Annotated in this window: 45 protein-coding genes (1 of these 45 only partly in view); 14 read left to right on the top strand and 31 right to left on the bottom strand. The window is 33.4% G+C overall.

Annotated elements, in window-relative coordinates; all coding sequences use genetic code 11:
• Together D9V42_RS11275 and D9V42_RS15575 are read left to right on the top strand one after the other, a co-directional pair.
• On the top strand, window positions 1-404 hold the final stretch of the coding sequence (locus D9V42_RS11275; RefSeq protein WP_107555064.1) for a fatty acid desaturase. Its footprint begins 604 nt before the window's first position; 404 of the gene's 1,008 nt are visible here — the last part of the coding sequence; its start codon lies beyond the left edge, outside the window; it ends in the stop codon at window positions 402-404.
• Between the two features lie 286 nt (window positions 405-690).
• Window positions 691-3,042 (top strand): fibrinogen-binding adhesin SdrG C-terminal domain-containing protein, encoded by a 2,352-nt coding sequence (locus D9V42_RS15575; RefSeq protein ID WP_122064997.1) that lies wholly within the window; start codon window positions 691-693, stop codon window positions 3,040-3,042.
• A 264-nt stretch (window positions 3,043-3,306) separates the two neighbouring features.
• Here D9V42_RS15575 and mmuM read toward each other — a convergent pair whose 3' ends face one another.
• Together mmuM and D9V42_RS11290 are read right to left on the bottom strand one after the other, a co-directional pair.
• A complete protein-coding gene (gene mmuM / locus D9V42_RS11285; RefSeq protein WP_122064999.1) occupies window positions 3,307-4,215 on the bottom strand; it encodes a homocysteine S-methyltransferase in 909 nt (302 codons plus the stop codon).
• Window positions 4,216-4,224: 9 nt separating this feature from the next.
• Window positions 4,225-5,553, bottom strand: a complete 1,329-nt coding sequence (locus D9V42_RS11290) for an amino acid permease (RefSeq protein WP_122065002.1) — start codon at window positions 5,551-5,553, stop codon at window positions 4,225-4,227.
• A gap of 274 nt (window positions 5,554-5,827) precedes the next feature.
• Here D9V42_RS11290 and D9V42_RS11295 point away from each other — a divergent pair, with 274 nt between their 5' ends.
• The 4 genes from D9V42_RS11295 (at window position 5,828) to D9V42_RS11310 (ending at window position 11,224) form a co-directional block, all read left to right on the top strand.
• The gene (locus tag D9V42_RS11295; protein WP_107555069.1) at window positions 5,828-7,072 is read left to right on the top strand and encodes a Glu/Leu/Phe/Val family dehydrogenase; all 1,245 of its coding nucleotides are present in this window, start codon (window positions 5,828-5,830) and stop codon (window positions 7,070-7,072) included.
• Window positions 7,073-7,349: 277 nt separating this feature from the next.
• Complete coding sequence (locus tag D9V42_RS11300) at window positions 7,350-8,294, top strand: agmatinase family protein (protein ID WP_107555070.1); 945 nt, start codon at window positions 7,350-7,352, stop codon at window positions 8,292-8,294.
• Between the two features lie 17 nt (window positions 8,295-8,311).
• Window positions 8,312-9,532, top strand: coding sequence for an Nramp family divalent metal transporter (locus tag D9V42_RS11305; protein WP_122065004.1), 1,221 nt, complete (start codon window positions 8,312-8,314; stop codon window positions 9,530-9,532).
• A gap of 405 nt (window positions 9,533-9,937) precedes the next feature.
• Window positions 9,938-11,224, top strand: coding sequence for a condensation domain-containing protein (locus D9V42_RS11310; RefSeq protein ID WP_122065006.1), 1,287 nt, complete (start codon window positions 9,938-9,940; stop codon window positions 11,222-11,224).
• Between the two features lie 293 nt (window positions 11,225-11,517).
• Here the strand turns inward: D9V42_RS11310 and D9V42_RS11315 are convergent, their stop codons facing one another.
• Complete coding sequence (locus D9V42_RS11315) at window positions 11,518-11,997, bottom strand: SRPBCC family protein (protein WP_233665147.1); 480 nt, start codon at window positions 11,995-11,997, stop codon at window positions 11,518-11,520.
• 93 nt (window positions 11,998-12,090) lie between these two features.
• Window positions 12,091-13,719, bottom strand: coding sequence for a ribulokinase (locus tag D9V42_RS11320; RefSeq protein ID WP_122065008.1), 1,629 nt, complete (start codon window positions 13,717-13,719; stop codon window positions 12,091-12,093).
• A 203-nt stretch (window positions 13,720-13,922) separates the two neighbouring features.
• On the opposite strand from D9V42_RS11320, the gene D9V42_RS11325 reads away from it, so the two are divergent.
• The 3 genes from D9V42_RS11325 to D9V42_RS11335 are packed head-to-tail and all read left to right on the top strand — an operon-like array spanning window position 13,923 to window position 17,079.
• Window positions 13,923-14,996 (top strand): alcohol dehydrogenase catalytic domain-containing protein, encoded by a 1,074-nt coding sequence (locus D9V42_RS11325; protein WP_122065010.1) that lies wholly within the window; start codon window positions 13,923-13,925, stop codon window positions 14,994-14,996.
• Window positions 14,997-15,011: 15 nt separating this feature from the next.
• Window positions 15,012-16,250, top strand: a complete 1,239-nt coding sequence (locus D9V42_RS11330) for an MFS transporter (RefSeq protein WP_122065012.1) — start codon at window positions 15,012-15,014, stop codon at window positions 16,248-16,250.
• Window positions 16,251-16,290: 40 nt separating this feature from the next.
• Window positions 16,291-17,079 (top strand): DeoR/GlpR family DNA-binding transcription regulator, encoded by a 789-nt coding sequence (locus tag D9V42_RS11335; protein WP_122065014.1) that lies wholly within the window; start codon window positions 16,291-16,293, stop codon window positions 17,077-17,079.
• A 109-nt stretch (window positions 17,080-17,188) separates the two neighbouring features.
• Here D9V42_RS11335 and D9V42_RS11340 read toward each other — a convergent pair whose 3' ends face one another.
• The 9 genes from D9V42_RS11340 to eda form a co-directional block, all read right to left on the bottom strand.
• Window positions 17,189-18,910 (bottom strand): ABC transporter ATP-binding protein, encoded by a 1,722-nt coding sequence (locus D9V42_RS11340; RefSeq protein WP_122065016.1) that lies wholly within the window; start codon window positions 18,908-18,910, stop codon window positions 17,189-17,191.
• 484 nt (window positions 18,911-19,394) lie between these two features.
• Window positions 19,395-20,216 carry an SDR family oxidoreductase gene (locus D9V42_RS11345; RefSeq protein ID WP_107530554.1) on the bottom strand — a complete coding sequence of 274 codons (822 nt, stop codon included), beginning with the start codon at window positions 20,214-20,216 and terminating at the stop codon, window positions 19,395-19,397.
• A complete protein-coding gene (locus D9V42_RS11350) occupies window positions 20,216-21,247 on the bottom strand; it encodes a mannonate dehydratase (protein ID WP_122065018.1) in 1,032 nt (343 codons plus the stop codon). The genes D9V42_RS11345 and D9V42_RS11350 overlap by 1 nt, the downstream gene beginning before the upstream one ends.
• A gap of 2 nt (window positions 21,248-21,249) precedes the next feature.
• Entirely contained in the window at window positions 21,250-22,656 is a 1,407-nt protein-coding gene (gene uxaC, locus D9V42_RS11355) for a glucuronate isomerase (protein ID WP_122065020.1), read from the bottom strand.
• A 17-nt stretch (window positions 22,657-22,673) separates the two neighbouring features.
• Window positions 22,674-23,969 (bottom strand): TRAP transporter large permease, encoded by a 1,296-nt coding sequence (locus D9V42_RS11360; RefSeq protein ID WP_107530551.1) that lies wholly within the window; start codon window positions 23,967-23,969, stop codon window positions 22,674-22,676.
• A complete protein-coding gene (locus D9V42_RS11365; protein WP_122065021.1) occupies window positions 23,966-24,475 on the bottom strand; it encodes a TRAP transporter small permease in 510 nt (169 codons plus the stop codon). Before D9V42_RS11365 ends, D9V42_RS11360 begins: the two co-directional genes overlap by 4 nt.
• Window positions 24,450-25,487 (bottom strand): TRAP transporter substrate-binding protein, encoded by a 1,038-nt coding sequence (locus D9V42_RS11370; protein WP_107555081.1) that lies wholly within the window; start codon window positions 25,485-25,487, stop codon window positions 24,450-24,452. The genes D9V42_RS11365 and D9V42_RS11370 overlap by 26 nt, the downstream gene beginning before the upstream one ends.
• Before the next feature lie 26 nt (window positions 25,488-25,513).
• The gene (locus tag D9V42_RS11375; protein ID WP_122065023.1) at window positions 25,514-26,485 is read right to left on the bottom strand and encodes a sugar kinase; all 972 of its coding nucleotides are present in this window, start codon (window positions 26,483-26,485) and stop codon (window positions 25,514-25,516) included.
• Between the two features lie 3 nt (window positions 26,486-26,488).
• Window positions 26,489-27,106: a bifunctional 4-hydroxy-2-oxoglutarate aldolase/2-dehydro-3-deoxy-phosphogluconate aldolase gene (eda, locus tag D9V42_RS11380; RefSeq protein ID WP_122065025.1), complete on the bottom strand. Its 618-nt coding sequence runs from the start codon at window positions 27,104-27,106 to the stop codon at window positions 26,489-26,491.
• Window positions 27,107-27,243: 137 nt separating this feature from the next.
• On the opposite strand from eda, the gene D9V42_RS11385 reads away from it, so the two are divergent.
• Entirely contained in the window at window positions 27,244-28,188 is a 945-nt protein-coding gene (locus D9V42_RS11385; protein WP_122065027.1) for a LacI family DNA-binding transcriptional regulator, read from the top strand.
• A gap of 817 nt (window positions 28,189-29,005) precedes the next feature.
• Here D9V42_RS11385 and cidR read toward each other — a convergent pair.
• The 4 genes from cidR to isaB (D9V42_RS11405) form a co-directional block, all read right to left on the bottom strand.
• Window positions 29,006-29,881 (bottom strand): cidABC operon transcriptional activator CidR, encoded by an 876-nt coding sequence (gene cidR / locus D9V42_RS11390; RefSeq protein ID WP_107555085.1) that lies wholly within the window; start codon window positions 29,879-29,881, stop codon window positions 29,006-29,008.
• A 72-nt stretch (window positions 29,882-29,953) separates the two neighbouring features.
• Window positions 29,954-30,781 carry a class A beta-lactamase gene (gene bla, locus D9V42_RS11395; RefSeq protein WP_167456107.1) on the bottom strand — a complete coding sequence of 276 codons (828 nt, stop codon included), beginning with the start codon at window positions 30,779-30,781 and terminating at the stop codon, window positions 29,954-29,956.
• Between the two features lie 490 nt (window positions 30,782-31,271).
• Window positions 31,272-31,856 (bottom strand): immunodominant staphylococcal antigen IsaB family protein, encoded by a 585-nt coding sequence (gene isaB, locus D9V42_RS11400; RefSeq protein ID WP_122065031.1) that lies wholly within the window; start codon window positions 31,854-31,856, stop codon window positions 31,272-31,274.
• Window positions 31,857-31,911: 55 nt separating this feature from the next.
• Window positions 31,912-32,475 (bottom strand): immunodominant staphylococcal antigen IsaB family protein, encoded by a 564-nt coding sequence (gene isaB / locus D9V42_RS11405; RefSeq protein WP_425275808.1) that lies wholly within the window; start codon window positions 32,473-32,475, stop codon window positions 31,912-31,914.
• Window positions 32,476-32,754: 279 nt separating this feature from the next.
• Here isaB (D9V42_RS11405) and D9V42_RS11410 point away from each other — a divergent pair, with 279 nt between their 5' ends.
• Window positions 32,755-34,146: a GntT/GntP/DsdX family permease gene (locus D9V42_RS11410; RefSeq protein ID WP_122065035.1), complete on the top strand. Its 1,392-nt coding sequence runs from the start codon at window positions 32,755-32,757 to the stop codon at window positions 34,144-34,146.
• 74 nt (window positions 34,147-34,220) lie between these two features.
• Here the strand turns inward: D9V42_RS11410 and D9V42_RS11415 are convergent, their stop codons facing one another.
• Window positions 34,221-35,300, bottom strand: a complete 1,080-nt coding sequence (locus tag D9V42_RS11415) for an aldo/keto reductase (protein ID WP_122065037.1) — start codon at window positions 35,298-35,300, stop codon at window positions 34,221-34,223.
• 223 nt (window positions 35,301-35,523) lie between these two features.
• Between D9V42_RS11415 and D9V42_RS11420 the strand changes: the two genes are divergently transcribed.
• Entirely contained in the window at window positions 35,524-35,829 is a 306-nt protein-coding gene (locus D9V42_RS11420; RefSeq protein WP_122065039.1) for a monooxygenase, read from the top strand.
• Window positions 35,830-36,057: 228 nt separating this feature from the next.
• Here the strand turns inward: D9V42_RS11420 and D9V42_RS11425 are convergent, their stop codons facing one another.
• The 3 genes from D9V42_RS11425 to D9V42_RS11435 all read right to left on the bottom strand — a co-directional run bounded on the left by D9V42_RS11425 (window position 36,058) and on the right by D9V42_RS11435 (window position 40,031).
• Window positions 36,058-37,983: a CDP-glycerol glycerophosphotransferase family protein gene (locus D9V42_RS11425; protein ID WP_122065041.1), complete on the bottom strand. Its 1,926-nt coding sequence runs from the start codon at window positions 37,981-37,983 to the stop codon at window positions 36,058-36,060.
• Window positions 37,983-38,924 carry an NAD-dependent epimerase/dehydratase family protein gene (locus tag D9V42_RS11430; RefSeq protein ID WP_122065043.1) on the bottom strand — a complete coding sequence of 314 codons (942 nt, stop codon included), beginning with the start codon at window positions 38,922-38,924 and terminating at the stop codon, window positions 37,983-37,985. Before D9V42_RS11430 ends, D9V42_RS11425 begins: the two co-directional genes overlap by 1 nt.
• A gap of 270 nt (window positions 38,925-39,194) precedes the next feature.
• A complete protein-coding gene (locus D9V42_RS11435) occupies window positions 39,195-40,031 on the bottom strand; it encodes a sialate O-acetylesterase (RefSeq protein ID WP_122065045.1) in 837 nt (278 codons plus the stop codon).
• 205 nt (window positions 40,032-40,236) lie between these two features.
• Between D9V42_RS11435 and D9V42_RS11440 the strand changes: the two genes are divergently transcribed.
• The gene (locus D9V42_RS11440; protein ID WP_122065047.1) at window positions 40,237-41,088 is read left to right on the top strand and encodes an NAD-dependent epimerase/dehydratase family protein; all 852 of its coding nucleotides are present in this window, start codon (window positions 40,237-40,239) and stop codon (window positions 41,086-41,088) included.
• 77 nt (window positions 41,089-41,165) lie between these two features.
• Here D9V42_RS11440 and D9V42_RS11445 read toward each other — a convergent pair whose 3' ends face one another.
• The 10 genes from D9V42_RS11445 to D9V42_RS11490 all read right to left on the bottom strand — a co-directional run bounded on the left by D9V42_RS11445 (window position 41,166) and on the right by D9V42_RS11490 (window position 51,316).
• Entirely contained in the window at window positions 41,166-42,434 is a 1,269-nt protein-coding gene (locus D9V42_RS11445; RefSeq protein ID WP_158593190.1) for a DUF1958 domain-containing protein, read from the bottom strand.
• A 305-nt stretch (window positions 42,435-42,739) separates the two neighbouring features.
• The gene (locus D9V42_RS11450) at window positions 42,740-43,693 is read right to left on the bottom strand and encodes an ornithine cyclodeaminase family protein (protein WP_122065051.1); all 954 of its coding nucleotides are present in this window, start codon (window positions 43,691-43,693) and stop codon (window positions 42,740-42,742) included.
• A gap of 9 nt (window positions 43,694-43,702) precedes the next feature.
• Complete coding sequence (locus tag D9V42_RS11455; RefSeq protein ID WP_122065053.1) at window positions 43,703-44,122, bottom strand: hypothetical protein; 420 nt, start codon at window positions 44,120-44,122, stop codon at window positions 43,703-43,705.
• Window positions 44,123-44,224: 102 nt separating this feature from the next.
• Window positions 44,225-45,001: a 3-hydroxybutyrate dehydrogenase gene (locus D9V42_RS11460; protein ID WP_122065055.1), complete on the bottom strand. Its 777-nt coding sequence runs from the start codon at window positions 44,999-45,001 to the stop codon at window positions 44,225-44,227.
• A gap of 9 nt (window positions 45,002-45,010) precedes the next feature.
• Window positions 45,011-45,658 (bottom strand): 3-oxoacid CoA-transferase subunit B, encoded by a 648-nt coding sequence (locus D9V42_RS11465; protein ID WP_122065057.1) that lies wholly within the window; start codon window positions 45,656-45,658, stop codon window positions 45,011-45,013.
• Window positions 45,651-46,355 carry a CoA transferase subunit A gene (locus D9V42_RS11470; protein WP_122065059.1) on the bottom strand — a complete coding sequence of 235 codons (705 nt, stop codon included), beginning with the start codon at window positions 46,353-46,355 and terminating at the stop codon, window positions 45,651-45,653. The genes D9V42_RS11465 and D9V42_RS11470 overlap by 8 nt, the downstream gene beginning before the upstream one ends.
• Window positions 46,356-46,530: 175 nt before the next feature.
• The gene (locus tag D9V42_RS11475) at window positions 46,531-47,484 is read right to left on the bottom strand and encodes an accessory Sec system protein Asp2 (RefSeq protein ID WP_122065061.1); all 954 of its coding nucleotides are present in this window, start codon (window positions 47,482-47,484) and stop codon (window positions 46,531-46,533) included.
• A 1-nt stretch (window position 47,485) separates the two neighbouring features.
• Window positions 47,486-49,831: a CDP-glycerol glycerophosphotransferase family protein gene (locus D9V42_RS11480; protein WP_122065063.1), complete on the bottom strand. Its 2,346-nt coding sequence runs from the start codon at window positions 49,829-49,831 to the stop codon at window positions 47,486-47,488.
• 384 nt (window positions 49,832-50,215) lie between these two features.
• On the bottom strand, window positions 50,216-50,719 hold the full coding sequence (locus D9V42_RS11485; RefSeq protein WP_107554882.1) for a GNAT family N-acetyltransferase: 504 nt from the start codon (window positions 50,717-50,719) through the stop codon (window positions 50,216-50,218).
• Between the two features lie 24 nt (window positions 50,720-50,743).
• Window positions 50,744-51,316 carry a GNAT family N-acetyltransferase gene (locus tag D9V42_RS11490; protein WP_107530601.1) on the bottom strand — a complete coding sequence of 191 codons (573 nt, stop codon included), beginning with the start codon at window positions 51,314-51,316 and terminating at the stop codon, window positions 50,744-50,746.
• Between the two features lie 252 nt (window positions 51,317-51,568).
• Here D9V42_RS11490 and D9V42_RS11495 point away from each other — a divergent pair, with 252 nt between their 5' ends.
• On the top strand, window positions 51,569-52,033 hold the full coding sequence (locus tag D9V42_RS11495; protein WP_107554884.1) for a hypothetical protein: 465 nt from the start codon (window positions 51,569-51,571) through the stop codon (window positions 52,031-52,033).
• Window positions 52,034-52,262: the final 229 nt, after the last annotated feature.

Raw genomic sequence — 52,262 nt, forward strand, 5'->3', positions numbered from 1 at the left:
CTAGTCAATTTTTTGCTATTTTTGCACCTATGGTCTTTATTTCTGGAATGATAGGTATTTGGCTTTTTTACATTCAACATACCTTTGAAGATTCCTATTTTGAAGAATCATCTGAATGGGATTATGTTAAAGCAGCTATTGATGGTAGTTCATATTATAAATTACCAAAATTCATTCAATGGATAACTGGTAATATTGGATATCACCATGTCCATCATTTAAATCCTAGAATTCCAAATTATGCTTTAGAAGCTACGCATGACAATGTCACACCATTACATCATGCAACCTCAATTACGATTAGAGAAAGTTTCGCTTCGTTAAAATTTAAATTATATGATGAAAGTCATAAACGTTTTATCACATTTAAAGAATTTGCATTAAGGCAAAAACAGCCCTCGTAAATACAATATTACTTATACGCAGTCAAATATAATTATTCTAATACACTACTTGATTCTCAAATTTCATGAGGATTGAGTAGTTTTTTACGCCCAAAACATTTCGCACGTTATTTTTTAAAATTCATAAATTAATTAACTTTTAAACGCTTAACAAATCTAATATTATTTTTATCATTTAATAAATAATTCAAAACAATTAATTATTACATTGCGTAAACATATAAAATAAATTATAATACTTATCTATATCACAATATAATATGAATTTTAAAAAGAGGAGAATGTTATGTTTATAAAGAAAAATGAAAAGTTTGGTATTCGTAAATATAAATTTGGGGCTGCGTCAGTACTTTTAGGTACTTGTCTAGCCATTGGTTTAAGTGCTTCTGGGGAGGCAAAAGCATCAGAGACTACGAATGAAGAAACAAAAATCGATTCAAATAATCAAAACAGTGCAGCACAAAGTGAAAACAATACATCAAATGAAGTTGCTATTAACAATGAAATAACTGCACCTAATGATACAGCGTTAAATAAAAATGATGTGGAAAAGTCTGAATCTGTTAACACTGATAAAAATATAGAAGCAGATGAAACTTTAAAAATTGAAGATAACACTAAACCTGAAGCATCACCTCAAGAAGATATGAGCGATAAAAGCGAAAATGCGAAATTAGATACGAACAGCAACAATAAAGACGCTAATTCTGGTGAACAAACACCATCTAACTCTGCACCAACTTCTAGCGAAGCCCATACGCAAAATGAAACTACGCAATCTGCCACTACATCTGAACAAAGCACACCACAGAAAAATGAAGTAAGTGAACCTAATAAAGATGAAGCACAACTACCATCAATTGAAAACACTACTTCACCAAAACGCACAATCTCTACATATAATGCTACAAATCCAAACCCTGAAGTAGCTAGTAATGAAAATGGAGTTGGTAAAGATGTAAGTGATAAAATTACTGTGGTTAATAGCAATATTGAATCGAATGATACAATCAAACCACATAATGGTGAAAGATCAACTTTAAACTACGAATTAACATTTGGGGAAGGTGTTAAAGAAGGTGATTATTTTGATATTTCGCTTTCTAATAATGTAAATACTCGTGGCGTATCTGCGATAAGTAAAGTTCCAGAAATCAAAAATGGAGAAACAGTTATTGCAAATGGGAGTATTTTAGAAGACGGAAAAATTAGATATAGATTCACAGATTACGTAAATAATAGAGAGAAGATAAAAACAAACCTGTCTTTAAATTTATTTATTGATCCTAAAACTGTTCCTCATGATAGTAATCAATCAATTATCGCGACAATAAATGGGCAAAAAACTCAAAAAGATGTATATATAAAGTATCTAAATGGCATTAATAACGTTGGTTTAAGTGTTAATGGTAGTATTGTTTCATTAAATAAACAAAATAATACTTTTACGCATCTAGCTTATATTAACCCAAATAATTTTAAAATTCCTGCCGCTACTGTCTATGGTCAAATCATTAACGGAAATAAACAAGACGGCAACCTACCATCTGTAAAAGTTTTTAAAGTAATGAAGCCTAATGAATTAAATCAAAGTGTATACGCTGACACGTCAGATACTTCAATGTTTCAAGATGTTACTAACGACATTCATTTAAATGTTACTAATGGTAATTACCAAATGGACTTTGATAATTTAGATAGTGTCTATGTAGTCAAATTTGATAGCACTTATGATGGTGATGCACAATCATTAACTTTTAGAACAACACTTTCAGGATTCTCGCCATATTATGAGGATTATTACACACAAGCAAGTTGGAATAATGGCGTATTATTCTATCAAAACAAAGCTGATGGAGAAGGATCTGACCCGAAACCTAAACCTGAACCAACGCCGGATCCTGAACCAACACCAGAGCCTGAAAAAACACCAGAGCCTGAGCCAACGCCGGATCCTGAACCGACACCGGATCCTGAACCAACGCCAGACCCTGAACCAACGCCGGATCCTGAACCGACACCGGACCCTGAACCAACACCAGACCCTGAACCAACGCCGGATCCTGAACCAACACCGGAGCCTGAACCAACACCAGAGCCTGAACCAACACCAGAGCCTGAGCCAACGCCGGATCCTGAACCGACACCGGATCCTGAACCAACGCCAGACCCTGAACCGACACCGGATCCTGAACCAACACCGGAGCCTGAACCAACACCAGAGCCTGAGCCAACGCCAGATCCTGAACCGACACCGGAGCCTGAACCAACGCCAGAGCCTGAACCAACACCTGATCCTGAACCGACACCGGACCCTGAGCCAGCAACTAAAGGTGATGAAATTAAAGTTTCACCTAATCATCACAATAATGTGGTTAAACTAGAATCACAAAAAAATGCAAAGTTAAATATACAGGCTATCAATGCTAGTACAGCAGTAAAATCTAGCCAAAATGCTACAAATACAAAAGCAGAAACGTATATTCCAAAAACAAAACCTTCGCAGTCAACAACTGAAAAGAAACAATTACCTGATACCGGTGAAAAAGAACGCAATACAACTATTTGGAGTAGTTTATTACTATTATTAGGTTCCACACTACTCATCTTTAGACGAAAGAAACAAGAGGAAAAGTAAAACTTCTCTATAAACAACATATAAAATAACTTATTCACTGTCATGAGGTAAACTTTAAAACATAAATATATTGATCTTCACAATTTTTCATGAGAAATATCTAAAGTTAATAATCGAATCACTTTAAAACGTTTTGTTAGTACATTACTTACCGCTTCATATTTAAAATACGCTTCAAGAAATAACTTAAAAAGTTATTTTCTTGAAGCGTATTTTTCATAACCTAAAACAAAACTTCGGTTGATATATTCAAACATACTATAATTAAACTGACAAATTTATTTTATCGTGAATTCTTTTAATGTCTTCTGGTGTCGTTTGGCAACAACCACCAACTATTTTAACATCATGCCTTAACCAATCTGGAATCTGTTCAACAATCAAGTGGCTATCACCCATACTCTCCCATTGTTTTGTGTCCGCATTATATTTTGCGCCACCATTAGGATAGAGCGCAATTGTCTGCGGTAAAATAGTAAGCCCTTTTTCCATAGCTTGATTGACCCCTGCTACAGATGAACAATTAATACCAAAAACTGGAATTTCTTTTTTATATTTTTGGATAAACTCACATAAGTCTTCGAATTTTGTACCATCAGACAAGTCGCCTAAATCATTTACCGTTACAGATAACCAAAATGTTTGGTCCATATAGTGTGGAACAATATACTCAACAATAGCTTTAATCTCTTCAAAGTTTGGCACCGTTTCAAAAACAAAATCATGCACCCCTCTTGTAATTAATGCATCTATACGTGAACGGTGAAAGTTAAAATAATCCTCGTTACTTAATTCATAATTACCTGTATATTCAGAACCATCACTTAAATATGCACCATAAGGTCCTAAACTACCAACGATTACTTGCTTAGATGTACTCGAATCCATGATTTGATCAACCGCTGTAGTAAATAGTTGTTCTATTTCAACATCTTTTAGTCCAATATCTGAAAACGTTTGATAACTTGCTTGATATGTACTCGTAAGTAATATGTCTGCCCCTGCATCTGTAAATGATTGGTGTGCTTCTTTAATTTTTACAGGGTTATTTTTCAATACTTCACTCGACCATAATGATGAATTTAAATTACACCCTGCTTGTTCTAATGTTGTTGCTAAACCACCATCTAACACTAATGGTGCTTGAGCTTCTAACTTTTCTAATAACCTCATTTATTTGCCTCATTTCTTGTGGTACTTAATAAAATAGTATAATAATGCGATTGCTGCAAAAGGCACACCGAAATAAAGCGCTGGTGCTTGATTAGAGTCAAAAACCATACCAACACACGATACTAAACACAAAATAAATCCAATAATAGCTACTGATTGATGTATTTTCAAACTATGATCAACTCTTTTGGCATTAAAGTAAGAAACACATATGCTCATCCAAACAATTACTACGGCTAAACCAGCAATAGATACAAGTACTACATATAGTGAATCCGCTGCATAAATACTTGATAATAAAGCTAACAAACCACCTATCATACTAAATAACGTTGCATTTACAGGCATTCGATATTTATTTAAACGCCCAAACCATTCAGGAAACACACCTTCATTTGATAAACTCCATATCATTCTACTTGCAGCATATAACCCTGAATTAGCAGCTGATAATAAAGCGGTAATAATCACTAAATTCATAATGTCTCCAGCATATGGAATCCCCATTTTTTGAAAAATCACCACGAAAGGACTTTCTAAGGATTTCCCTTGATAACTAGGGATTAATATCGAGATAATAACCATCGTTCCTATAAAGAAAATAACTAGTCTCCATAAAGTGGCGCGTATCGCCTTAGGAATAACTTGCTTAGGATTTTCAGTTTCACCAGCCGCAATTCCTATTAACTCCGTTCCACTAAAAGCATAATTCACAGCCAACATTGTTAAAAATACTGCTCCTATACCATTAGGAAAAGTAGGATGAGTGTATCTCTGTGTAATTGTATTTATTCCTTCATATCCATTGTAATGGATTATACCTAAGATGACGCAAATACCTAAAATAATAAATACAATAATCGTAACCACTTTTACCATCGAAAAATAAAATTCAACTTCTGCATAGAACCTTGTCGATATGATATTAAAAATCAATACCAATATAATCGCACTGGCAGCAAATATATATTCAGGTATTTCAGGAAACCATTTTTGCATCAAAATACCTACGGCAGTAAATTCAGATCCTAATGCTACCGTCCACGTTAGCCAATAAAACCATGCAACAATGTACCCTACTGAAGGGTGAATATATTTGCTAGCATATGTATGAAATCCTCCAGTTACAGGATGTTTAATGGCTAATTGTCCCAAACAAAGCATAACTAAGTATACGAGGATTGAGCCTACTAAGTAAGACAATACAGTACCTAGTGGACCTGCTTGCTGTAATGTATATCCAGAACTTAAAAATAAACCTGTACCAATGACACCGCCAAAACTCAATAACATAAGATGACGTTGTTTCATAGCACGTTTGAATGTCGTTTGTTCCATTTTATGTGCTCCTTATCTTTAAGTACTAAATATATAATTTTTTATATTATTAATCATTCTATTGATTTCTGAAAATTTAGTCAATATAAAGTTACAAAATATACTACTCAAAATTCAAACACCGTTGTATACACACCAATTAATAATTTAAATAAGTAAGCGCTATCTTTTTAACTGAATTTTCAAACTTTTATAAAAATTCAGTTTTTAGTATTGATTTTCATTCTTCACGCCCTTACCATGAAATATAAGTAACAGATAAAGGAGATATGTAATGACAGAACATAATGATTTAGTAACTTCAACACAGGAAATTACGAAAGAAGCTTTACATAAATTAGGTTTTGACGATGGCATGTATGAACTCATCAAAGAACCTTTAAGATTTTTAGAAGTACGTATCCCAGTCCGTATGGATGACGGTACGGTTAAAACATTTACCGGTTATCGTGCACAGCATAATCATGCCGTTGGTCCTACTAAAGGCGGTATCCGTTTCCATCCCGACGTAAATAAAGAAGAAGTTAAAGCGTTATCCATGTGGATGACAATGAAATGTGGCATCACCAACCTACCATTTGGTGGTGGTAAAGGCGGTATTATCTGCGATCCTAGACAAATGAGCAACCAAGAATTAGAACGTTTATCTCGCGGTTATGTTAAAGCCATTTCACAATTTGTTGGACCTGAGAGCGATATCCCAGCACCAGATGTTTATACAAACCCACAAATTATGTCTTGGATGATGGATGAATATAGTAAGATTAATCGTTCCAACGCCTTTGCGTTTATTACGGGTAAACCCCTTTCTTTAGGCGGTTCACAAGGCCGTAACCGTGCCACTGCGCTAGGTGCAGTCATCACAATTGAAGAAGCTACAAAGCGTAGAAATATTGATATTAAAGGATCTCGTGTTGCGATTCAAGGCTTTGGTAATGCTGGAAGCTTTATCGCAAAAATCTTACATGATATGGGTGCCAAAATTGTAGCCATATCTGAAAGTTTCAGAGCGTTGCATGACCCGAATGGTTTAGATGTTGATCATCTAGTTGAACTTAAAGAGCAACATGGCAGAGTCACACACCTATTTGATGATAATATACCTAAAGAACAATTATTTGAGGTTGATTGTGACATCTTAGTCCCTGCTGCATTATCTAATCAAATCACTGAGGATAATGCGCATCAAATTAAAGCAAAAATTATCGCTGAAGCAGCTAATGGACCGACTACCCCAGAAGCGACACGTATTTTAACTGAGCGTGACGTCTTAATTATTCCTGATGTCTTAGCTAGTGCTGGTGGCGTAACCGTCTCTTACTTTGAATGGGTACAAAATAATCAAGGTTACTATTGGCCAGAAGCTGAAGTTAATATGAAGCTACGTGAAAAAATGGTTGAAGCTTTTAATACTATATATGACTTAGCAGAAGATAGAAAAATGGATATGCGTTTAGCTGCTTATGTATTAGGAATCAAACGTACTGCTGAAGCATCACGTTTCCGCGGTTGGGCTTAATGCTTAATACTTAATACGTATCACGCAAATTCATAAAACATATCAATAGAGCTTGTTTATAACATCCACTGACGTTAAATGACGCTAGTGGATGTTTTGTTTATTCATCACTAGCTATTACTAACAATGCACTACTTAGCCCCTTGCATAGTAACTTTTCTATTTAAAATTATTTAATTAACACTTCCCGCTTCTAGAAATTCGAATTTTCAGATTTATTTGAAATACAAAATAATAATCTATATACTTATTTACAATAAAGGGGAGGATATACATTATGAAAAATAATATTTACGGTAATGTTCCATGTTTTTTAAATAGTAAGAACCTGACTCAAACAAATACTTTAGACACAGATGTCATCGTTTATGGCGCACCGTTCGAAGGTGAAAGTACTTGGGGGGATTATACTGGCGTTGAATTAGGCCCAAAACAAATACGTGTTTGTTCCGCGCGTTACAGTCAATATTTGCCCGAGTTAAATCATATTGATATCAGCGAACACTTAACTATTGGAGATGTGGGCGATGTTCCATTTGTAGCACACGACAACAAACAAAGCTATGATAATATTGCTAATTTCACTAAACCACTTTGGGAAAGTGGAAAGTTCTTAGTAGGGTTTGGCGGTGAACACGGTGTTACATATCCTATCCTTAAATCTTTGACAGAAACTGGTAAAAAAGTAGGCATCATACATTTAGATGCCCACTACGATAATATGCCGGACTATGAAGGTGAGCCTTATGCACGTAACACACCTTTCATGCATCTTTACAATACCGATGGCATACGAAATGAAAGTATTATTCACACAGGTATTCACGGCCCTCGAAATCAACCTGCTACAGGTCGTTATGCTCAACAAGCAGGAGCTGTTACTTTAACAATTAATGATATTCGTGAAGCTCAGGATTTAAAAAAGTATGCACACGACATTTATGAACAAGCAAGTCAAGATGTTGATGTTGTGTATTTAACAATTTGCAGTGATGTATTGGACTTTGCATTTAATCCTGGAGGACCCGTAGATGGTAACGGCATTACCTCTTATGAATTATTAACAATGATCCATGAATTTGGTAAATTAGGTCTTTGTGGCATGGATTATGTAGAAGTATACCCAATGATGGATGCCAACCAAAACTCAGCTCACTTTGTCTCTACAGCAGTACTATATGTGCTTGCTGGCCACGTCGCTTATTTAAATCAATCAAAATAATTTGAGGAGTGGTTTAATTGTTAAAAAGTGCTAAGAAAATTTTACGTTCACTTGGTCCAGGAATGATTATTACAGCCTCTTTCATTGGTCCAGGCACTGTGACGACCATGACTCAAGGTGGCGCAGGATTTGGCTATAGTTTACTTTGGGCGGTAGCATTTTCCATCATCGCTACAATTGTACTGCAAGAGATGATTATTCGGTTATCACTTGTCACCCGTGAGGGGTTGGGTGAGGCCATCCAAGACTTATTTAAAAATAAACTTGGCAAGTTGATTCTAGTTTGGTTCACTTTAATTGCTGTAACCATTGGTTGTGCAGCATATATCAGTGGTGACTTGATTGGCACCTCACTTGGTGCTTCCTATTTACTAAATTTGCCTGAACATTGGGTAGCACCCGTAATCGGTGTCATTATCTTACTCATCGGCTTATTTGGTAATTATCGTTTTTTAGAAAAAATAATGATCCTACTCATGGTTATTATGGGTATCATATTTATTACTACTATGATTGTTATTAAGCCAGATGTTATAGGTATCTTAAAAGGTATCTTTGTACCTACAATACCAAATGGTTCAATCCTCACGGTCATTGCACTTATTGGTACAACCGTTGTGCCTTACAACTTCTTCATCCATTCTACTGCAGTCCATGAACGGTTTGGTCACATAAAAGAATTAAAATTTGCACGTTGGGATACAGTCATCTCTATCTCAGTTGGGGGTATTATATCCGCAGCGATATTAATCTCTGCAGCCACTTTAATCCAAGGTAAAGAGGTCACAAGTGTGATACAACTCGCAGGGCCACTAGAACCGGTGTTAGGTGATGCGGCTCCAATCGCAATCAGTGTTGGTTTGTTTGCTGCAGGTCTATCATCAGCTATTGCTTCACCCACAGGTGCTGCCGCTACTATTAGCAGCTTACTCGGATGGCAAGGCGGTATGAAGAGTAAAAAGTATAAGGCAGTATTTACTATTATTATCATTATAGGTATTATCACTTCGGCCTTAGGCTTTGAACCGCTTCAAGTATTACTCATTGCTCAAGCCTTAAATGGTATCATTTTACCTATTGTGGCCATTTTAATTTTTATTAATATTAATAAGAAGAACTTAATGGGTCATTTTACGAATACCATTTGGCTTAATATTATCGGGGGAATAGTGGTTTTAGTCGTAAGCTTTTTAGGTATCTATAGTTTAATGGATGCTATTAGTACTTTTATGTCTTAATCTTTTATAATCAAGAATCATAGTCTTACATGCTCTGTACAACTTCTAAATATAACTTTTCAAGCTACTAATCAATCTTATTCACGGGAGATTAGTAGTTTTTTTGTTTTTATAGAGTAAATTATCACTTCTCTATTTTCTGTCTCTCTTATTACAAAAATTGTTACAACGACATCATCTTTCTGCGTTCATATTTATAATTAGTAAAATAACATTTTATAATTATTAAATTCACCGCTTAAATCATAAAGTCAAAACACTATGTTATCTTCTTAACACTATAAATAACATAGTAATATAAATGTTTTTATTTAATAAAATATTGTTACACAAACTTATTTATAATTGTTTTTAATAATATTTATGCTAATATTTATATTAACTATATAACAAAGGAGATAAATAATGAAAAAATATAAGATGTCTACAGTTCAAGATGAATTCATTCGCATTGAAGAACGTCACGAAAATACAAGTATTAATAATATAGCTGGTATTATTCATATAAAGAAACAACTTAACTACCAACAAATTAATGACGCCTTCAATAAAGTGATTGAACAACACGAAACACTTAGAATCAGATTCACTAAAGAAGATGGAGAATATAGGCAGTATGTTGCTGATTATGAGCAACAAAATTTTGAATCCTTAAATTTTCACAATGATCAAGTGAACTATGATAAATGGCTTAAAAATAATACGAATAGGAATTTGTTTATCTCAGATGAAAACTTGTACCATGTAAAAGTAGTAAAATGTCCGGATGGGCATATGGGGATTTTTATAATATTACACCACTTGATAATTGATATTTGGGGAATCACTATTATTATAGATAATTTTGTAAAAAAATTAATAGGTAAAAAGAACGAAATGATACCAAATTCAACTTACTTAGAAATAATTACAAATGAACAAGAGTATAAATCATCTAAAAGATTTATTAAAGATCAAGCTTTTTGGCTTAAAAAAACTAAATATTTTGAAAATAATTCTCTTTTTGAAGGAAACAGATCAAATAGTGTAGTTGGAGAAAGACTGCGGATTGATTTATCAGATAAAGTTAGTGCAAAAATCAATCATTTTTGTACTAAAAACGCAATTAGTGTAAGTAACCTTTTCACAGCAATTATGCATATTATTAAACATAAAAAAACACATGCAAAAATCACTTCAATTGGACTGGTGATACATAATAGAAATGGGCAAAATGAAAAACAATCAACTGGCTTGTTTGCAAAATACTTACCAATGATTGTCGAAATAAATAATGACTTACCTATAACAGAATTTTTATACATAATAAAATTGGAAAGTCTTAATTTGTTAAAATACAGACACTATCCATTTAGATATATTATCGAAAATTGTAAAAATAAAAAAGGATTAGACGATTGCTTTATTTCCTTTCAGAATGCAAAATACGATTCAGAATTTATAGAAGACGGTTTTACTGATGAGTGGTTGAACAGTGGTACAAATGGCGCTCCACTATGCGTAAACATTTGTAATAGAAGTAACAAAAATAATTTGGAGATTGACTATGCCTATCAAACAGATATATTGGATGAAGCAGGAATCTATCGCTTACATGAAACGATTTTAAATGTATTTAATAAAATATTAGAAAATCCTGAACAAAAAATTAGTGAAATGAATATAAGTTTAGAGGAAGTTTTAACACATTAACAACTTTTAAAGAAACTTATTGCATATATATTTTCTAACGTTCACAAACAATATAGTAATTTACTTATTTCTTTTCAAATCAACCTAGATATGTAATCTTTACTAATATATACAATGTTGTTTTTCTATCGCTGACAACTATGCTTTAACTTTATTAGGAACATGATAAAAAAGTACCTCGTATGACATAAAATAGCTAACTAAATTACATAGTAACCCCCTCATCACCTATATTATGTAACGAGGGGGTTATATTTATATAATCATACTATATAATGATTTCACATCTGCTATTAAGCTAGTATTTGCTTTAGTTGCTCAAACATTTTATTATATCCTTCTTCTGTTTGCTTTTTAGTATCTTCCTTTGATTGTTCATATGATTGCTTGTTCATTGTGTCGTTTAAAGGTACTTTTAAACCTTGATTAAATTTAACTTGTGTTTCATTTTCTAAGTCTATAAACTCAACGGTTATGATATCTTCTAAATCACTAAATTGAGGCATTTTAAAAGAATACATCAATTTATATGGTTTTACAATATCCATATATGTACCTGTCGCTTTATATGTTTTACCTTCTCTTTCATCAACTATCTCCCACTCACCATTAATTTCAAACTGGTTCTGTGCGACTTTATTTGTTTCCTTAGAAGTATATAACCATTGCTTGAAAATCTTTGGTTCTGTCCATGCCTCAAACACTTTTTCAACTGAAGCGTTCACTTTAAATTCTATATCTAAATTTACGATTTCCCATTCCACAACAGTCATCCCCTTAGTATCATTAGTTACTATATCATTTCCTCTTTTTACACCTATAAACCACAAATACCTAGCAGTTTAAATTGTATTAATACTGTAAATTCACATCAACGCACTAACATTACGCATAATACGTGCTTTTTTGTAACCATGTAAATCATGCAATTCTTTGTAAGCGCTGAATAATTTTTTATAAATACGTACCTGTTGAGGGTCTGGTTCTACTTGATAAAGCACTGGTTCTTTCATCGCTTCTATAGCTGAATTGAAATCAGGATGCGCACCACCACAAATAGAACCTAAGATTGCTGCACCAATGGCTGGCGCATATTCACTATCAATGACAGTAATCTTCTTATTTAATATATTGGCATAGATCTCCATCAGTAAACCATTCTTTTTAGGAATGCCCCCACAAGCAAATACATGCTCAACTTCCATTTGCCATCCTTGATATTGTTGCATAATCATTTTTGCACCAAAGGCAGTTGCCTCCAAATATGCACGATAGATTTCCTCATGTCTTGTCTGCAAACTCATTCCAAAGAGACTACCTTTTAAATTACTATCACTTAATACGCTACGATTACCGTTATGCCAATCTAAAGCAATCAGACCACTTTCACCAGGATAAAGTTGAGCAGCTTTTTCATTAAGTAAATCAAATATAGAAATTCCGCGTGATTCTGCTGTTTTAACATAATCATAAGGAGCTTGCTTCGCGACATATTCAAACAGATCACCTACTGCCGTTTGCCCCGCTTCATAAGCATATAAATCCGGAATGATGGCTCCTTTAACTGATCCAGAAATTCCGGGAACTTTATGTTGTTCTTTATTAAGCATTAAATGACATGTGCTAGTCCCCATAACCATTGTCATTTCTTTATCTTTCTCTGAACCAATACCTAATAAACTTGCGTGTGCATCAATGATAAACGGGCTAACTTGTGTATCTGGTGACAAACCTAGTTTCTCTGCCATCTCCTTGCATAAAGTACCTACGCTATCACCTATACTGACTACTGGTGCATCAACTTTTGTACGTACAATATCTGATAAATTTGAATCTACTTTACCAAATAAATCATAATGAAAACCCGTCTCTGCTTCCCAAAATGATTTAAAGCCCAAGCCACAATTAGACCTTACATTCTGACCAGTCAGACGATTTACAATCCAGTCGCCCGCTTCCATAATATTTGCTGTAACGTCCATAACTTCAGGTGCTTTATTGTTAACTTCCATGATTTTAGGAATCATCCATTCACTACTAACATTAAATCCATAATACCCTAACCATCTATTTTTAGCTTCTAATGCTGTCTTAAATAATAAATCTGCTTCATCTTGTGCGCCATGGTGTTTCCACAACTTTACATAAGCGTGTGGATTATCTTGAAAACCTGGTCTGTTGTGTATGGGCTCCATTTGTTCATCTACAAATATAACTGTTGAAGATGTAAAATCAATGCCGATGCCTACAATTTCAGACACTGAAATATTGGTTCTTTCTATAATGGCTGGAATACCTGTCTCAATGATGTCCATATAATCATTGGCATTTTGGAGCGCAAAGCTTTGGGGTAGTTTCTCTCCACCCAACTCGCCTTCTATGGTGCCATGTATATAGTTTTTTATATATTGTTCTTCAATTTTTCCATTTTCGGTATTAATCAAAAATACTCTACCTGAACCAGTACCAAAATCAATGCCGATGCTGTATGTCATTGTATAAGCCCCCATTCACCCTTCTTTAAGAAAACGCTTTCTTAAATCATAATTAAGTTTAAACTAAAAATCAACATAAAAAATCATAAAGCAACAAATAACTGCAGAAAAGAACAAAATGAGTTTGACAAATTCACGTGTAAGCGTTTACTATTGTCGATATAAACATATATGAACAAATAATATCAAGGAGATGTGCAAATATGAAAATTCAATCGAATGCCTTCCGATTAACTGAACCTGGTCAATTCGAACAAGCTACACTTGTTCATGACTACGACGATAGAGATCTTATTATTAGACCAACTAAAGCAAGTGTCTGTCATGCAGATTTACGCTATTACACAGGTAATCGTCGTCCTGAAGCACTCGCAAAAAAATTACCTATGGCACTGTTTCATGAAGGAATTGGCATCGTTGAAGATTCCAAGCATCCAGATTTCATCCAAGGTGACAAGGTTGTCATTGTTCCAAATATTCCTTCTTACCTACGCAAACAAACTTTTGCACCTTCTCCTTATCAAGACAACTATGATGAGCATGCTTTATTTATGGGAAGCGGCTTTGATGGTATATGCCAAGATCAACTGGTTGTACCTGGAGATAATGTAGTTAAAGTACCCGATACTTTAGATGAAGACGTTGCTTTGTTAGCAGAGCTATGTTCTGTTTCGTTATTCCCTATCAATCAACTTGAACATATCACTACAGATAACTCTCCTCAAGTTGCCATATTCGGTGATGGTCCTGTTGGTTACTTAGCAGCTACGGCATTACATTATATTTACGGTATTGAAAAAGAACAATTGTTAGTTTTTGGAGCCATCAAAGAAAAGTTAGCTGCTTTCGAAAATTTTGCAACGACGCATTTAGTCTTTGATTATGATTTCAAACAGCATCGTGATGTACATACTGTCTTTGAATGTGCTGGAGGCAAATTCTCTGAATCTGCTATTAACCAAGCCATCGACTTAATTGATAGACAAGGTCATATTGTATTAATGGGTGTCACTGAAGAGCGTGTCGGTATCAATACGCGTGATGTACTTGAAAAGGGGCTAACATTTTCAGGGAGTTCTCGTAGTACAAAACGCGAATTCGAACAGCTTATCAATGCGTTCAGCAACAAGCAATACCAGAAAGCATTAAGACAGTTAATTCCTGACACTTATTATCATATTTATAACACTAATGATTTAAAAATAGCGTTAGATGATACAACAGCAAACAAAGGATGGAAGAAAACTTATTTACAATATCATTGGAAAAATGACTAAAAAGGTGGTTTATAAATGAATAATTCAAGTTCTATTCTAGGTATGCCTCGACAAATTATTTGGGGCTATATTGGTATCATCGTCTTTATGATGGGTGATGGCTTAGAGATTGGTTGGCTAAGCCCTTGGCTACACGGACATGGTTTCTCTGTGCAAGAAACAAGTTTACTCTTCTCTGCATACGGTGTAACAGTTGCTATAGCAAGTTGGCTCAGTGGTGTATTTGCTGAAGCACTTGGAGGCAAACGTACCATGTTATTAGGCCTGATCTTTTATATTATCGGAACAATTTTCTTTGTTGGCTTTGCAATTACGTCCCAAAACTTATCACTCATGTTGCCAGCATATGCATTAAGAGGTCTGGGTTATCCTTTATTTGCTTATTCATTCTTAGTATGGATATCATATCGTTCAGAGCAAAAGACACTCGGCGCAGCTGTAGGATGGTTCTGGTTTGTCTTCACAGGTGGTTTAAACGTTCTTGGTGCCCTCTATTCTATTTGGGCAATCGAATATTTAGGGCATATCAATACATTATGGAGCTCATTAATATGGGTTATTCTAGGTGGTTTCTTTACTATAATATTAAATAAAGACACACTACCTTCAAGCCAAGGTAGCGCTTTAGAAAAACTCAAAGAAGTATTTAAAGGTGTAACTATTGTTGCCGAAGAACCAAAAGTGTTATTAGGTGGTATTGTTCGTGTAATTAATACGACGGCACAATTCGCCTTTCCAGTTTTCTTACCTATTTATTTATCATCTTTTGGTATCCCGACCTCTAAATGGCTAGCGGTATGGTCCACTATTTTTGTTGGTAATATCTTGTTTAACCTAATCTTCGGTGTTATTGGGGACAAGATTGGTTGGCGTAATACTGTAATGTATTTCGGTGGCATTGGAAGTGGTATTTCGGTCCTATTGATGGGTTATGTCCCTATTTGGACAGATGGTAATTTAGCTTTATTAACAATTGTTGGTTTCTGTTGGGGTGCATTTATTGCAGCATATGTACCACTATCTGCATTGGTACCTTCCCTTGTTAAAAAAGATAAGGGCGCAGCTTTATCCGTGCTTAACTTAGGTGCTGGTTTACCTGTATTTGTAGGTCCAATGATTGTTTATCTATTCATCGGTAGTATAGACGCAATCGGTGTAATTTGGGTCCTTGCCATTTTATACTTTATCAGTACATTCCTGACTTATTTTATTAAAATGCCAAAACATATGCAAAATGATGAATATCCCGCATAATTAGCAATAGCCAAACAATAATTTTAGGAGGTTGTCGTCGATGTTACCAGCAGAAAGAGAACAATATATTATTACATTTTTGAAAGCTAATAAAAAAGCTACGATACACACGTTAGCGAAAGAATTTGATGTACATGAAGCAACAATTCGCCGTGACTTAAATAAATTAGAACAGTACAACCACATCAAGCGGACACATGGTGGGGTCGTATTAAATGACACGGAGGTTTGGGATGAATTAAACTTTGATGACCGTGAAACAAGTTATTATTATGAGAAAGTAGCTATAGGTCAAAAAGCTGCTGAATTTATTGAGACAAACGACACATTGTTCATTGATTCTGGATCGACGACATTACATTTTGCGCGTGCACTTGCACAAAAAAACAATTTAACAATTATCACTAATGATATCCATATTGCTTCTATTTTAAAATCAACATCTAACCAAGTCATCGTTACTGGTGGCACCTTATATAAAGATAATTACTTATTGAATGGTATGATGACAAACGAAGCGCTTAAACAATTTAATCCTTCTAAATTATTTCTCGCAACACCTGCTATTGATTTAGAAAAAGGCATTACACACTTTAATGACACACTTGCTTCTACAAAAATACAAATGGTTAAACAAGCCAAAGAAATTTATGTACTTACCGACAGTTCTAAATTTGACAAAGTATCTCTTTATCACGTTTGTCCTAATGACACAATCGATGTATTGATAACGGACCAAACTAACTCAAAAGTTGATTGGCAAAGTTATCGCAATCATTTTAATAAAATCATTACGGTAAACCTAAACGCACAATCTGAATCGTTTTAAACATAAGTCCCAATATACAAACACGATTTACTATTTGTGCGAACAATAAAGCGTGCATCATTAGGTACTAAACCTATTGATGCACGCTTTTTATTTATCTCTTTTAAAGTTAAAAAGTCTCAACTTCCGCAAATTGCGATGTGTAAAGTTGTTTATATGGGCCATCCTGCTGCATAAGGGTTTCATGACTTCCCTCTTCCAATATTTGGCCGTCTTTTATAAATATTATACGATCAACATCTTTAATCGTTGATAACCTGTGCGCAATAATTAAAGATGTTCGATCTTCTGAAAGTTTCTTAAACGCTTTTTGAATTTTATTTTCTGTTTCAATATCTAGTGCACTTGTTGCTTCATCTAAAATAATAATAGATGGATCTTTCAAAAACATTCTCGCAATCGATATACGTTGTTTTTGTCCACCAGATAATTTTGTGCCTCTTTCTCCTACGAGTGTATCAAGTCCGAACGGCAACTCATTTATAAATGTTTCTAGTTGCGCGTTTCGGATAGCATCCCATATCTGTGTTTCATCAGCATCTAAATGTCCGTAAACAATATTATCCCTTAATGTGCCAGAGAACAAGAAAACATCTTGCTGCACAACTCCAATTTCTGAACGTAATGATGCTAATTGGATAGAGCGAATACTTTGCCCGTCAATTAAAATATCACCTTCATCTACTTCATAAAAACGTGGTAATAACGAACTAATTGTAGTCTTGCCACTACCGCTGGGACCAACTAATGCGATCTTCTCACCTTGATGAATTGTTAAATTCATATGATTTAAAATGGTTGTCTCCCCATAGCCAAACGACACATTTTTATATTCAATAGTCTGAGGCTTTGTCGGCATCTTAGTAGCATGTGGATCATCTTGTATTTCGGGATCTAATGCTAAGATTTCTCTAAAATTATTAAATCCTGCAATAGCTTTTGGAAATAATTCAATAATCATGTTAATTTGTTCTAACGGTTTAAACAATACATTCGTAATCATAATAAACGCCACGATACCGCCGTAACTTAAATCCCCATGTAATACAAAATAACTACCTACGATTAACACAATAACCAGTGTTAATTTTTGGGCGATATGACTAATCGTAATATTCCACGACATGTAATTATATGCCTTTAATTTGGTAGCTCTAAAATTGTCATTTATACCATTGAATTTTTGTTGTTCATGACGTTCATTAGTAAATGCTTGAACTAATCTAATACCACCAACATTATCTGCTATCAATTCATTAAAACGAGACACATTCGCAAATAGCCCTTTAAATGCGCGAGACATTTTTTGGCTGAAATATATTGCTAATATAAAAACAATCGGTACAACACAAAATGTAATAAGCGCTAATTTCACATCAATCGTCAACATAATTACAAACGCACCGATTAAAGTCATAATAGATAGAAATATATCTTCTGGGCCATGATGCGCCGCTTCACCAATGTCCATTAAATCATTGGTTAGTCGCCCTATTAATTTCCCAGACTTCTGATTATCAAAATACTTAAAGTTTAATTTTTGAATATGACTATATAAATCATTACGCATATCTCGTTCTATATTTGTGCCTAACTTATGCCCCCAGTATGTGACAACAAATTTAAGCACTGATTCAATAGCAAAAATACCTAGTAATACCAATCCAAAAATCACAATAAGATTCCAATTATTCGTTGGTAACAGACGATCTATGTAAATACTCGTTATGAGTGGAAAGATTAACTCTAATAAACCGACAACAATGGCAGAACCAAAATCTATAAAAAATAATCCTTTGTATGGCTTATAATATTTCAAAAATGATTTCACAACATCCCACCTAATCTATAATTTATAAATGTGCATATGCCTTTCATTATGGATTAAGTGATAATTATTATCAATGTTTTTTCATAATTGAACTATATCCTTTTTACAATAAATGATGATAGTTACTTATCGTCATTTCAACCTATTAATAAATAGTTATCTCGTGCCTGTTCTCTGTGGTCATTAAATCTAATCTGCTACATGCTTTTACAATAAAAATAAGAGTGGATCAGAAACCAATTTTGATTACATCGATTTCGTATCACACTCTCCTAATAATAATTAACCATTCATACATTTGTTACAATATTTAGTTTGTCATTTTGCGCAATAATCGTAATGTGTGGTTAAGTATATAAACCTTTACAACATAACGTAACGCCTTTGGTTCTTTACTGAAACAGACGTTAGCTATGCAGTCATTTGGCTATTTTCTCCTGCGACCTGTTGATTAACTGACACCTCAACCAGTTACAAATCTTTGCTAAACTCCTGAATAAGATGAGAATCCACCATCGACTGGTACGACTATACCAGTAACAAATCCACTCATATCGTTATCCATTAACCAATAAAGTGTACCTAAAATTTCTTCAGGTTCGCCAAAACGATTCATTGGTGTTTGAGATAAAATTTTCGAAGCACGTTCAGAATATGAGCCATCTTCATTACGCAACAACGCTTTATTTTGATTTGTTTCAAAGAAACCTGGTGCAATTGCGTTCACACGAATTCGACCTGCAAAGTAAGTACTTAACCACTGTGTAAAGTTACTCACCGATGCTTTAGCACCACTATATGCCGGGATCTTCGTTAATGGTGTAAAAGCATTCATAGAAGATATGTTAATAATCGTTCCTGTGTCAACTTCTACCACATCTTCACCAAATACTTGTGATGGTAAGAACGTACCTGTGTAGTTTAATTTAAATACTTTATCTACACCTTCTTCAGTTAAGTCAAAGAAGGTTTTGTCACCGTCTTCATCATACATTTCATCATTCGTTGTAGCATTTGGATTATTACCACCTGCGCCATTAATAAGTACTGAAATTTTCCCAAATTTATCGTTAAATGTTTGTTTGGCTTGTTGTAACGACGATTTATCTAATACGTTAGCTACCAGTGCGACGGTTTGTGTTCTTTCTTTATCAATTTCATTTTGTAAGTCCACAATTTTCTCTTCGGAACGTCCTAGAATGCCTACATTCGCACCTTTTTCTACAAGTGCTTTCACAAATGTTGAACCTATTACGCCTGTTGCTCCTGTAATAACGACATTAATGTCTTTAAATTGTGCAGTCATTATTTACTCACTCCTTCAATTAAACCATTAATATATGTTGCCCCTAATGCTCTATCGAACAATCCATAGCCTGCTTTCCCTGTTTCTCCCCAAATCATACGCCCATGATCTGGTCTGATTGTGCCTTTATATTCTATATCTCTTAATGCTTCTACAACTGCTTTCATATCTACAGATCCATTTTTAGATAAGTGACCTGTTTCAACGAATGAAAATTCATCTAAGCGTTTTACATTACGCATATGCACAAAATGAATATGCGCGCCAAATTCCCGAATCATAGTTGGCAAATCATTCTCAGCTAAGGACCCCAAAGATCCAGTACAGAAGCAGATACCGTTATGTTTACTATCATTTATTGCTAGTAATTGTCTATAACTGTCATTATTCTTGATAATACGAGGAATACCAAAAATTGACCATGGTGGATCGTCCGGATGAATCGCTAAATCAATGTCGTGCTCAATTGCAGTTGGTAACACTGCGTCTAAGAAATATTTTAAGTTTGCCCACAATTGTTCATCTGACATTTCACGATACGTTGTAATCAGTTGATTCATCTCTGCTCTTGAATAACTCTCGTCCCATCCCGGTAAATTTAAATCTGTTGTTAAAGGGTCGATGTCTTTCAACTGATCGTGTTTATAAATTAATGTATTAGATCCATCATCAAGTTCGTAATCTAGCTGTGAACGGGTCCAATCAAATACAGGCATAAAATTATATGTGACTGTTTTAACGCCATTAGCCGCTAAATTTTTCAATGATGTTTTATAATTTTCTATTAAAGCGTCGCGTTCCATCGTCCCCATTTTAATTTTTTCACTAACGGGAAGACTTTCTACTACTTCAAACTTTAAGCCTTCCGCTTCAATAGATTGTTTTAACTGAGAAATTCTTTCGAAAGTCCAAACTTCACCAACTGGTACATCGTAAATCGCCGTAACAATTTGCTTCATATCTGGAATTTGTTTAATGTTTTTTAAAGTTACGGGGTCATCTTCCCCGTACCAACGAAATGATAATTCCATAATTATTCCTCCTTAACTCCTTCAATTTTGAATAAATTAACTGCATTGTTATAACAAATATCTTTCACCATTTGATCAATTGTGGATGGTGATAATGCAATTTCTCCTTTTTCAATCTTTTCTCCCAAGAAATTACACAATATTCTTCTAAAATACTCATGGCGTGTATAAGAAATCATGCTACGAGAGTCCGTTAGCATGCCGACAAATTTAGACAATAAACCAACGTTGGCATAATCTACGAGGTGGCGTTCCATGCCTTCTTTCGTATCATTAAACCACCATGCTGCACCTAGCTGTACTTTGTGCGCACTATTTGAAAAGTTTCCTGCAATCGCTTGAACCATTAAATGATCATTTCCATTATTAGGGTAAATAATAGTGTCTGAAAGTGCTTGGTGTTGCTCAAGATGGTCCAACATAGCATTTAACCTCTTCGCACTGAGTTGTTCTCCAACACTATCGAAACCACTGTCTGGACCTACTTTGTGATACATATTTGTATTATTATTTCTTGTAGGACCTAAGTGGAATTGAACGACCCAATTCAATTCGTGATAGACTTTACTAATTTCTGTTAAAATATAGCCTGCTAATTCATATTGTTCAGTTTCTGAAACACTTTGGCCACTTACTAATGTTTCAAATATCGCATGAGCTTCTTCAGACGACGCAGTCATTAATGGTGTTTTTTCAAAACTTTGATCCGAACTTCTAGCACCTTGTCTATCAAAGTAATGCACACGTGCTTTCAATGCTTCGATATAATTATTTAAGTTATTAATGTCACAATCAGTGGCTTCATCTAATTTAGTTATTTTTTCTTGCACTGTTGCACTGCTTAAAAATACATAGCTGTCCGGTCTAAATGTAGGACACACCTTGAATGTTACTTTTTTATCTTCATTTAATAATTGATGATATTTCAAATCGTCACATGGATCATCTGTCGTACATACAACTTTCACATTACTTTGCTTTATTAAATTTTGTGGTGTGTGTGACGTCTTAGCTAATTTACGATTTAATGATTTATAAAGTTTTTTAATATTTACTTTATCTAAATCAGCATCCTCATTAAAATAACGTTTTAATTCAAGTGCACACCAATGGTACATCGGATTAACGATTGAATACGGCAACATATGCATAAATGCTTGGAACTTATCAAAGTCATCTGCATTACCAGTGATATAGGCTTCTTCAATACCGTAAGCCCTCATTAATCGCCATTTATAATGATCTCCCCCTAACCAAAGCTGTGTAATATTCTCATAATTTTTATTTTCATAAATTTCTTTAGGGTCTAAATGACAATGGAAATCATAAATCGGTAAATCTTTCACCTTTTCATATAACTTCACTGCTGTTTTATTGTTTAGTAAAAAATCATCAGTAATTAATGACATAATATTTTGCTCCTTTTCTATAATCCTAATAATTTAGGAAGGAATAATGAAAGTTCTGGGATAAATGTTATAAATAACATCAAGATAATTAATGCGATGAAATAGGGTACTAAATATTTAAATACTGCTTCTACACGTACGCCACCAACGCTGGCACCTACAAATAATGCACTACCTACTGGCGGTGTGATGTTACCAATACATAAGTTAAAAGCTATAATAATCCCAAAATGAATTGGGTCTAAGCCTAAAACTTCTGAAATTGGTAAAAATATCGGCGTAAATATTAATACTGCTGGCGTGATATCCATAAACGTACCAATCACCAGTAAAATGACATTAATTAATAGTAATAAAATGATTGGATTATCAGTCATAGAAATAATGCCATTTGAAATTGCTTCAGGTAATCCTGTATAACTCATAACAAGCGAGAACAATGCAGAAGCAGTAATTAAGAACAATATCATCCCACTTATTTCTGCAGTCTCTTTTATCACATTAGGAATTTGTTTCAATGATAAACTTTTATAAATAAGCGATAATACGGTCGAATAAAGTACGGCTACAGCTGCACCCTCAGTCGCAGTAAATACGCCTGAAACAATACCGCCAATAACAACGACAATTAATAACAAACTTGGCAAAGCATCTAATGTTAAAAATAATTTATCTCTCCAACCAATACTTTCGGATACTTTATATCCTTGTTTTTTGGCCATAATAAAAGCTACTATCATACAGGCAATGCCCCACAATATTCCTGGTATATAACCAGCTATAAATAATGCAGCAATTGATGTACCGCCACTCACAAGTGAATAAACAATGAGTAATGAACTCGGTGGAATCAATAAACCTGATGGTGCCGAGGCAATATTAGCTGCTGCCGAGTATTCTTTTTTATAACCTTGTTTTTCTTCCATAGGTCCCATGATGCGCCCCATTGCTGCTGCGGCTGCTACACTTGATCCTGATATTGAACCAAACAACATGTTGCCAACAATATTGGTATGCGCTAATGACCCAGGCAAACGACCTACAAGTACTTTTGCAAAGTTAACTAACCTAAATGCGATACCACCATTGTTCATGATGATACCTGCCAAAACAAATAATGGTATGGCGAGCATCGTAAAATCATCAATACCTGTAACCATACGTTGCGCTGCCGTCACTATGGTCACATCAAATGGTAAAATCATTAACAACGTGATGAGCGAACTCAAGATAATGGCTAATGCAATAGGTAAACCGAATAATAGGAAGAAGAAAAAAGTTATAAACAATACTAAGCCTGCCATGATTGTCATATATGCTCACCTCCATCTTCCTTATTAGCTTCTTGGACGGTCGCTAATTCTTGTTTATCTAACAGGTTATATATGGCATAAAAAATATTAAACAAACCAGAAACAGGAAGTGCGCTATACATCACAGCCATTGATAAACCAGTTGAAGGTGCGATTTGTAACCATGTCAGTTTAACCACCTCATAACCGCCCCATATCATAAGCACCAGTGCTACAATAATTAAAATAATATCCGAAATTTTTTCCATTATTAATTGTATTTTCTGTGGTAGCTTTTCACGGATAAATAATATAGCTATATGCTGTTTGATGCCGAACACATAACTTGCACTTAGTAACCCAAACCAAATTAGTAAGAATCTCACTATTTCTTCACTTACAGTACTTGGACTGTTAAAGATAAAACGTGTCAATACTTGGTAGATCGACAGGATAACCATTACGAAAAGCGCAATACCAGCTAAAGTTAGTAATAATTTATCAATGATCGTCTTTGCTTTCTTCATAGCGTTGTTCCTCCTTTTCGATTAATTTATAATCCGCTTGAGTATCGGGATTCTTTTTAAATTCATCTTGTAAAGGTTTTGAAGACGCTTTGAATGATGATTTATCTACGTCATGGAATTTCACACCCATTTTTTCTTTAGCTGTTTTCTTACTATCTTCAATCGCGTTATCCCAAATCGTTTCATGCTTGTCAGTTGAATAAGCCGCTGCATCTTTCAACCACTGTTGTTGTTCTTTAGAAAAACTGTCATAGGTTTCTTTATTCATGATTAATATGTCTGGAACAATGGCATGCTCCGTATAGTAATAATGTTTAGCCACCTCACCATGATTATTACTTGTTAATGCTGTTTCGTTATTCTCTCCAGCATCAATCACACCTGATTGCATTGCAGTGTACACCTCTCCAAAATCCATAGGTGTAGGCGTACCGCCAAGTGATTTAATTAAATCGACGCTCGTTTTACTAGGCTGCACACGCGTTTTCAGCCCTTTTAAATCTTTGCTTGTTTCAACTTTTTTATCTTTTGTATAGAGATTACGCATGCCTGCATCGTAATAAGTAATACCTAAAAATCCTTTATCAGCCGTTGATTTGAAAAATGCATCTTGTACTGATTGTTTTTGCATCACATGTCTATAACTATCTTGTGACTCAAATAAATAAGGCATATTAAACAAGGAGTACGTTGGAGAAAAACTTTCTAATGCTCCTGCTGAAACCTTAGTCATCTGTATTGCGTTTGTTTGTGTCATTTCTATAGCTTCACGTTCACTACCTAATTGTCCATTCGGATATATATTAACTTTTATCTGTCCATGGGATTCTTTTTCTAATCTATCTTTAAAGATCTCAAGTGATTTGTGTACTGGATGTTCGGTTGGCTGATTATGTGCTAACATAATTTCTTTTTTCTTACTTTCTGCGCTACCTTTAGAATCTGATAGCACAATAACTAACATGCCAGCTAAAAAGAATACGCTTACAAACAGAGCTAAAAATTTTTTCATGTTTTTCGCTCCTTTTAATTTAGACCTTAACGTTTCAGTTCACCAAAGTGCGACGACAGATTATGAACTGCACTTTCTTCTATATTTAATGCATCTTCATTTGTCGTATGTTGTATCACTGAGCATTTTGTAGCAAAATCAGTTACAGCATCTAATTGCCATTCCTTTGCTAGACCATGTAAAAACCCAGCCATAAATGCATCACCAGCTCCAATACGGTTAAGTACGGTATATGGATATGCTTTACCACTTATGAATTTTTCGCCAGCTAATGCAATTCCTTGCAATGTACTTTGTTCAATATCTCGATTACTGGAAGCCATTAAATCTATATCAAATCGCTTCTGTATTGTCTTGGCACATGTTTCAATATCATCATCTTCGTCATTCGTCTCTAACAAGTGAGTAGCGTCTTTCTTACCAAAGAACAATACATCTACAAGTGGTAATACAGATTGAATTACCGGTAATGCTTCTGCTTTTGTCCATAAATTGCTACGGAAATTAATATCAAACACAATTTTAGTACCTCGTGCTTTTAATTTTGTAAGTACTGATACAATTTGCTCCCGAATAGTCTTATTAACCGCTAATGTAATACCCGTGAAGATAAAGAAATCACCACTTTGTGTAACTAAGCCGTCGACAACTGTGTTTCCATGTTGCGCAAATGTAGAATGCGCACGATCATATATAACTTTACCGCTTCTATAACCAAAACTTTCTTCCATGTAATAAGTCCCTATTCTACCTTGTTGTTGTTTCACGAATTCAGTACCTACACGTGTTTGATACATCTTTTGTAATGCTATGTGACTCAGTGCATGTTGTGGTAACACCGTTAACATCTCTGTTTTGTGACCAAATTCTGCTAGTGTGATGAGCGCATTCAATTCTGCGCCACCTACATTTACGTCAAATGTGTGTGTATCTTTAAGCTGTTCATAATTAGGCGGAGTATAGCGTAGTAACACTTCACCAAATCCAAATACCGTCATAAATTATCCCTCGCTTTTTAATTCAGCTACATAATCCTTTAAACCTGCTTTACCTTGTTGTTGATAAATTTTTGTAATTTCACTTCCGATACCAACTGCAAAGCTGCCTGCGTCTAACCATGCTTGATGATTATCTTTACCAATCCCTCCTGTGGGCACAATTTCAATTTGAGGTAGCGGTCCTTTAAAATCTTTTATAGATTTTGGAGAAAACTGTGTCGCAGGAAATAGTTTCAATACTTTACAACCGTATCGTAAAGATTCAACCATTTCTTTAACAGTCATACATCCAGGAATATATGGTACATCATATAGATTAGCCATTTTCGCTGTCTCTTTATCAAAAGATGGACTAACTATAAATTTAGCACCATTTAAAATAGCATTACGTGCAGAAACGCTATCTAACACTGTACCAGCACCAATAAGCGCATCTTCTCTCTTTGATAACTCACCAATAATATCGATGCCATTCGGTGTTGTTAATGTTACTTCAATAACATTAAGCCCCTTATCTATGATTGTATGCGCAATATCTAAAAATGATTCAGCATCATCAGTACGCATCACTGCAATATGTTGTTCCTGTTGAATTGCCTTCATTGTTTCTACGGAATTCATCTTGTCATCCCCTTTTTTAAAATAATTTGGTTACAGAATAACAACGTTGTTATTTATATCCAAAAAAATATTGTAACGCTTGTCTCTATGGTATAATTAATTCTATCTTAAATCAATCTATTTTAAGGAGAGGTTTTATGGCTGTGACTTTAAAAGATGTTGCCGAAGCCTGTGGTGTCAGCTATTCCACAGTCAGTAAAGCATTAAAAAATTCCCAATTGGTTAAACCCAAAACAAAACAAATGATTCAACAAAAGGCTGTTGAGATGAATTATATTCCAAATCATTCTGCAAGAGCACTTGTTTCTAAAAAAAGTGGCACAATAGGATTAATCTGGCCATCTGTAGATCGTGTTGCTGTCACACATCTCATTACAGAAATTAATTTGGCTATTAAATCATTAGGTTATGTCATGTTTGTGTCAATCGATGATGTCGCAGCTGCTTCAAAAAAATTTGTTGAATTTGGCTGTGATGGTATTGTAATCTTCGATGAAGGCGACGACTCTAACCTACCTCCAGAAATATATAACAACGTACCTGTGGTTGCTTATGGTGTTGACCGTAAAATCCCTTATCCTATCATTAACGTCAATCATGCTGAAGCTATGGTCCTAGCAATAAAAGGTTTGATTGCTAAAGGTGTCGATACCATAGACTATATTGGTGACATCAATACAACTGACGCTCGACAAATTGCTAAAAAAGAAGCCATCATAAATTACTGTGAAAACAACAATGTTAACTACCGAATTATCGATTCTAACGGATTAAACGCAATAGATGCTGAAGCTGCGGTCAAACAATTTTTAAATAACGACGCCCTCTCTCCGGGCGTCATTTGCGGGAGCTATGATATAACGGTAGGTACGATTAATGCTATGGATTCAAATCAACAACCTATAATTTATTCTTATGACAATATTCCACAAATTAAAAAATTGGATTATCCAGTTCAAGCTATAGGTGTACCGACTGCCGATATTGCACAGCAAATTGTCACAACTCTAGATCAAGTCATCAAAGGTGAACCGACAGAATCTGCGTATCATCTACATCCTACTACAAGTGATGAAGACTAATTAATATATTGATATACACTATAAACAAAGCGCCCAAGACTACATGGACAGTGTAGACTTGGGCGAAATTGTTTGAGAGATATTTATCTAGAGGGTTAATGCATTTTTATGACTTCAAACGAAATATTCATTTCGTTCAATGTATTATAGGTTCGTCTGGTAATTGTTTTTTAAATCTAATAAGTGACTTCATAGATGCGTATGTCATCTTATCGATTTACAACAGCCAGTATAACAATATATTTTGTGAAATACAGTTAATATAAGGTATAGACAGGTTCATTATCTCATCTATGGTGGGGCGTCCTGTGTCGAAATGATACTTTACCAATAGCGTTGGATGGGGTGTTTTAACTTCATGACTGGGAGAAAGTTAATTTATCGTTGGTTTTATTTATCATTTCGAATTATTATGTTTACATTCTCACAAGTAATACGTCATTCATCTGTTTAAGGCTTACAAATAACAACCAAGTTGGTTATGCTACATCGACTCTGTGTAGCAATAACGTATTACCAAGGCAATACATAATTTCAGGCGCTTTTAATTTACATAATAAGTAATGAACCCTAGTTAATAAAGCGCTTTCTATTAAACTGCTGTTATATCTTAGGTGTACGATAAAATAAATACATTATGAAATACTTATCTATAAATCATTATAAATGATTTATTAGCGAGTACTCATAACCCTCTACCACTCTATTATAGTATGGTAATTAACATGATTAAAATACATAGTTGGAATATTTAACATTCCCTTTTAGAATACTTGGTACTAACTAAATATAATAATGAACTGGTACAATTGTGTATTTATTTGTAATCCGTTAAAAATTGAATCCATTCATGTGTCACATGGTTCATATAACTATCTTTTTTCCAAATTAAACCTAAATTCCATGCAGCATCAGCTCCCGTAATTTCAATACCAACAACGTCATCATTCAAAATGCGTACAATACTCTCAGGCAAAATACTCACACCAATGCCATCTCGAATCATATTTTCAATAAAAGTAATTTGAGACATTTTTGCTACTGTTTTCGGATGAAATCCAACTTTCCTACAACTTTCGATAATTTGGTCTTTTAAGTAATAATCATCATGGAACATGATAAATTTTTCACTCTTCAAATCCCCTAGATACACAGATGATCGCTTCGCTAACTCAGCATGTTTATCGACCACTAGTAATAATTTTTCATTATATAAAGGTACTGCATGGTAAATGTCATCATCTACAGGCAACGTAGTAATACCAACGTCAATTTCATCGCTGTTCAAATAAGACTCAACCGCTTTTCCTCCACCTTCTATCACTTCATACGTTACATTTGGGTATTTATTATGAAATTCATTTAAGCTTTCTGTAAATAAACGGACATTCATTATAGCAGAAATACCAACACGAATATGCCCTCGTTCTAAGTTTGTCACGTCCCCCATTTCTAGCGACAAATCATCCAGTACAGCCAAAGCTTCAACGCACTTATCATAAAATATTTGACCAATATCTGTCAGTATAATATGCTTTTTTCGTCTATCAAACAAAGTAATATTAAATTCATCTTCGATACTTTTGATATTCTTACTAATTGTAGATTGCGCGATATAAAGATGTTCCGATGCCTGCGTCATACCACCATTTTTCACAACTTCCACAAAATACTTCATTTGCTTAATTTCCATTTTAAACTCCTCTATGACTCTCTGTTTAATTATTACCCGTAACTCATTTGATTCCTCGATAGGACAAATTTATCACTTCAATTTTTTAATTGCTTCTTTCGCTGCTGCTGCGATGATTTTGTCATCAGGTTCCGCATTTTTTTGGTCTTGTTTCGTATATACTGCTAAAATAATTGGCTTTCTATGTTTGTCAGTATATATGAATGCTAAATCATTGCGTGTTCCATAAGTCAAACCTTGGCCGCTCTTGTCTCCAACAGTATACGCTTTAGGCACACCAGCTTTAATCAAACTATCACCTGTTTCATTTTCAATCATAACTTGTTTTAATAACGCTTGATTGTCTTTATCCATTTGGTTGCTAGCTAACAATTTATGCAAGGTTGTTGCAGCTGCTCTTGGCGTCGTAGTATCAGCAATTTTTGTTGGATCGTAATCATTTAAATCTGGTTCTAACCTTTGAGGTTTTGAAATGTAATCTCCTAGACCTTTCAGTTCATTGTTAAACCCTTCAATGCCGCCAATTTCATTTATAATCTTATTATTTGCAGTGTTATCACTTTGGAGCATAGATGCCTGCACTAAACTTTTCAATGACATTGTTTTACCTATGTATTTTTCGGTCACTGGAGAATACGCAACCATATCTTGTTCATTTATTTTTATCTTTTTATTAAGCTTACCGTTAGGCATATTGTTAAGTAAAATCCCACTAGCAATCGCTTTATATGTAGAGGCAAATGCAAATCTTTCATCTGCATTATGTTTATACACTTTACCATTATCCGTATTCATACCATATACGCCTATAGTGACATCATTCTCTTGTTCGATATGTTTAAGCTCACTCGCAGATGCGCTATCATAATGCGTTAAATATGCTAATATCAATGTAAACATACTTACCAAAGTAGCTAGAAATATTTTTTTCATAAGAAACATCATCCTCCTAATTGTTTAAAATATTTTTATTAAACTTTTTTATAATTATAACTGTAAAGTTAACTAATTAAAATCAACATTACAAACATACCAAGTTCCGCTATAAAGAAATCTAATTTCATTTAAACATCTTCGTCGTCACACAACACCAAAATGATTAGAATTGAACGATGTAAAAACTTTATCTGCAATAAATTTCATGCATAAATAACACTTATTCAAAATCGGAACATCTGAGCAAAAGCTCATGTGTAAGAACCACTAACTAGCAAAGCGGAACACCTGAGCAAAGGCTCATGTGTAAGAACCACTAACTAAATAAATTTAGAAGTGGTTCTTTATAGCAGTGGTTCTTTATAGAAGTGGTTCTTTATAGCAGTGGGGTTAATGATTAAGGCTGAGACAATTAAATTTGCCCCAGCCTCTCTACTCAAGATTTTAAATTATTCTATTGACCAATTGTGATTTCCATTAAATTGTCGTTTTTGTCAAAGAAAGCTGTATAGAAGCCATCATTTGTTTCATATTTTACAAATGTGCCATCTTTATTACCTAATTTTCCTTCATCAATAATTTCATTAGAGTTGTGTGCATCTTTGAAAGTTTCTTTAGAAACTGAGTCTGTTTTTGTGAAGAATGTTATTTGAACTACTTCATTATCGCTATTAAAGGATACAGAAGTATCATAAACCTTTTTAACATGGTCAAACTCTTTCTTAGCATCTGTATCTACTTTATAACCGTTAATTGAAACATTGTCATATTTTAAAGCACGTACAAAGTTATAATCTTGAGTGAATGATGGGTCATATGTTGTATAGCCCTCATAGTTATACCATGGTGTTTCAGCTTTTAGTTCTGCATTGCTTTCAGTATTTGCACCACTAGCGCCACCTTCACCATGTCCCCATTTTTGCTCTTGCTCAGCTGCTTGTGCACTTGGACTATTTGTCGTAATATATGCTGCTGAAGAACCTACGACAAGTGTTGAAATAACGACAGTTGCTGAAAGTATCTTCCCTATTTTACGCATAATAAATCACTCCTTTAAATTTATGTCCTTTTTGCCAAACAACAACTTTTCATAACTAATGAATTTCTATTTGATATAGATCACCTTGTTTATCAAAGTAGACATTATAATAACTTTCATTTGTTTCATATCTAACAAAACTACCTACATCGCCTGGTGTTTCTCCCTCTGTTAAAATATCATTACTTTGATGCGCATGTTTGAATTCAGTTTTAGAAATTGTATCAGGTTTTGTATCAAATTTTACTAACACAACTTCATCTTGTTCATTAAAGTTAATCGTTGTATCATACAACATTTTCGAATGATCAAATTCTTTATAAGCATCTGGGTCCACTTTATAGCCATTGATTGTGACATTATCGTATTTTAGCGCTTGTACAAAGTCGTCATCTAACGGGAATGATGCATCTTGAGTTGTGTATCCATCATAATTGTACCATGGTGTTTCAGCTTTTAGATCAACACCACCCTCACCATGCCCCCATGTTTGACTTGCTTGTTCTTTTGCTTCTGCTTTTGCTTCTTGATCGCTACTCGTTAAATATGCAAGAGATTGCCCTAGAAACAGTATCATCGTTAAGCCTACTATGGTCCATAACCTGACTAAATAACGAATGTAATCACTCCGCCATTTTTATAGCACCTATCTGAAAAAGTGTAATTATTCACTTTCATCATACACCTAATATTTTTAATTGCAAGATAATATTAAACATTTAATAAATTAATTTTCTATTTTCACCAGTATAATGAAAACGGTTTATTGTAATTATTTTTGATTTGTTTTAAAATGTTTCTCATGACCAAAATTAATTTTATTCAAAAACATTTAACATCTGATGTATATAACGGAAGAATTAATTAATTTCGTCATATTCAAAGGGGGAAACATCCATTGACAACTCAAGATTATCAACTATTGATTATAACTGTAATCAGTATTGTGTTACTGATTTTTTTAATCACTTCTAAATTAAAATTCCATCCACTACTAGCGTTGTTGCTTACAGCTATATTTGTTGGATTCACTTCGGGGTTAGGTATCGATAAAATTGTCGAATCGATAGAAGCAGGTGCCGGTTCCACACTTGGAGAAACTGGGGTAACTATTGCTCTAGGAGCAATGCTCGGCAAAATACTATCCGACTCTGGTGCAAGTGACAAAATCGCTTCGTCTATACTCCACAATGCATCTTATAAAAAATTACCTTGGATGATGGCATTGGCTGCGTTTGTCATTGGTATTCCAATGTTTTTCGAAGTCGGATTAATAATGCTTTTGCCACTGATTTTTACAATTGCTAAAAAATTGGAAGACGAAAATAAAATTAAAGGGTCTGCATATGTTGCAATTGGCGTACCTGTTATTGCAGCATTAGCAACCATGCATGGTATGGTACCACCGCATCCAGGTCCTCTTATTTCTGTAAATCAGTTTAATGCTAACATAGGTTTAACGATGATATTTGGTATTATCTGTGCCATTCCAACTATTATCATCGCCGGCCCTTTATACGGAAAATTTATTACACCTAGGTTATCTGTAAAGCCAAATCAAGATTTGTTAAATCAATATACTTCAGAAGATGATAATAAAGATGAAGAAGCGGAGTCAGTACCAACCATTTTAGCTTTTTCAACTATTTTAGTACCTGTCATCATGATGTTACTACATGCAATTGCAGGGGTCTTCTTTGGAGAAAAAACATTACAATATAAAATTTTTGAATTTTTAGGAAGTCCGATTATAGCCATGTTTATTGGTGTACTCTATGCCATAACTGTACTTGGTTATTTTAACAAACAAGATACGCAAAAAATCCGAGACGCCTTAGGTAGCAGCTTAAAACCTATTGCAGGAATCATACTTATCATTGCTGGTGGCGGCGCATTTGGTCAAGTCCTCGAAGATTCGGGGGTAGGCACTGCTATTGTTCACCTAGCACACAGCTTTTCATTATCTCCATTACTCATGGGTTGGGTGGTTGCTGCACTATTATCCATTTCAACAGGTTCTGCAACAGTTGGTATTGTTGGTGCAACTAACTTAATCTTCCCACTTGTTCAAGCAGACCCTAGTATAAACAAAGAATTATTAACTATTTCAATTGGATCAGGTTCCTTATTCTTCAATTATGTAAATCATGGTGGGTTCTGGTTAGTCAAAGAATCTTTTGGTATGTCCATGGGTGAAACATTTAAAACTATTACTATCGTACAGTCGATTGTCGGTATTTGTGGTTTAATCATGGTATTGCTTTTAAATGCAATTATAGGTATTTTTTAAGACAAAAAAGGAGCTATTCCTCAAATTTGGAATAACTCCTTTTTTGTCTTTGATTATTTTTAACAACACTATCGCTACAATAGCGTATCTTTATTAGACATTAATTGATTATAACCATCCAAATAAACTTTTTCTGATTCTGATGCTTTATCATAAGAATTCATAGCACGATGCCATAGTGGATATATAGGCTCTGGGTTAGTTAAATCAGTAATTGCAGCTGTTTCTTGGTTAGTTAATTTTAAATTATATGAAGCAATATTATCTTGTAGCTGTTCTTTCGTTCTAGCAGCTAAAACTAAAGAATCGACATTGGGACGCTCTCTAAGCCATGCAAGTGTGACTTGAGCTACTGAAACACGATGTTGGACAGCAATTTCTTGTAAGGTATCTATGAGATTATAAAATAACGTTTTATCTTTGATATATGGTTCTGCCCAACCATCACCTTGTCTTGTGCCGGACTCACCAGACTGTTGTCTATTAATCTTACCTGTTAATAATCCTTCCCCTAAAGGTGACCAAATGCTATTACCTATACCTAATTCTTTGCCAGCAGGTAATAACTCATATTCTGCTTCTCTTGATTCAGGTGTATAATAAATCTGTTGAGCGATTGGAGGTGCCATATGATTTGCTACTGCTAAAGTATGTGTCTTGGCTAATGCCCAACCACTATAATTAGACACGCCCCAATAACGAATCTTACCTTTTTTAATCAAATCATTCATCACTTGTATCGTCTCTTCTACAGGCGTCTGGCCATCCCATAAATGCGTATAATATAAGTCAATATAATCTGTGTTCAAACGTTTTAAAGAAGCATCAATTGAGCGCTCTATGTTCACTCTTCCTGCTCCACCATCATTTGGATTATCTGTTAATTGAAAGCCTGTCTTACTGCTAATAACCATCTGTTCACGTTTATCTCTAATCGCTTTACCCAATGCAATTTCCGCATCACCTTTAGCGTATAAATTAGCAGTATCGAATTGGTTGATACCTTGGTTCAATGCATAATCTATCACATAGTCAGTCAACGCTTGAGACATGCCACCTGCATTTTCAAAACCATTTGTGCCTGCGAACGGAATACTGCCAAGCGCATATTTCGATACCGATAAGCCTGAGTTACCTAACAATGTATAATCCATATTTATCCTCCTTATTAACATAGTTTTAACCATTTTCCCTTTAAAAGTAAATTTAAATCAAAATGACTTTCATTAAAAAATATAAACTATATCATCATAGCTATTTAACATTTCTATTTTTTTAATGAAATATACGACAAACTCAAACTTTTGTTGGTACACGTTATTACTAATTATAGTTATGATGAACTTATAATTACTTAATTTCGAAAGGATGTTTTTAATGGTAACAATTTTACAAGTAGATTTTCCTTTAAATGGACCATTTGGTAATGAGATGGCTCAACAATTTGAAGATTTAGCATCATCCATCAACCAGGAACCAGGATTTTTATGGAAGATTTGGACTGAGAATGAGTCAGAACAAGAAGCAGGCGGTATTTATGCATTCGAAAATAAAACGAATGCAAGGCAGTATTTAGATATGCATAGCCAACGTATCAAATCTATGGGCATACCTTATGTAAATGCCAAAATATTCGATGTAAATGAGCGTCTTACAAAAATAACTAAAGGTCGCTTAGACTAAAGCTATAAAAATAAAAACCCCTTCAACGCTACACTAGCAAAAGTGTGCCTTAAAGGGGTTCTTTTATGTTATTTTAGTTCAAGTTAGTACACAACTCGTCTCATAATATCAGAGCATTGTACCTATACGCTGTTACAGTCTCATAAAATTATAGAAATACATAAATTATTTCCTGGGCAATTCGATTTTACTGTAACTAGTAGATTGTATAGCATAAAATAAGATTCATTATAACTTTTTAATTTCATTATAGACATTAATAGTATTATTACCATCACTATATTCAATCATTTTGTTATATCTATTAATATATTCGTGCTGTTGTTTATTTTTATAGTTACTTTTCACGAAAGCATTCAATGATTGGTCTATTTCAAAAACTGCATCACCAAATCTATTGTTATCTTGGAGTATGTTTGGAGCACCATATTCTTGTTCTGCGAATTGTTTATCACCCCAAAAATATATTATATTACTTCCTCCCGCAAATGCATAAAAACAAATCGATGAGTAATCCGTTATAACTACTTTAGATTTAATTAATGCATCCTTTATATCTCCTTCATATATATAACTACTTATTTTTTCATAAGTTTCAGGAAACTGGTTTTCTATCATTAATCTCGCTTTTGGATGTAACGTTATATTAATATTTATATCATTATAAAACGGGTCATTTTCAACAATTTTCAAGAACTGCAGATACCTATCAATATATGAATTTTTTTCAATTTTTCCAGTTATGTCCCAAGGTCTCCATGTAAGCATAAATGTTATTTGTGTTTTTTCATTAGATTTATTCTGCGTGTATAAATCTAAATTAGGAATACCTTTTTGTATCAACTCACTGTCTTTAAATTTGGGATACTTTTTAAAATAAGATGACTCCAAATCTGAATTAGTGATAATATAATCTGGACAAATTGGAACCTTTTTATTAAAATACCCTCTTTCAAAAACATTTGTAGCTAAAGAAGGTCCGTGTTGTAAAAATACTTTTTTATCATTACTTAGAATTTTTCTTTTGAATGTCTTACTATTATCATATAATCTTCTCTGTAAATGACTAACTAGATCTGATGAAATAAATCTTTTAGCTTTCAAAATATAATAAAATGATTTAAAACTATTATGTGCTAATATATTATTCTTTCCATAATAATTTTGTAATTGATGAAAATCTTCATTTTCTTTGTCTAATATATACTTAGAAAAATCATCATTTTCTTCTTTGGATTTTTTAAATAGTTCAAAAGCCGATTCACCAGCATTTTTAGCGAATTTTTCAAAATATATATCATACTTTTCCTTATTGCCAAACTTCGAAACAACCATCGCAATTTTCTCTTTTATCTTTATCGATGTTTTTAAGTAGTCTGTCATCACTAGTACGATTTGACCTGTAATTGATTTTCTCACAAAAAACTCTATATTTTCATTTAGTTTAGAACTTTTTGAGCCATAAACATAATGTTCTTTATTATATTTATCTCTGTAATCAAATTTCAGCGGATAGTAATAATTAAGGTTGTCTTTATTTGTTGATTTAATATATGCTGGTAAGTTGATTTCACTAGATTCTACATACTTATTTAATAAATCTTTGTGGTTGATTTTTACATAACCAAAATGCGCCAACAAACCTAATTTGTTAGTAACCTCAGAAAGCCTTTTTCTTATCTTTTGAGAAAACAAATATTTAAATTCATAGTTAAGCGACTTGTCATAACCAAACGCAATATTCACTTTTTTCATATTTGCATATCTAAATCTTATTACACCAAATATATAAAACCTTTTAAATATTGATCTAACTTTCAATTTTTGTGGCGGATTTGACTCTGCTTTTTCAATTACTTCTTCTCTTTTTAGTTTAGGATGGTCATTTTTTATTATAATAAATGACAATCTATTTTTAGGATCTATATAAATAACGACTAATGTATTTTCTACTTTTGCAGAATTATCATATGTTTCTAATATTTCAATGTCTTCATTGTTTTGCTTTTTAACTTTACATATTTTACCATTCTTATATATATAAAACTTTTTGAACAAAAGTTTTCTTTTGCCATTTAAAACTCTTCCTTCATTGAAATCACTATACGCTTCATTCAACAAAATGTTCATCCCATTTTTCTTTGCATATTGCATTAATGTACCTCCTGTTTTGAAAATTTATAGTAATTAAGTAGACCTATATCCAAATCATAATTAGGTTTATAACCTAATGAAATTAAATCATTTATATCAGCGTATGAGTGTTTAATATCTCCTTCTCTTTCATTTGTTTTTCTAAAGTCGATTTGTAACTCATACAATTTTTCATATGTTTTGAAAATTTCAATTAAAGATGTAGGTTTCCCAGTCCCTACATTATAAATACCTCCAATTGCATTTTGATTATTAATGACTATATCTATCGCTTGTACAATATCTTTGACGTATACAAAATCTCTAGTTTGTGTTCCGTCACCATAAAAAGTAAAAACTTCATTATTTATATATTTATCTCTCATAATAGATAAAACACCTGAATAAGGAGATTTTGGATCTTGTTTAGGCCCATAAACATTAAAAAATCTTAGGCTAACCGTCGGAAGGTCGTAAAGCGTGTGAAAAATTTTACTATATTGTTCTCCTGCAAATTTCTGAATTGCATAAGGAGATTGTGGATTTACTGCTACTCCCGTTTTATTTGGTAGCTCTAAGTTATTACCATAAACAGCTGCCGAAGACGCAAACACAAACCTTCTTATATTCAAATTGTAACGCTTTAATACATTTAGTATGTTCAATGTCGAATCTATGTTGATTTCATTTGAATTGACAGGCTCGTTTATTGTTTCCACAACACTAACTACTGCAGCCAAATGAATTATAACTTCAAAATCATATTCAATTAGTATTTCCTTAATCGCATCTTTATTTTGAACATCTTCTTTAAAAAAATAATCGTCTTTAATAAATTTAATATTATCCCTAAATCCCGTTGACAAATTGTCTAACACATATACTTCATTCCCATTATCAAAGTAAAATTGTGCTACATGTGAACCTATAAACCCTGCTCCCCCAGTAATAAGTATTTTCATTAAATATTCATTCCCTTATATCATCTTTTAATTTATATTTTATAATACATTCTTTATACTTTATCATTTAGTTTGTTAGTCATCAATATAATTTTGTTATATTCTTTAAAATACATATCTTCTAATACTAAATTCAATCAATCTACATTTCTAAATAAAAAATAATATTATACACAACTAAAAATAAACAAAAAAAGAAGAACCTTTTCTTTTTAATAAGGTTCTTCTTTCATTATTTACTTATTTATCACTTATAGAATTGGACTTATATCACAATTTGGATATCAGAGAAACAAACTTCTCATAAGTAATTTCATTTTTGGAGAACTGAGCAACAAGCATATACATTTGTTCGTTTTTTGTATGTTCTTGTTTATATAATAGTGTGTCAGCTTGTGTTTCTGCTGGTAATGGATGAATAACGTGTTCACATTTTGAAAATGCTTGATAGTAACGCATACCAAAGAGACGTTGAGAAACTGCATTGATATGAATAGCGTCTGAATTAGAAGCTAACCCTTCGGCTGTAACATAATAGCAATTGTCTTTTTCTTCAGCCGTTTGCTGTAACGCCTTATTAATTGCTTTATATTCTATGGCACTTTGACCAAATGCTGATTTTCCTAAGAAATCTGGAAGTAAACCTAACACAAATGGTACTTCCGGCACATTTAACGTTGTTCTAAAATGATCAATAAGTTCATTTAATTTTGAAGCATATGTTTGATATTGTTGATTTAAACTATCACTCTCACCTTGATGCCATAATATGCCTACTATTTCACTGGTTTCTTGTGCAAATTGTGCTTCAGTAATAGCATGCCTAGCAAGTACATGCTCTGGATTCCAATCATCTATAGAGGTTCCACCATCTGCACAAGGTATCAAGCCTATCGTTTCATTAGGATGGTCATCTAACCACAACTTAGCAAATGAGGCAGCTGGTCCAACACCAGCTACAGAACGATCACTATGAATCGGTTCATCCATCATTTGCCACCTACCATTTTTAAGTACCATAATACGCTCATCTAAAATAGGCGAAACATCTTCCAAGTAACCTCGCCCTGCCATATTTGACTGTCCTATTAGCAATATTGATTTCATATTAAAACTTCCTAACTTAATTACGTATTTGTTATAAGCATCATACTATATTCAAGTAGTTAAGAAAATGAATTGCTTTAAAATTCCACACTGTTATAAAGCTGTTAATCCTCTCTTAGTACAATACATTTTCACCTAAAAGTGTTTACGTATCGTAAAAAAAGTGAATTTAATTATTAATATTCACATATCGGAGGATGTAACTATGACAAGCATATTTGTTACTGGAGCGACAGGATTAATAGGTACTAAATTAACACAGAGACTATTAGAAGAAGGATATCAAGTTGCTGGATTTACGACATCACAACAAGGAAAGTCAAAACTCGTTGATAATGGTATTGAGGCATACATTGGAGATATTTTAAAATATGATACAGTAGAATCTGCAATAGCCGATTATCAACCAGATATTATTATGAATGAAATTACAGATTTAAAAAATGTAGATATGGGAGCCAATACAAGGGTTAGAATTGAAGGAACTCAAAATCTTGTCGAGGCCGCTTTGAAAAATGGCGTAAAACATATGCAATCTCAAAGTATTGCTTTTACTTATAAAGGTGGTAATACGTTAGCAACAGAGGATACACCTCTTGATTACAATGCCACAGGCAATCGTAAAATCACAGTTGACGGTGTTGAGGGTTTAGAACGCGAAACTTCACGTATTGAAAATGATGTTGTACTTCGCTACGGATTACTATACGGTCCAGGTACATGGTATGGTAAGGGCGGTATAATTTATAACTTATTTAATGAAGGAACTGTCACCATGACTGATGGTATACAATCATTTATTCATATTGATGATGCAGTAGAAGTGGCAATTCAAGCATTAAACTTTGAGTCAGGTATTTATAATATCGTGGATGATGAACCAGTTAAAGGTGATGTATGGGCACAATGGTATGCAGACTTATTAAATGTGACCCCTGAAATCAATATTCAACCTGCAGAATCGCATGAACGTGGTGCTAATAATACTAAATTTCACGACCAAGGTGGGAAACTAATTTATCCTTCATGGAAGCAAGGCATGGCCCCAATTAAATAATTAAACATTAAAAAACTCCTAAAGTTTAACTCTAGGAGTTTCTTAAATTTTTGTGGATCATTTTATTACTTACATCGCTATTTTATTTTATCTATGTTTTTTCTATTTCTAGAAATTATACATAGAATAGCGATTAAACACAGTGCAATTAATAAATACCATCCATATCGACTTACCATGTAGATATAATTTTGCTTAAGTGGTGTCACTGTAACACTTGGTTGTTTCATATCACTTGTAAGATATTGTCGCTGAGTATCCGCAACTAATAATTGGTTATTTTTAACTTCAAACTTTATTTGTTGTCCTTTTTCTACTACATCACGTAAAGGCGTTTCGACGTTATACCATTTACCATTGATAAACTGCTTACCTTTAGGCATAACTTCTTTATATTCGAATTGATTATATACCTTATCCAATAGCGCATTGCCGAGGACGTGTCGTTTGTACTCTGAATCATCAACGTCCCAATGCCCTACTCCCATAACAACTTGTACGAGGCCAAAGTTTCCTCTATCTATTGTAGCAGTATAATTATATGCTGCTTTATCACTAGATCCAGTCTTCAATCCGTTTGTCCCTTTATATTCATGAACATCGCCTTCCAATGAATGATGATACGTATGGAAATGTTCTTCATAGGGGGTATTGGGTTTGCTGGTGTATGTAATATGTTTTGTAAAAGACGTTAAGTATGGATATGTATGCTTTAAATAAAAAGCCAATTTGGCAAAATCTCGGGCCGTCGATGAATTATCTTCATCTAAGTTACTGCCTGGTGGTAAATATTCATTTCCGACACTACGATTTTCAGCACCAAATGGATTGGTAAAATGTGTGTGCTCCATCTTGAGCATTCTAGCTTTTTGATTCATCATTGTTACAAATTTACTTGTGTCAGGTTCCACCTGTTGCATGAGCATGCGTGTTGCAACATTCGAACTAGGTACAATCAGTAAATTAATAAGCTCTTTTATAGTATATTGTGTTCCCTCATGCATGATATTATTGCTGAGTAACGGGTGATGACTAAAACGTTCGTCATCGGCAGTTACAGTCACCGCTTTATCCATGGAGAGAGAACCATCTTGAATTCTTTCTAACACAATTGATAACGTCATTAGTTTCGACATGCTTGCAGGCCTCCACGGTTTATCAATATGCTCTTCCCATAATATTCTACCTGTTTGACTGTCTGCTATAATACTACCTTTAGGCTGATAAAAATCGCTCATGTTATTACCATGTGCCCTTGTTACATCAATAGATGACTCAGCAAATACATCATTAGATTGCAATGTCACTAAAATTAAAAGAAATAATACAAATAATATGCGCTTCACTTTAACCTCCTTCATAGATATAAAATATTAACTATAATATACTATGTTTCTTTAAAGCTTAAGATATTATTTTTTTACACTTTACCACTCATTTTTGAATTCTTTATATGTTCTAGTTAGATAAAAGTGCTTATTTTTTCAATACTTCACATTGTTGACTCACTTTCTTAGGTGTAACAGCTTCAGCTTGTCCAATAACTTTATGTCCCAGACGCTTACGATACCTTGAAATTGAGTGCGCTACTAAATATATTAAAAAGTGAGCTAAAACAACAATGTGCCTTAGCTCACTTTTTAAACTTTAATTATGATTTTATCGCTTTTTGATAGAAGTAATTTGCGACCACTATATCTACAATGGCAACACCTACAGATTTAAATATCGTGATTTCATCTTCAGACACGCGCCCTTCTAACTTTGAAGCAACGATATGTCCAAGTTCACCATATAAATAATCTTGTGCAAACATACCTTCTGATACAGGATTAATTAAGTCTCCCGTCTCTTCCATTGCAGCTTCTACTGCTTCAACAACGACTTTGTCTGCATCTCCAACCGCTTCAGATGGCAATTCTTGCATGTCTGGTTTAAATGAGCCAACCGCATTTACATGCACCCCATGCGCTAAGCGTTGTTTGAACACAGGCGTTTTTGAATTAGTCGCTGTTACGATAATATCTGAACCTGCTATAGCTGTTTCAACATCATCACTAACAACTAGCTTTAAATGTTCATGGTCTTGTTGAACCCTTTTAGCAAAGTTTACTGCTTTATCATAAGTACGATTATAAAATTGTATGCGCTCAATATCTCTAACAGCTAACACCGCTTCAATAAGCCCTTGTGCTTGGTCACCCGTACCGATTACACAAAGTGTTTTCGCATTTTCTCGCGCAAGATACTGCGTAGCCACACCAGAAATGGCACCTGTCCTAATCTTAGTTAAATACGAGCCTTCTAAAACAGCTAACGTCTCACCTGTTTCATAATCCGATAGAATCACAGAGCCAACAATGGTGTTCTTACCAATTTTTGTGTTATTAGGAGCTACTGTCACAGTCTTAAGGCCCACAATCTTTAACTCATCTGAAAGTGCTGGCATAACGAGATAGCGATTATCTTCATTAAAAGGTAATGCATAACGCAGTGGGGTATTTGTCTTACCTTCAGAATATGCTTTTAGTGATTCTGCCACTGCATCAATAATCTCTTTCATATCTAATAATTCTTCCTGTTCCTGTGCATCTATATAACGCATAAGCCACCTCTAATCTGTATGATTTTCTTCATATATGTCAGTTTTAGATTCAATGAAATGCTCGAAAAATAAAAATAATGTGTATGTTACTGCAATAATAAGCACTGTTATCCAAAACAGTTTACCTTTAATAAGTAAAAAAGTCATGCCTAATCCAAGCATGAGACAAAATGCAATCATATTTTTTATAAAAATAATCCAATAATCTGTTCTTATGCCAATCCAAGTACGAACATTTTTATCTTGTGTTTTTATACCATACAATGTAATTTTCAAATTTTTAATAGTTGAATAAATAAACACTAAAATTAGTAATGCAATGATTATATTTCTATACAAATGGTTATCCATGTAATCAGACATAATAGCGCAAGCCATAGGAAAAATAATTGTAAACCAACTTGTATCATTTGCCTCTGAATTTTTCATCGAACGCTTACCTCCAATTAAACTTTACGCTGTTAACTTTAACGTAACATATTTTAATTGGAAATTATCATGAATTTAAAAATAAATTGCTCTAATGTTAAATTATTGTACTGTATAGCCTCCATCTATAAGAATCGCTTGTCCTGTTACACTTTTACCACTATCACTACATAAGAATAAAGCATAATCCGCAATATCTTTAATATCTAACAAACGCTTTTGTGGGATTAATGGATACAATATCTCTTCTAACACTTGCTCTACTTCTACGCCTCTGTCTTTTGCTAAATCTGCCATTTGATTACGTACTAAGGGTGTATCGATATAGCCAGGACAAATTGCATTCACTGTTATACCTGCTGTTGCTGTTTCCAATGCCGATACTTTTGTTAAACCGATAATCCCATGTTTCGCACTATTATACGCGGCTTTCCCTGCAAAACCTATCACACCATTAATTGAAGCCATATTTAAAATACGGCCAAAGTTTTGTCGCTTCATAATAGGCACTGCATGTTTAGTTCCGATAAAGCTCCCTGTTAACATGATATCTATCATTTGTCTAAATTTATCTGTAGGAAAAGACTCAATACTTTCAACATGTTGTAAACCAGCATTATTGAACAAAATATCTAATCGTCCATAATAAGAGACAGTCTGCTCAATCATTGATTTCACAGCTGTTTCGTCTGTAACATCTACTTGTATAGCAATACAATTATAGCCTTGTGCTTTCAATTTGTCTGTTTCTTCATTGAGCTTATCTTGATTTAAATCAACTAATACTACTTTGGCTTCATTTTCCAAAAATACTTTAGCGATGCCTAATCCTATACCACTAGCTGCCCCTGTAATAATCGTCACTTTATCTTTTACCAATTGCGCCACCTACTTTAATTCATTTTCAAAATGTGCCTCTGTACTAGCTTCTACTTGCTCCAACGTTGTATCAGGTTGCAATTCAACAAGTTTCATAATACCATTCTCAAATTTAAATACAGCTAAATCAGTAATTAATGTATTCACCACACTAGCGCCCGTCAGTGGTAGTTCACATTGAGACTTAATCTTAGATTCTCCATGTTTATTCATATGATCCATTATGACGACAACTTTTTGTGCACCAACGACTAAATCCATTGCACCACCCATTCCTTTTACTAACTTTCCAGGAATCATATAATTCGCTAGGTCTCCTGATTCTGAGACTTCCATACCACCGAGAATGGCTAAGTCAATATGACCACCGCGAATCATAGCAAACGATTCTGCATTATCAAAATAAGATGCGCCTTTTGCAGCAGTTACCGTCTCTTTACCTGCGTTAATTAAATCCGGGTCAATTTCTGCCTCTGTAGGATACGGACCAATACCGAGCAATCCATTTTCTGATTGAAAATAAACATTCTCTACGTGATCATTCATTTCGTTTGCTACTAAAGTAGGCATGCCAATACCTAAGTTAATGACCATATCACTTTTAATTTCTTGTGCTGCACGCTGAATAATTTTTTTACGTTGTAATTGCTTATCCATGGTTAGCCTCCTTAAACGTACGTTTCTCGATCCTTTTTTCAAAATGAGAGCCTAAATAAATGTAATCAACATAGACACCAGACAGGTGCACCTCATCTGGATCAATTTCACCTACTTCAACTAACTCTTCTACTTCAACTACAGTTGTTGCAGCTGCCATCGCACATAGAGGGTTAAAGTTGCGCGCGGTCTTTTCAAAGACAAGATTTCCGAAGGTATCTGCTTTTTGTGCTTTTACAATACCAAAATCGCCTTTAATTGCATGTTCCATTAAATATGTCTCTCCATCAAATTTACGTGTTTCTTTACCTTCAGCAATACGTGTACCAACACCAGTTTTAGTATAAAATGCAGGAATCCCTGCTCCACCAGCACGTAATTTTTCTGCTAATGTTCCTTGAGGTGTTAATTCAACATCTAGTTCTCCACTAATAAGTTGCTGTTCAAAAATTTTATTTTCCCCCACGTAAGAGCTAATCATTTTATCAATTTGTTTATGCTCTAATAAACGACCTAAACCAAAATCATCAACACCGCAATTATTACTAACTACCGTTAACCCCTTCGTACCTTTGTTTCGAATTGCTTCAATGCTATGTTCTGGAATACCACACAATCCAAATCCTCCTGCTAGAACAGTCATACCATCCTCTAAACGCTCAAAAGCTTTATGTATTTCTTTAATAACTTTCGACATATATTAACCTCATTTCTAAGTTTAATTTTAATACCTAGTACTAAAACAATTATACGTGAAAATACTTGCGAAGTCTTTTATTTGTGTTTGCGCTTACATTTAAGTGAAGATTATTACGCTAATAAAAAAGAGAAACTGTAATAATTCTACAATTTCTCTTATAATTTATTAATTTTTATCTACCTAATAATAGGCCATTTAACAGCATAAGTTGTTCTGGTACACTGTTGCGTGAAACGTCTGGATGATTCACAACCATATCGTCATCTAAGTTAATCTTATTAATTAACTGATTATCAATACGATTTGTTTCATCAAAATAATATTTAACATTATCGCAACAAATCACATATTTTTTTGCATCGTTTGATTGCTTCAAATGTTGCTCAATTGAAGGAACTAAATCTTCCTTTCTTAATCCTTTCATAAAGCGTCTATCATTTTGGGCTAAATTGCCACCTATATTGACGATTGGATCTACCGCTACTGTCTTAAAATCTAATGCTGCACCATGATATAGCGCACCCGTTCCACCTTTTGATCCACCGTATAGTACCACGTTTTCATCTTCAATGCCTAATTGGCTCGCTGCATATCTAATCGCATCTTGAATATCTTCTTCGTATTCTGGATAATTTGTCGTACTAATATAATGAGATCCGTGAGACACATTCAAGTCCATAATACGCATCGTATAAACATTTTTCACTAAACTTCTTTCAATACCATCAAAGAATTTAGGAAACATACGCTTAGGCATTAATGCACTATCATACTCTTGTAGATTAGGCATACAAGTGAAAATAACTAACAATTTCTTAGGGACATTTTCATTTACTTTTCTGCCTTCTGGTTCATCCAAAGTATAGAAAAGATCACGAAATTGTTTCAAATCTTTTCTTTGAAATAGCTCTTTGACATGTTTTCTTTTATAGAATTTAGAAATAGTCCCTTGATGAAAATAAAGTATATAATCATTTTTTAACAATGTCTTGTACTGTTCATGAAGCTCAGGATTTTTTCTTACCATTTCTAAATAATTTAAGTTACTTTCAGTATCTATCAATATTCTTTTATCATTATTAAAGTCAATTGGATCATTGATCCTATATATCATTTCTGTACTCATGTTATTTATCCATCCCATTACTATTAGTTTCTTTAAAAACAGTCTTTAATATTTGTTGCGAACTTTCTTTACTATCTTTTGAAATCAGTCGGTTCACGATTTTTGAATAATCCATATAATGCATGCCTTTAAGTTGCAGCGCGAGTTTTTCTTCATCTAAAGAAACGATTGGGAAGTGTCCTAATTCAAAAATATTAAAGTAGAAGCCAATATCTTTCTGATACATTTCTACATCTTCTTGTAATAACAGAATAGGCTTATTTAAATGTGCAAAGTCAAAGATAGTTGATGAATAATCAGTAATCATCGTTTCACAAAGAATATATAATTCTTGAATATCTACAAATTCATTATAAAAACAATGTATTCTAGCATCTAAACTATTATATTTACTTCTGAGCATGCCTTCGTTTGGATGTAATTTCACAATGATTTCATATTCCTTAGGAAGATATTCTAATAATTTCACTAAATCAATACTTGTTAAATTTTCTCTTTCTTTTTTTCTCCATGTTGGACAGAACAAAATATATTTCTTATCTTCGTTCGTCGTAAATAAATATTTTCTTTGTAATTTCTTACGTTCATCGTTAGTTACTTGATTAAGTAAATATTCATTTCGAGGAGCACCGTAGTCTAAAATTTGCAGATTTTTATTTTCTTTTAAATTAAATGCCGATTCAAGTAACATCGTATTCATTTTTGAAGATGTTAATAAATAGTCCCATTTTTTCATACGTGGCCTGAATTGTTTTAATTGATCTTTGCGTTCTTTTTCGTCTCCTAAATCATTGACCATTTTTTTCAACGGGAAGCCATGCCAAGTTTGTACAAACACTTGATCCGGATGTTTATATACTTTATCCCACGAATTGCTATTCATAAAGACATACTTACATTGCCTAAATTTAGTTTTGTATTCTTCAGTTCCAAAGCGTATAGGTTTAAAACCGTAGTTTCTAATTTCAATGTCTACTAAAGAATTAGCTGAACTAACAAAAATATTTTTTTGTGGATAGTTTTTTTTAATACTGAGTGCGATATATTTAGGGTCCCCACTAAAATTATTACCATGGAACGATTCAATAAATACATTACTCTCTTTTGGTTCTATACCATCTAATATTTTCTTACTTAGTCTTTCTTTACGGTTATTATAATATTTTTTTAACCCTTCGAAGAAAATGTTATTTTTTAACACCTTACTTAAAAAAGGTTTTTCTTTTAAATCTTTATATAAAACTCTACCACTATCTAGTTTTTCAATTTTATTTTTAGGTTGAAGGCGTACTCTTTTTCTATATTTTGTTGGAACAAGCGGACGTTTGTTTTGAGACGCTTTTTTAAATAGTTTTAAATATTGGTTGCTGTATTCACTATCAAGAAATTCTGTATTTAAATTTTCAACATCTGTTAGTCTATTTTCTTTTGAATATTTATTATTTAACATTGAAAGTAATAGTTTGCTGTCCCTAGAAAGGTTTTTTTCTAAAAATTGAATACCCTCGTATTTGTCATAAACTTCTCTAAGTACATCATCATTACCAGGGTAGATAAGTGCTCTATTTCCTCTAGCTAATGTTTCTAAAATTGAATATCCTAACGTTTCATACGGTGATGAGGAAATATAAATATAATTTAATGGTTCTTTCTCATTTATATGTATATTATCTTGTAAGTTGTAATAATTTACGAGGTTCTTATATAAGGCTTCTGATGGACCATAACCAACAATATAAAGTTGAATATCGTCTCTTTCAGTGTTTTTAATAATATAATTCACCAATTTGATTACATATGAAATATCTTTAATGCCATCTTCAAAGCGTGCTTTGATTAAAAGGTTTCTTTTCGTATTTATTGGTTCTTTATTAATTTTAATATGTTCTGCATTAACGTATTTGTTAAATACTGATTTATAGTTATATTTACAAATAAACCTCTGTTTAATGCCTTCTGTACTAACTCTCACACCATCTATTGCTTCTAAGCAAAGGTCTATTGAATCATCTATATATTCCATTGGTCCATGTATTTCTCCAATGACCTTAGTTGATTTATTAATCGCTTTGACGTCTTTGGCGTAATGGAATAAATCTTCTCTTGTTATAATTAATACATCACATTTAGATAATAGCTTTATATCTCTAAATTTATATATCTTTAAATTTTCATTATCAATAGCTTCATGTATAAACAAACGTGTAATAGCATCTTGATCAAAGTCTAAATTATTAAAGTAATTAACTGTATATCCTTGCTTTAAAAAGGATTTAATCAAATTAATATTACTTCTTGAAGTTCCACCTTTAGCAAAAATATTAAATCCCAAAATATTGATATTCATAAACGCATCCTCCATTCATTTATTATTTCGCCCTTATGAACATTTCACTCTTATAATAAAAAAAATACCGAAAAAGTCATTTGGGTTATATTATACTGTATTATTTTATTAAAATCTATATTTTTTACAATAAATATAGATTCACTTTCAGATTAAAATTTCACTGAAAACAAGAATTTTTATTTATTAGATTCTAATTAATCTCTATTTTTTTCTTAAAAATTTTAAATGTGTTCATTAGTAATTTGGTTTCTTACACAAATTGAAGTAATCCCACATGCTTTACGACAGTTAAAACGACAAAAACACCGACAAAAGTCATAAGACTCCTGTCGGTGTTTTTACAAGCGGATCATTTAAATCATGCTTTATATTTTGTAATTATTAGGCGATTTCAATTTGGAAACGACGTACTACTGTTCCATCATCTAACGTTGAAGCTTCGATTTCTTCCCCACCATTGTGTTGAATGACTGCCGCTGAAGCTTCGTTTTCCTTATCGCATGTTATCAATGCTTCTTGTACACCAATTCTTGATAAATAATCTAAAGATTTTTTCAATAATTTATTACCAAAACCTTTGCCACGGTGTTTCTTTCGGATGCCGTAGCCAACATGGCCACCAACTGTTTTCAGTTGCTCATTTAAATTATGACGAATATTTGCAGCACCAATAATCTCATCATCATCGATTAAAAACAGCGTCGTATTATCTACCGAGGCATCATGAGATTTATTGTCTGCTAATTCATGTACTAAATCTTCAAAGTTATTATACTTTGTAATGTTAGTGATTTCAGGTACAACTTTTTCATCGTGATCAATCCACTCTCTCATATAATCACAATACATCATTTCGTCTCCCATTGTTAACTCTCTAAACTCCATGTTGACACTCCTTCCTTTCTTGGTTTATGTTTTTAAAATTTCATCATGTGTATTTAAATAATAAACGTAATGGTCTGTCCATTGACCATTTTCAAATATAAATCCCTTACGGACACATTCAAATTGGAATCCTACTTTTTCAATTAAATTCACAGACCTTGGGTTATCGATATTGATATGGGCCTCAACTCTATGAAAATTCAGTGTGTCGCGGCTTTGTTTAATTAATTCTGTTAATGCTTCATAAGCATACCCTTGCTGCCAATGTTGGTTATGAATAAAATAGCCAATCTCTGCCCACTGAAAATGATCACGACTTAAGTTTTTAATATTAAGCATACCTAAATGATTATGTGCCTTATCAAAGATGCCAAAGATATATAAATCATCCGATTTAATTGCCTCTTGATGTCTAGTTACCATAGCTGCAAACCAAGGTTCGGTGGCATCTGACATATCTAATTGACCCTTGTCATGTTTATATTGAGATGGTTTTCTATTTACAAAACCTCGTAACCATGATTCATAATCATTTTCTTCCAACGGTCTAATGATAAGACGTTGTGTTGTGAAATGCAACCATAAATTTTTATCCATTAACTTAGCCCCTTATAACACGTTTCTTTAACATAAACATACCATTTAAACAGGTGAAGTTATAGTTATTTCTTTATCATCAAAAATTGAATCTAATACAGTATTATTAATATATTACCTTTTTACTGTGCGTTAAAACTTTCTTTAAAGGGTATATAAATTAATGAAAGCGCAATCATCATTAATTATAGCATGCCATATATTTACTTAATATAAGCCAATAGAGATTTGATATCTTAGGAGGTTGTTATTATGAATAAAACAGATACTTCAAAAATTTTCTTTATGTTTTTCGGTATTTTGTCATGGTTGTCAGCGATGATTCTATTTATTTTACCTACACTTCCACCTTACCAAGATTACATTAAAACTCAAGGTGGTATGGCAACAGGATGGATTATTTTGTTACTTGTGTTTATCACACTATTTTACATTGCCATTTTAATACTGGATATTTATAGTCCGATTGCTACACAAGTGGTTCAATTTGTTTTATTAACCGTTGTTATTGTCTGTGCTGTACCATCAATAACAGCATTTATCCTAGCATCTTTTGTTATTAATATTAGTATCGTTGAAATATTCATTCCAATTATACTTGTAATTTTAGCAAGTATGCTCCATATTCTATGGTTTGCAATTCCTTTTATGCAAAATAAAGAAAACAGAGAGAATACTAAAAATAAAGCAAAAACAAATCCGTTTAAACAACAATAACCCCCACAGAACCATTACAATAAAGCATTACTTTTATAAAGCACCACTGCTATATAGAACCACTGCTATATAGAACCACTGCTATAAAGAACCACTGCTAAATTTATTTAGTTAGTGGTTCTTACACATGAGCTTTTGCTCAGGTGTTCCACTTTCGTTAGTTAGTGGTTCTTACACATGAGCCTTGCTCAGGTGTTCCACTTTCGTTAGTTAGTGGTTCTTACACATG

The sequence above is a fragment of the Staphylococcus pseudoxylosus genome, from assembly GCF_003697915.1.
GTDB classification, from domain to species: domain Bacteria; phylum Bacillota; class Bacilli; order Staphylococcales; family Staphylococcaceae; genus Staphylococcus; species Staphylococcus pseudoxylosus.

Excerpts from the sequence above, each read along its gene's own strand:
- D9V42_RS15575 (WP_122064997.1), top strand. The coding sequence starts at position 691 with ATGTTTATAAAGAAAAATGAAAAGTTTGGTATTCGTAAATATAAATTT.
- mmuM (WP_122064999.1), bottom strand. The coding sequence starts at position 4,215 with ATGAGGTTATTAGAAAAGTTAGAAGCTCAAGCACCATTAGTGTTAGAT.
- D9V42_RS11290 (WP_122065002.1), bottom strand. The coding sequence starts at position 5,553 with ATGGAACAAACGACATTCAAACGTGCTATGAAACAACGTCATCTTATG.
- D9V42_RS11295 (WP_107555069.1), top strand. The coding sequence starts at position 5,828 with ATGACAGAACATAATGATTTAGTAACTTCAACACAGGAAATTACGAAA.
- D9V42_RS11300 (WP_107555070.1), top strand. The coding sequence starts at position 7,350 with ATGAAAAATAATATTTACGGTAATGTTCCATGTTTTTTAAATAGTAAG.
- D9V42_RS11310 (WP_122065006.1), top strand. The coding sequence starts at position 9,938 with ATGAAAAAATATAAGATGTCTACAGTTCAAGATGAATTCATTCGCATT.
- D9V42_RS11315 (WP_233665147.1), bottom strand. The coding sequence starts at position 11,997 with ATGACTGTTGTGGAATGGGAAATCGTAAATTTAGATATAGAATTTAAA.
- D9V42_RS11320 (WP_122065008.1), bottom strand. The coding sequence starts at position 13,719 with ATGACATACAGCATCGGCATTGATTTTGGTACTGGTTCAGGTAGAGTA.
- D9V42_RS11325 (WP_122065010.1), top strand. The coding sequence starts at position 13,923 with ATGAAAATTCAATCGAATGCCTTCCGATTAACTGAACCTGGTCAATTC.
- D9V42_RS11330 (WP_122065012.1), top strand. The coding sequence starts at position 15,012 with ATGAATAATTCAAGTTCTATTCTAGGTATGCCTCGACAAATTATTTGG.
- D9V42_RS11335 (WP_122065014.1), top strand. The coding sequence starts at position 16,291 with ATGTTACCAGCAGAAAGAGAACAATATATTATTACATTTTTGAAAGCT.
- D9V42_RS11345 (WP_107530554.1), bottom strand. The coding sequence starts at position 20,216 with ATGACTGCACAATTTAAAGACATTAATGTCGTTATTACAGGAGCAACA.
- D9V42_RS11350 (WP_122065018.1), bottom strand. The coding sequence starts at position 21,247 with ATGGAATTATCATTTCGTTGGTACGGGGAAGATGACCCCGTAACTTTA.
- uxaC (WP_122065020.1), bottom strand. The coding sequence starts at position 22,656 with ATGTCATTAATTACTGATGATTTTTTACTAAACAATAAAACAGCAGTG.
- D9V42_RS11360 (WP_107530551.1), bottom strand. The coding sequence starts at position 23,969 with ATGACAATCATGGCAGGCTTAGTATTGTTTATAACTTTTTTCTTCTTC.
- D9V42_RS11365 (WP_122065021.1), bottom strand. The coding sequence starts at position 24,475 with ATGAAGAAAGCAAAGACGATCATTGATAAATTATTACTAACTTTAGCT.
- D9V42_RS11370 (WP_107555081.1), bottom strand. The coding sequence starts at position 25,487 with ATGAAAAAATTTTTAGCTCTGTTTGTAAGCGTATTCTTTTTAGCTGGC.
- D9V42_RS11375 (WP_122065023.1), bottom strand. The coding sequence starts at position 26,485 with ATGACGGTATTTGGATTTGGTGAAGTGTTACTACGCTATACTCCGCCT.
- eda (WP_122065025.1), bottom strand. The coding sequence starts at position 27,106 with ATGAATTCCGTAGAAACAATGAAGGCAATTCAACAGGAACAACATATT.
- D9V42_RS11385 (WP_122065027.1), top strand. The coding sequence starts at position 27,244 with ATGGCTGTGACTTTAAAAGATGTTGCCGAAGCCTGTGGTGTCAGCTAT.
- cidR (WP_107555085.1), bottom strand. The coding sequence starts at position 29,881 with ATGGAAATTAAGCAAATGAAGTATTTTGTGGAAGTTGTGAAAAATGGT.
- bla (WP_167456107.1), bottom strand. The coding sequence starts at position 30,781 with ATGTTTACATTGATATTAGCATATTTAACGCATTATGATAGCGCATCT.
- isaB (WP_122065031.1), bottom strand. The coding sequence starts at position 31,856 with ATGCGTAAAATAGGGAAGATACTTTCAGCAACTGTCGTTATTTCAACA.
- D9V42_RS11415 (WP_122065037.1), bottom strand. The coding sequence starts at position 35,300 with ATGGATTATACATTGTTAGGTAACTCAGGCTTATCGGTATCGAAATAT.
- D9V42_RS11420 (WP_122065039.1), top strand. The coding sequence starts at position 35,524 with ATGGTAACAATTTTACAAGTAGATTTTCCTTTAAATGGACCATTTGGT.
- D9V42_RS11425 (WP_122065041.1), bottom strand. The coding sequence starts at position 37,983 with ATGCAATATGCAAAGAAAAATGGGATGAACATTTTGTTGAATGAAGCG.
- D9V42_RS11430 (WP_122065043.1), bottom strand. The coding sequence starts at position 38,924 with ATGAAAATACTTATTACTGGGGGAGCAGGGTTTATAGGTTCACATGTA.
- D9V42_RS11435 (WP_122065045.1), bottom strand. The coding sequence starts at position 40,031 with ATGAAATCAATATTGCTAATAGGACAGTCAAATATGGCAGGGCGAGGT.
- D9V42_RS11440 (WP_122065047.1), top strand. The coding sequence starts at position 40,237 with ATGACAAGCATATTTGTTACTGGAGCGACAGGATTAATAGGTACTAAA.
- D9V42_RS11450 (WP_122065051.1), bottom strand. The coding sequence starts at position 43,693 with ATGCGTTATATAGATGCACAGGAACAGGAAGAATTATTAGATATGAAA.
- D9V42_RS11455 (WP_122065053.1), bottom strand. The coding sequence starts at position 44,122 with ATGAAAAATTCAGAGGCAAATGATACAAGTTGGTTTACAATTATTTTT.
- D9V42_RS11465 (WP_122065057.1), bottom strand. The coding sequence starts at position 45,658 with ATGGATAAGCAATTACAACGTAAAAAAATTATTCAGCGTGCAGCACAA.
- D9V42_RS11470 (WP_122065059.1), bottom strand. The coding sequence starts at position 46,355 with ATGTCGAAAGTTATTAAAGAAATACATAAAGCTTTTGAGCGTTTAGAG.
- D9V42_RS11475 (WP_122065061.1), bottom strand. The coding sequence starts at position 47,484 with ATGAGTACAGAAATGATATATAGGATCAATGATCCAATTGACTTTAAT.
- D9V42_RS11480 (WP_122065063.1), bottom strand. The coding sequence starts at position 49,831 with ATGAATATCAATATTTTGGGATTTAATATTTTTGCTAAAGGTGGAACT.
- D9V42_RS11485 (WP_107554882.1), bottom strand. The coding sequence starts at position 50,719 with ATGGAGTTTAGAGAGTTAACAATGGGAGACGAAATGATGTATTGTGAT.
- D9V42_RS11490 (WP_107530601.1), bottom strand. The coding sequence starts at position 51,316 with ATGGATAAAAATTTATGGTTGCATTTCACAACACAACGTCTTATCATT.
- D9V42_RS11495 (WP_107554884.1), top strand. The coding sequence starts at position 51,569 with ATGAATAAAACAGATACTTCAAAAATTTTCTTTATGTTTTTCGGTATT.